Source organism: Aeromicrobium sp. Leaf291, from assembly GCF_001423365.1.
GTDB lineage: Bacteria > Actinomycetota > Actinomycetes > Propionibacteriales > Nocardioidaceae > Aeromicrobium.
This window is the reverse complement of the sequence record NZ_LMNM01000002.1, coordinates 338,480-394,428: the sequence shown is the minus strand read 5'-3', so window position 1 is coordinate 394,428 and position 55,949 is coordinate 338,480. Positions and strand designations below refer to the sequence as shown.

The 55,949-nt window shown below is 72.0% G+C and carries 55 protein-coding genes (1 of these 55 cut by a window edge); 17 read left to right on the top strand and 38 right to left on the bottom strand.

The window, feature by feature from the left end; all coding sequences use genetic code 11:
• Positions 1-102 precede the first annotated feature (102 nt).
• A complete protein-coding gene (locus tag ASF35_RS11670; protein ID WP_055967483.1) occupies positions 103-909 on the top strand; it encodes a thioesterase family protein in 807 nt (268 codons plus the stop codon).
• A 56-nt stretch (positions 910-965) separates the two neighbouring features.
• Here ASF35_RS11670 and ASF35_RS11665 read toward each other — a convergent pair whose 3' ends face one another.
• Positions 966-1,439 (bottom strand): DUF2306 domain-containing protein, encoded by a 474-nt coding sequence (locus tag ASF35_RS11665; RefSeq protein ID WP_055967480.1) that lies wholly within the window; start codon positions 1,437-1,439, stop codon positions 966-968.
• The gene (locus tag ASF35_RS11660; protein WP_055967478.1) at positions 1,436-1,870 is read right to left on the bottom strand and encodes a MarR family winged helix-turn-helix transcriptional regulator; all 435 of its coding nucleotides are present in this window, start codon (positions 1,868-1,870) and stop codon (positions 1,436-1,438) included. Before ASF35_RS11660 ends, ASF35_RS11665 begins: the two co-directional genes overlap by 4 nt.
• A 97-nt stretch (positions 1,871-1,967) precedes the next feature.
• Between ASF35_RS11660 and ASF35_RS11655 the strand changes: the two genes are divergently transcribed.
• Positions 1,968-4,934 carry an EAL domain-containing protein gene (locus ASF35_RS11655; RefSeq protein ID WP_055967475.1) on the top strand — a complete coding sequence of 989 codons (2,967 nt, stop codon included), beginning with the start codon at positions 1,968-1,970 and terminating at the stop codon, positions 4,932-4,934.
• Positions 4,935-4,959: 25 nt separating this feature from the next.
• Here ASF35_RS11655 and ASF35_RS11650 read toward each other — a convergent pair whose 3' ends face one another.
• Entirely contained in the window at positions 4,960-5,463 is a 504-nt protein-coding gene (locus tag ASF35_RS11650; protein ID WP_055967472.1) for a dihydrofolate reductase, read from the bottom strand.
• An 8-nt stretch (positions 5,464-5,471) separates the two neighbouring features.
• The gene (locus tag ASF35_RS11645; RefSeq protein WP_055967469.1) at positions 5,472-6,284 is read right to left on the bottom strand and encodes a thymidylate synthase; all 813 of its coding nucleotides are present in this window, start codon (positions 6,282-6,284) and stop codon (positions 5,472-5,474) included.
• Positions 6,285-6,335: 51 nt separating this feature from the next.
• Here ASF35_RS11645 and ASF35_RS11640 point away from each other — a divergent pair, with 51 nt between their 5' ends.
• From ASF35_RS11640 to ASF35_RS11625, 4 genes are read left to right on the top strand one after another with little or no spacing between them, the layout of a single operon-like run.
• Entirely contained in the window at positions 6,336-6,836 is a 501-nt protein-coding gene (locus tag ASF35_RS11640) for a hypothetical protein (RefSeq protein WP_055967467.1), read from the top strand.
• The gene (locus ASF35_RS11635) at positions 6,830-7,348 is read left to right on the top strand and encodes a GNAT family N-acetyltransferase (protein WP_055967464.1); all 519 of its coding nucleotides are present in this window, start codon (positions 6,830-6,832) and stop codon (positions 7,346-7,348) included. Before ASF35_RS11640 ends, ASF35_RS11635 begins: the two co-directional genes overlap by 7 nt.
• On the top strand, positions 7,345-8,052 hold the full coding sequence (locus ASF35_RS11630) for an AzlC family ABC transporter permease (RefSeq protein WP_055967461.1): 708 nt from the start codon (positions 7,345-7,347) through the stop codon (positions 8,050-8,052). The genes ASF35_RS11635 and ASF35_RS11630 overlap by 4 nt, the downstream gene beginning before the upstream one ends.
• Positions 8,049-8,351 (top strand): AzlD domain-containing protein, encoded by a 303-nt coding sequence (locus ASF35_RS11625; protein WP_055967458.1) that lies wholly within the window; start codon positions 8,049-8,051, stop codon positions 8,349-8,351. The genes ASF35_RS11630 and ASF35_RS11625 overlap by 4 nt, the downstream gene beginning before the upstream one ends.
• 7 nt (positions 8,352-8,358) lie before the next feature.
• Here the strand turns inward: ASF35_RS11625 and ASF35_RS11620 are convergent, their stop codons facing one another.
• From ASF35_RS11620 to ASF35_RS11595, 6 genes are all read right to left on the bottom strand, one after another.
• Positions 8,359-8,961 (bottom strand): alpha/beta hydrolase, encoded by a 603-nt coding sequence (locus tag ASF35_RS11620; RefSeq protein WP_055967455.1) that lies wholly within the window; start codon positions 8,959-8,961, stop codon positions 8,359-8,361.
• Complete coding sequence (gene dapB / locus ASF35_RS11615; RefSeq protein WP_055967452.1) at positions 8,961-9,710, bottom strand: 4-hydroxy-tetrahydrodipicolinate reductase; 750 nt, start codon at positions 9,708-9,710, stop codon at positions 8,961-8,963. Before dapB ends, ASF35_RS11620 begins: the two co-directional genes overlap by 1 nt.
• Before the next feature lie 9 nt (positions 9,711-9,719).
• Positions 9,720-10,931, bottom strand: coding sequence for a kynureninase (kynU, locus tag ASF35_RS11610; RefSeq protein WP_055967449.1), 1,212 nt, complete (start codon positions 10,929-10,931; stop codon positions 9,720-9,722).
• Positions 10,932-11,045: 114 nt separating this feature from the next.
• Positions 11,046-13,298 (bottom strand): polyribonucleotide nucleotidyltransferase, encoded by a 2,253-nt coding sequence (locus ASF35_RS11605; protein ID WP_055967446.1) that lies wholly within the window; start codon positions 13,296-13,298, stop codon positions 11,046-11,048.
• 266 nt (positions 13,299-13,564) lie between these two features.
• Complete coding sequence (rpsO, locus tag ASF35_RS11600; RefSeq protein ID WP_055967444.1) at positions 13,565-13,855, bottom strand: 30S ribosomal protein S15; 291 nt, start codon at positions 13,853-13,855, stop codon at positions 13,565-13,567.
• 126 nt (positions 13,856-13,981) lie between these two features.
• Positions 13,982-14,956 carry a bifunctional riboflavin kinase/FAD synthetase gene (locus ASF35_RS11595; RefSeq protein WP_235499150.1) on the bottom strand — a complete coding sequence of 325 codons (975 nt, stop codon included), beginning with the start codon at positions 14,954-14,956 and terminating at the stop codon, positions 13,982-13,984.
• A 113-nt stretch (positions 14,957-15,069) separates the two neighbouring features.
• Between ASF35_RS11595 and ASF35_RS11590 the strand changes: the two genes are divergently transcribed.
• The 3 genes from ASF35_RS11590 to ASF35_RS11580 are packed head-to-tail and all read left to right on the top strand — an operon-like array spanning position 15,070 to position 17,522.
• Positions 15,070-15,369, top strand: coding sequence for a hypothetical protein (locus tag ASF35_RS11590; protein ID WP_055967441.1), 300 nt, complete (start codon positions 15,070-15,072; stop codon positions 15,367-15,369).
• Positions 15,370-15,408: 39 nt separating this feature from the next.
• Complete coding sequence (locus tag ASF35_RS11585) at positions 15,409-16,866, top strand: cell wall metabolism sensor histidine kinase WalK (protein ID WP_055967437.1); 1,458 nt, start codon at positions 15,409-15,411, stop codon at positions 16,864-16,866.
• Positions 16,863-17,522: a response regulator transcription factor gene (locus tag ASF35_RS11580; RefSeq protein WP_055968550.1), complete on the top strand. Its 660-nt coding sequence runs from the start codon at positions 16,863-16,865 to the stop codon at positions 17,520-17,522. The genes ASF35_RS11585 and ASF35_RS11580 overlap by 4 nt, the downstream gene beginning before the upstream one ends.
• A 734-nt stretch (positions 17,523-18,256) precedes the next feature.
• Here ASF35_RS11580 and ASF35_RS11575 read toward each other — a convergent pair.
• From ASF35_RS11575 to rimP, 9 genes are all read right to left on the bottom strand, one after another.
• Positions 18,257-19,111, bottom strand: a complete 855-nt coding sequence (locus ASF35_RS11575) for a serine/threonine-protein kinase (RefSeq protein ID WP_055967435.1) — start codon at positions 19,109-19,111, stop codon at positions 18,257-18,259.
• Positions 19,111-19,560: a hypothetical protein gene (locus ASF35_RS11570; protein ID WP_055967432.1), complete on the bottom strand. Its 450-nt coding sequence runs from the start codon at positions 19,558-19,560 to the stop codon at positions 19,111-19,113. Before ASF35_RS11570 ends, ASF35_RS11575 begins: the two co-directional genes overlap by 1 nt.
• Before the next feature lie 110 nt (positions 19,561-19,670).
• Positions 19,671-20,903, bottom strand: a complete 1,233-nt coding sequence (locus ASF35_RS11565) for a phosphatidylserine/phosphatidylglycerophosphate/cardiolipin synthase family protein (protein ID WP_055967429.1) — start codon at positions 20,901-20,903, stop codon at positions 19,671-19,673.
• Between the two features lie 50 nt (positions 20,904-20,953).
• Positions 20,954-21,838 (bottom strand): tRNA pseudouridine(55) synthase TruB, encoded by an 885-nt coding sequence (gene truB, locus ASF35_RS11560; protein WP_055967426.1) that lies wholly within the window; start codon positions 21,836-21,838, stop codon positions 20,954-20,956.
• The gene (rbfA, locus tag ASF35_RS11555) at positions 21,835-22,296 is read right to left on the bottom strand and encodes a 30S ribosome-binding factor RbfA (protein ID WP_055967423.1); all 462 of its coding nucleotides are present in this window, start codon (positions 22,294-22,296) and stop codon (positions 21,835-21,837) included. Before rbfA ends, truB begins: the two co-directional genes overlap by 4 nt.
• Positions 22,297-22,382: 86 nt before the next feature.
• The gene (gene infB / locus ASF35_RS11550; RefSeq protein WP_055967420.1) at positions 22,383-25,145 is read right to left on the bottom strand and encodes a translation initiation factor IF-2; all 2,763 of its coding nucleotides are present in this window, start codon (positions 25,143-25,145) and stop codon (positions 22,383-22,385) included.
• Positions 25,146-25,290: 145 nt separating this feature from the next.
• On the bottom strand, positions 25,291-25,584 hold the full coding sequence (locus ASF35_RS11545; protein WP_082481895.1) for a YlxR family protein: 294 nt from the start codon (positions 25,582-25,584) through the stop codon (positions 25,291-25,293).
• Positions 25,581-26,768, bottom strand: coding sequence for a transcription termination factor NusA (gene nusA / locus ASF35_RS11540; protein WP_055967417.1), 1,188 nt, complete (start codon positions 26,766-26,768; stop codon positions 25,581-25,583). The genes ASF35_RS11545 and nusA overlap by 4 nt, the downstream gene beginning before the upstream one ends.
• Positions 26,768-27,325, bottom strand: a complete 558-nt coding sequence (gene rimP, locus ASF35_RS11535; RefSeq protein WP_082480782.1) for a ribosome maturation factor RimP — start codon at positions 27,323-27,325, stop codon at positions 26,768-26,770. Before rimP ends, nusA begins: the two co-directional genes overlap by 1 nt.
• Before the next feature lie 106 nt (positions 27,326-27,431).
• Here rimP and ASF35_RS11530 point away from each other — a divergent pair, with 106 nt between their 5' ends.
• Positions 27,432-27,887 (top strand): hypothetical protein, encoded by a 456-nt coding sequence (locus ASF35_RS11530; protein WP_156366934.1) that lies wholly within the window; start codon positions 27,432-27,434, stop codon positions 27,885-27,887.
• 10 nt (positions 27,888-27,897) lie between these two features.
• Positions 27,898-28,305, top strand: coding sequence for a DUF4439 domain-containing protein (locus tag ASF35_RS11525; RefSeq protein ID WP_055967409.1), 408 nt, complete (start codon positions 27,898-27,900; stop codon positions 28,303-28,305).
• A gap of 33 nt (positions 28,306-28,338) precedes the next feature.
• Here ASF35_RS11525 and ASF35_RS11520 read toward each other — a convergent pair whose 3' ends face one another.
• Both ASF35_RS11520 and ASF35_RS11515 read right to left on the bottom strand, forming a co-directional pair.
• Entirely contained in the window at positions 28,339-30,084 is a 1,746-nt protein-coding gene (locus ASF35_RS11520) for a proline--tRNA ligase (RefSeq protein ID WP_200931171.1), read from the bottom strand.
• Between the two features lie 77 nt (positions 30,085-30,161).
• On the bottom strand, positions 30,162-30,524 hold the full coding sequence (locus ASF35_RS11515; RefSeq protein ID WP_055967404.1) for a MauE/DoxX family redox-associated membrane protein: 363 nt from the start codon (positions 30,522-30,524) through the stop codon (positions 30,162-30,164).
• 76 nt (positions 30,525-30,600) lie between these two features.
• Here ASF35_RS11515 and ASF35_RS11510 point away from each other — a divergent pair, with 76 nt between their 5' ends.
• A complete protein-coding gene (locus tag ASF35_RS11510) occupies positions 30,601-30,891 on the top strand; it encodes a putative quinol monooxygenase (protein WP_055967401.1) in 291 nt (96 codons plus the stop codon).
• 11 nt (positions 30,892-30,902) lie between these two features.
• Here the strand turns inward: ASF35_RS11510 and ASF35_RS11505 are convergent, their stop codons facing one another.
• Complete coding sequence (locus tag ASF35_RS11505) at positions 30,903-31,790, bottom strand: DUF4081 domain-containing GNAT family N-acetyltransferase (RefSeq protein WP_055967397.1); 888 nt, start codon at positions 31,788-31,790, stop codon at positions 30,903-30,905.
• 88 nt (positions 31,791-31,878) lie between these two features.
• Here ASF35_RS11505 and ASF35_RS11500 point away from each other — a divergent pair, with 88 nt between their 5' ends.
• Positions 31,879-32,367, top strand: a complete 489-nt coding sequence (locus ASF35_RS11500; RefSeq protein ID WP_055967394.1) for a universal stress protein — start codon at positions 31,879-31,881, stop codon at positions 32,365-32,367.
• Positions 32,368-32,384: 17 nt separating this feature from the next.
• On the opposite strand, the gene ispG is transcribed toward ASF35_RS11500, so the two are convergent.
• The 5 genes from ispG to ASF35_RS11475 form a co-directional block, all read right to left on the bottom strand.
• Positions 32,385-33,536 (bottom strand): flavodoxin-dependent (E)-4-hydroxy-3-methylbut-2-enyl-diphosphate synthase, encoded by a 1,152-nt coding sequence (ispG, locus tag ASF35_RS11495; protein WP_055968544.1) that lies wholly within the window; start codon positions 33,534-33,536, stop codon positions 32,385-32,387.
• 2 nt (positions 33,537-33,538) lie between these two features.
• Positions 33,539-34,867, bottom strand: coding sequence for an RIP metalloprotease (locus ASF35_RS11490; RefSeq protein WP_055967392.1), 1,329 nt, complete (start codon positions 34,865-34,867; stop codon positions 33,539-33,541).
• The gene (gene dxr, locus ASF35_RS11485; RefSeq protein WP_055967390.1) at positions 34,864-36,111 is read right to left on the bottom strand and encodes a 1-deoxy-D-xylulose-5-phosphate reductoisomerase; all 1,248 of its coding nucleotides are present in this window, start codon (positions 36,109-36,111) and stop codon (positions 34,864-34,866) included. Before dxr ends, ASF35_RS11490 begins: the two co-directional genes overlap by 4 nt.
• Positions 36,112-36,177: 66 nt before the next feature.
• Positions 36,178-36,978, bottom strand: coding sequence for an ABC transporter permease subunit (locus tag ASF35_RS11480; protein WP_055967388.1), 801 nt, complete (start codon positions 36,976-36,978; stop codon positions 36,178-36,180).
• Complete coding sequence (locus ASF35_RS11475) at positions 36,975-37,901, bottom strand: ATP-binding cassette domain-containing protein (RefSeq protein WP_055967386.1); 927 nt, start codon at positions 37,899-37,901, stop codon at positions 36,975-36,977. The genes ASF35_RS11480 and ASF35_RS11475 overlap by 4 nt, the downstream gene beginning before the upstream one ends.
• Positions 37,902-38,032: 131 nt before the next feature.
• Between ASF35_RS11475 and ASF35_RS11470 the strand changes: the two genes are divergently transcribed.
• From ASF35_RS11470 to ASF35_RS11460, 3 genes are read left to right on the top strand one after another with little or no spacing between them, the layout of a single operon-like run.
• Positions 38,033-39,193: a sensor histidine kinase gene (locus ASF35_RS11470; RefSeq protein WP_235497746.1), complete on the top strand. Its 1,161-nt coding sequence runs from the start codon at positions 38,033-38,035 to the stop codon at positions 39,191-39,193.
• The gene (locus tag ASF35_RS11465; RefSeq protein ID WP_200914536.1) at positions 39,190-39,840 is read left to right on the top strand and encodes a response regulator transcription factor; all 651 of its coding nucleotides are present in this window, start codon (positions 39,190-39,192) and stop codon (positions 39,838-39,840) included. Before ASF35_RS11470 ends, ASF35_RS11465 begins: the two co-directional genes overlap by 4 nt.
• A 56-nt stretch (positions 39,841-39,896) precedes the next feature.
• Positions 39,897-40,877: an SDR family NAD(P)-dependent oxidoreductase gene (locus ASF35_RS11460; RefSeq protein ID WP_055967380.1), complete on the top strand. Its 981-nt coding sequence runs from the start codon at positions 39,897-39,899 to the stop codon at positions 40,875-40,877.
• A gap of 625 nt (positions 40,878-41,502) precedes the next feature.
• Here the strand turns inward: ASF35_RS11460 and ASF35_RS11455 are convergent.
• Positions 41,503-41,943, bottom strand: coding sequence for an AMP-binding protein (locus tag ASF35_RS11455; RefSeq protein ID WP_055967377.1), 441 nt, complete (start codon positions 41,941-41,943; stop codon positions 41,503-41,505).
• Positions 41,943-42,677 carry an enoyl-CoA hydratase gene (locus tag ASF35_RS11450; protein ID WP_055967374.1) on the bottom strand — a complete coding sequence of 245 codons (735 nt, stop codon included), beginning with the start codon at positions 42,675-42,677 and terminating at the stop codon, positions 41,943-41,945. The genes ASF35_RS11455 and ASF35_RS11450 overlap by 1 nt, the downstream gene beginning before the upstream one ends.
• Positions 42,678-42,781: 104 nt before the next feature.
• Here ASF35_RS11450 and ASF35_RS11445 point away from each other — a divergent pair, with 104 nt between their 5' ends.
• Complete coding sequence (locus tag ASF35_RS11445) at positions 42,782-44,482, top strand: TIGR03767 family metallophosphoesterase (RefSeq protein WP_055967371.1); 1,701 nt, start codon at positions 42,782-42,784, stop codon at positions 44,480-44,482.
• Positions 44,483-44,492: 10 nt separating this feature from the next.
• Here the strand turns inward: ASF35_RS11445 and rlmN are convergent, their stop codons facing one another.
• The 9 genes from rlmN to tsf form a co-directional block, all read right to left on the bottom strand.
• On the bottom strand, positions 44,493-45,608 hold the full coding sequence (gene rlmN, locus ASF35_RS11440; protein ID WP_200931770.1) for a 23S rRNA (adenine(2503)-C(2))-methyltransferase RlmN: 1,116 nt from the start codon (positions 45,606-45,608) through the stop codon (positions 44,493-44,495).
• 76 nt (positions 45,609-45,684) lie between these two features.
• Positions 45,685-46,683: a putative zinc-binding metallopeptidase gene (locus ASF35_RS11435; RefSeq protein ID WP_055967365.1), complete on the bottom strand. Its 999-nt coding sequence runs from the start codon at positions 46,681-46,683 to the stop codon at positions 45,685-45,687.
• A 53-nt stretch (positions 46,684-46,736) separates the two neighbouring features.
• Positions 46,737-47,609, bottom strand: a complete 873-nt coding sequence (locus tag ASF35_RS11430; RefSeq protein WP_055967362.1) for a transglutaminase family protein — start codon at positions 47,607-47,609, stop codon at positions 46,737-46,739.
• Complete coding sequence (locus tag ASF35_RS11425; RefSeq protein WP_055967359.1) at positions 47,606-50,074, bottom strand: circularly permuted type 2 ATP-grasp protein; 2,469 nt, start codon at positions 50,072-50,074, stop codon at positions 47,606-47,608. Before ASF35_RS11425 ends, ASF35_RS11430 begins: the two co-directional genes overlap by 4 nt.
• Positions 50,071-53,448: a DUF2126 domain-containing protein gene (locus ASF35_RS11420; RefSeq protein WP_055967355.1), complete on the bottom strand. Its 3,378-nt coding sequence runs from the start codon at positions 53,446-53,448 to the stop codon at positions 50,071-50,073. Before ASF35_RS11420 ends, ASF35_RS11425 begins: the two co-directional genes overlap by 4 nt.
• A 70-nt stretch (positions 53,449-53,518) precedes the next feature.
• Positions 53,519-54,400 carry a phosphatidate cytidylyltransferase gene (locus tag ASF35_RS11415; RefSeq protein ID WP_055967352.1) on the bottom strand — a complete coding sequence of 294 codons (882 nt, stop codon included), beginning with the start codon at positions 54,398-54,400 and terminating at the stop codon, positions 53,519-53,521.
• Complete coding sequence (gene frr / locus ASF35_RS11410; protein ID WP_200914550.1) at positions 54,390-54,944, bottom strand: ribosome recycling factor; 555 nt, start codon at positions 54,942-54,944, stop codon at positions 54,390-54,392. The genes ASF35_RS11415 and frr overlap by 11 nt, the downstream gene beginning before the upstream one ends.
• Positions 54,944-55,723, bottom strand: a complete 780-nt coding sequence (pyrH, locus tag ASF35_RS11405; RefSeq protein ID WP_200931768.1) for a UMP kinase — start codon at positions 55,721-55,723, stop codon at positions 54,944-54,946. The genes frr and pyrH overlap by 1 nt, the downstream gene beginning before the upstream one ends.
• A 109-nt stretch (positions 55,724-55,832) precedes the next feature.
• On the bottom strand, positions 55,833-55,949 hold the final stretch of the coding sequence (gene tsf / locus ASF35_RS11400; RefSeq protein WP_055967346.1) for a translation elongation factor Ts. The gene runs 699 nt beyond the window's last position; 117 of the gene's 816 nt are visible here — the last part of the coding sequence; the start codon falls outside the window, past its right edge — the gene reads right to left on this strand; its stop codon occupies positions 55,833-55,835.

Sequence of the window (55,949 nt, the reverse complement as noted above, 5' to 3'; positions counted from 1 at the left end):
ACGCGACCGGGTCGATCAGGTCGTCCAGGTGCCTCGTCGCGCGACGTCCACGTGCGGCACCGCGCGTGCGGGCCAGGCAAGGCGCGTCGCTACCGTCAGCCCATGACGACGTACGAGCTCGACCGTGCCATCGCCTCGACACCCGGCGACGACGGCCTGCGCCACCTCGTCCTCACCGCGGACTGGAACACCCCCAACGGGACGGCCAACGGCGGCTACGTGCTCGCCGTGCTCGCCCGCGCCACGCTCGACGAGGCCGCCACCACCGCCCATGCGCACCCTGACCTGCTCACCGTCTCGGTGAGCTACTTCAAGCCGCCGACACCGGGCGATGCCGCGGTGGAGGTGACCACGTTGCGCGTCGGTCGACGCGTGTCGGTCCACCAGGCAGTGCTCCTGCAGAACGGCGCCACCGTCGCGCACGCGGTCATCGCCCTGCACGACTGGGACGCCGCCGGCTCGGCCGAGCACACCCCGCACGGCGCACCCCCCGTCGGCGGGCCCGACGACGGCGTCGACGTCTCCGGGTACGTGCCGTCCGGGGCGGTCCCGATCGTCGACCGCTACGAGGTCCGTCTGCCCGAGGTCCCCGGCTGGCTGCGTGGCGAGCCGAGCGGCGATCCCGAGGCGAGCGTGTGGGTCCGCCCCAAGGACGGCCGACCGATCGACGCCGTCGCGGCCGCTGCCATCGTCGACGGCTACCCGCCCGTCACGGCCGAGCTCGGACTCCTGGCCTCCGCCACCGTCCAGCTGACCGTGCACCTGCGCCGCCGCCCCGAGACGGCGTGGGCGCTGATGCACGTGACGACCCGCCACGTGGTGCACGGCTACCACGACGAGGACGTCGAGCTCTGGGACGACCAGGGCCGCCTCGTGGCACAGAGCCGGCAGCTCGCCGTCCTGTCCTGACCTTCGGGGCCCACGCCTCCGGCGCGGCTCTCAGGACTGGTGGCCAGGGCAGGTCGTCAGGGCTGGGGCACGACGGCGGCGTCGACGACGCGGCCGACGCCGATGACCGCGGCCGCGGTCGCCAGGACGGCCAGACCCGCGACACCTGCGGTGACGGCGTCGTGCACCACGAGCTGCGGGATCGCGCGGTCCGGCACCGCCGCCGCGGCGATGCCGGCACCCACCAGCCCGATCCAGTTGCCCGTCATGGCAGACCGGTGGTCGCGGATACGACCTTGCCGTGCGCCGAGGATGCCGAGCGGAACCGTGACCAGCGTGACCACCGAGAGCGCGTGCAGGGCACTGAAGTGCCCGGGCCGGATCTCCTGGATCCAGAACGACGAGGCGGCCACGAACATCAGCGCGACGACCCACACCCGCCCGGCCACGCGATGCCCCTGGGTGCCGCGCGGGCCCCGGAAGAGCTGCCACGCCCCGACCAGGAGCGCGACGACGGCGGCGAAGGCATGGGTGGCGATCAGGGGTGTCATGACAGCTCCGGCTTCAGGAGGGCGAGCAGGGGGTCGGTGACCGAGCGCACCTGGTCGGCGGTGACGGTGGTCGCGGCCAGGAGCTGCTCGAACGAGGACTCCAGCAGCCGTCCCCCGTCGGCGACGAGCGTGGATCCCGCGTTGGTGAGCTGCACGACTCGACGATTGCCCGCCCCGTCCGTCCGGGTCGCGGTGACGAGCCCGGCCTCGACCAGCGACTGCACCATCCGACTGGCCGCGGGTGCGGAGACGCCACGGGCGCCGGCGAGCTCGACCTGAGTGGGCGCGCCGAGCACCTGGATCGTGACCAGGGTCAGGAACCGGCCGTAGCTGATGTCGAACGACTCGCCGAGCATGCGGTCGGCCGCGGCGTCGAGCGCCGAGACGAGAGTGTGCAGCCGGTAGGCCGGTTGCGTCGGGTCGTAGGTCACCCGATCATGGTGCACAGATTAAGTTACCTACGTCAATATGCAGTCGTCAGTGGTCTCAGGTCCGCCACGTGACCCCGGCTCGCTCCTACCCTGAGCCATGACGAGGGACACCCGCGCCACGCCGGTCGGGGACCGACCGACCCTGCGCACCGCCGCCCCGTTCGTCGCGGTCGGCACGCTCGGCCTCCTCGGCCTCCTCGTACCGCCCCACCCGGAGTCGACGACACCCGTGCAGCCGTGGCACGTGGTGGCACTCTTCGCCGTCACCCTCGCGATCCTCGCTCGCAGCCTCACGTCGCCGGTACGCACCTGGGCCGATCCCGGTGCCCCGCTGTTCTTCTTCGTGGTGATCGCCGCCGCGCGCGAGGTCAGCGGCGGCGCCATGGGCGGCGGGGGCGGGCTCGTCGCGCTCCCCGTCCTGTGGTTGGCCCTGTTCGGTCGCCGCAAGGACCTCTGGCTCTCCGCCCTGGCCACCCTGGTGCTCTTCCTGGTGCCCGCACTGCTCATCGGCGATCCGCGCTACCCCACCAGCGGGTGGCGGATGGCCCTCATCTGGACGGGCGTCTCCCTCTTCATCGGCCCAGCCATCCAGGACGTCGTGCGCCGTCTCGCCGTCGAACGGCGCGAGCACCAGCGGGCGGCGGCCGAGGCGCGCGGCCTGCTGGGAGGCGCGCGACTGAGCAGCATGATCGCGACCGACCGCGCCGGGTTGATCACGTCCTTCGGCGTGGGGGCCGAGCACCTCCTGGGGTACCGAGCCGTCGAGGTCGTGGGACGCGTGAACGTCTCGTCGTTGCACGACCCGCAGGAGCTCGCGGCCACCGCGACGGCCCGCGACAGCGACCCGGGGCACGTCCTCGCCGAGCTCGCCGCCGAGGACGCGCCGAGCCAGGTCTGGACCTACCTGCGCGCCGACGGGACGAGGATCTTCGTGCGCCTCGCGGTCACCGAGCTCCGCCACGACGACGGCACCGTGGTCGGCTACCTCCACGTCGCCATCGACGCGACTGCCGCGGTCTCGGACCAGCGCCGGCTCGCGGCCGCAGAAGCCCGATGGCGCACGGTGATGGACCAGCTGCCGGACGCGACGGTCGTCGTCGTCGACCCGTCGATGACCATCGAGCTCGTCGCCGGGGCCGGGGCCATGCGTCAGGGGATCGAGGGCAAGGTGGGACAGCCGCTCGATGCCTTCTCGGGACCGGTCAACATGGCGATCTGGAACCGGCTCGTCCCGCTCGCCATCGACGGCACCACGTCGGAGGAGGACCTCGCGGCGACCCGCACCGGGGACGAGCACCACGTCGTCGTCACGCCCCTGGACACGGCGGACGGTCCACGCGCACTGATCGTGGCGCGCGACGTCAGCGCGGAGCGTCGGCGTGAGCGCGAGGTGGCTCGGGCCCGGGACCGCGCCGAGCACCTCTTCCTGGACGCGCCGCACGGCATCGCCGTCCTCGACGCCGACGGTGTCGTCCTCGAGGTGAACGGCGCACTCGAGCGGATGCTGCCGCTCCCCGCGGGAGCGCTCGTGGGCCGGAACCTCGTCGACCTCTCCCCCGACCCGGAGTCCAGCCGACGCCTCCTGGCCGAGCTCGACGAGAGCCCGGCGCGCCTCGCGACCACGTCGTGGACGTGGGAGTCCAACGACGACCACGTGGTCCACCTCTCCCTGTCGCTGGCACGACTGCGAGCCGACGAGGACACGTCGTCGGACGACATCATCGTCAACGTCGTCGACGTGTCGGACCGCCAGCGCTACGAGCTCCAGCTCACCCACATGGCCGACCACGACGCACTCACCGGTCTGGTGAACCGGCGCCGCTTCGACCGCGACCTCGAACGCCACCTCGTGGAGTGCCGCCGCACGGGGGCACGCGGCGCGCTCCTCCTGCTGGACCTGGACCACTTCAAGGAGGTGAACGACACGCTCGGGCACCGGGCCGGCGACGAGCTGATCTCCTCGGTCGCCGCGGTCCTGCGCCGCGAGCTGGGGGACGCGGACATCGTGGCGCGACTCGGCGGCGACGAGTTCGGAGTGCTCCTGCCGTCCGCGGGACCGGAGGAGGCGTCAGCGCTCGCGAACCGACTCGTCGAACGCATCCGCGACCACACGGCGACCCTCGACGGGACGCGGCGGCGGGTCACGGCCAGCGTGGGAGTCCTGCCGATCACCTACGCCGACAGCCTGTCCGGTGACGACGCCCTCGCGACGGTCGACATGCTCATGTACGACGCGAAGGACGCAGGCCGCGACCGGGCCGCCGTGCTCGGTGTCGCCCTGAACGAGGTCCCCCGTCTCGGGGCGCGACTGCGCTGGCGCGAGCGCCTCGAGCACGCGCTCGAGCACGACGACTTCGAGCTCCACCTCCAGCCGATCCAGCACGTCGCGTCGGGACGGATCACCGGCGCAGAGGCGCTGCTGCGCATGCGGGACCCCGACGGGGCTCTCGTGATGCCCGGCCGATTCCTCTACATCGCAGAACGTGCGGGTCTCATCGCGGCCCTCGACCGCTGGGTCCTTGCCCATGCGCTGCCGATCCTGACCGACCTGCAGCGGGTCCGGCCGGGCTTCGTGCTCGAGGTGAACGTGTCCGGGCTGACGATCGGCGATCCCGAGCTGGAACGGATGATCGTCTCGGCAGCCACCTCGGGTGCCTTCCCACCGCAGTCACTCGTGCTGGAGATCACGGAGACGGCGGCGGTCTCCGACCTCGAGAACGCGCGTGGTTTCGCCCGACGGGTCGCGTCGACCGGATGCCGGCTGGCCCTCGACGACTTCGGCGCGGGGTTCGGGTCCCTCTCCTACCTCAAGCACCTCGACTTCGACCTGCTCAAGATCGACGGCGAGTTCGTGGCCGACTCGCACCGCAACGGTGTCGACCGGACGATCCTGCGATCGGTGGTGGCCATGGCGAAGGCGCTCGGCAAGGAGACGGTCGCGGAGTTCGTGGCCGAGGGAGCCGTCCTCGACGTGGCCCGCGCCGAGGGCGTCGACTTCGCCCAGGGGTACGTGATCGGGCGTCCGGTCCACCACGACGACTTCGCGGCGACCTACCTCGACTGAGGCCCGGGGCCGACGGCGCGCCGGGTCAGGCGCGCACGTAGGTGACGATGTCGAACGGCACCCGCTCGGGCTCCGGTCCGACGTGCGGGACCCGGCCCGCCTCGTGCCAGCGCTCCCAGTCGATCCGCGGGAAGTACGTGTCGCCGTCCGGCGCCGCGGCCACGCGGGTGACCACCAGGACGTCGACCAGGTCGCGTTCGAGCGCCGCAGCGTAGACCTGGGCGCCACCGACCAGGAACACCTCGTCGTCGAGCGACCGGGCACGGTCGAGCGCCTCGTCGAGGGAGTGCGCCACCTCGACACCCTCGGCGCTCCACCGCGCGTCGCGGGTGACGACGATGGTGGTGCGGCCCGGCAGCGGCCGGCCGATGGACTCGTACGTGGCCCGCCCCATGACCATCGGGTGGCCGAGCGTGAGCCGCTTGAAGTGGGCCAGGTCCTCGGGGAGCCGCCAGGGCAGGGCGCCGTCGACCCCGATCACCCGGTTGGCGCCCATCGCGACGACGAGCGTGGTGGTGGCGGTAGTCATGCGTGTGCTCAGACGGCGATCGGTGCCTTGATGCCCGGGTGGGGGTCGTACCCGGTGACCTTGACCGAGTCCAGGGTGAACCCGTCGATGCTCGTGACCGACGGGTCCAGCCACAGCTCGGGCAGGGGGCGCGGCTCGCGCTCGAGCTGCAGGCGGGCCTGGTCGAGGTGGTTGAGGTACAGGTGCGCGTCGCCGAAGGTGTGGACGAAGTCGCCCACCCGCAGCCCGGCGACCTGCGCGACCATGTGCGTGAGCAGCGCGTAGGACGCGATGTTGAACGGCACGCCGAGGAAGACGTCGGCCGACCGCTGGTAGAGCTGGCACGACAGGCGGCCCGGGCCCCCGTCGTCGGCCGGTGCGACGTAGAACTGGAAGAAGGCGTGGCAGGGCGCGAGCGCCATGGCGGGCAGGTCGGCCACGTTCCAGGCGCTGACGATGTGGCGCCGGGAGTCCGGGTCGGCCTTCAGCGACTCGATGACACCCACCAGCTGGTCGATCGTCTCGCCGTCCGGCGTCGGCCACGAGCGCCACTGGTGGCCGTAGACCGGCCCGAGGTCGCCGTTCTCGTCGGCCCACTCGTCCCAGATGGTGATGCCGTTCTCGCGGAGCCACCGGGTGTTGGTGTCGCCCGAGACGAACCAGAGGAGCTCGCCGACGACCGACTTGAGGTGCACCTTCTTGGTGGTGACCAGCGGGAACCCGGCCGTGAGGTCGAAGCGCATCTGGTGCCCGAACACGCTGCGGGTGCCGGTTCCGGTGCGGTCGCCCTTCTCGACGCCCTCGTCGAGGATCCGGCGGACGAGGTCGAGGTAGGCCTGCATGCTCCGGAGGATACCCGCCGACGCCGACAGGTCCTGTGCGAAACTCTGGTCGTGCCCCTCGCCGAGTACGAGGCCTCCCCGCAGGAGGTCCGCCGCTTCGCCCTCCTGCAGATCGGTCTGACCGCAGGCTTCATGACGCTGATCTTCCTGGCCCTCGGCGGTACCGACGCCGATCTTCCGCCGTGGTGGCTGCTGGCGGCGCTGCTGCTGGTGGTCGTGGTCGCCGCCGTGCTCTCCGAACGAGTCTGGCTGCAGGCCTCCCCGCTCGATCCCGACGACGACCCCGACGACCTCGAGCGCCGCGCGATCGGCATCTACGCCGCGCAGACGGTGCGCAAGCTGATGTTCTGCGAGGCGTCCGTGCTGCTGGCGATCCTCGTCTCGTTCGTGGGCACCTGGGGCGGCTGGCCGATCCTGCTCGCCGGGGTCCCGGGCCTGTTCCTGCTGGGCTTCGAGACGTGGCCCGGCCTGCGCAACCTGACCATGACCGCCGCGATGCTCGAGGCCGAGGGCGCCGAGACACGACTCGTCGAGAGCTTCCGGTCGTGGTGACCGCCGACGTGAGCGTCCGGCTCGCCTGGCCCGACGACGTGGCGGCGATCGCGACCGTCCAGCAGGCCGCCTGGCGTGACGCCTTCGGGGACATGACCACCGTCGACGTCGCCCCGGCGTGGCACGCACTCCTCACGACTCCCCCGGACGCTCGCGCCCGGGTGCTCGTCGCGCTCGAGCAGGCCACGCTCCGCGGGGTGGCCTTCGTGCACCCCTGCCACGACCCCGACGCCGACCAGGTCGCCGACGGCGAGGTCGGCGAGCTGCTGGTCGACCCCGGCCACCGCGGCGAGGGTCACGGCTCGCGGCTGCTCCAGGCCGCCATCGACACGTTGCGCGCCGACGGCTTCGAGCGAGCCCGGTGGTGGCTGCCCACGACCGACGACGCCCTGCGAGCCTTCGTGGTCGGCACCGGGTGGGCCGCCGACGGGGCCCACCGTGAGCTCGCCGACGAGACCGGCGCCCACACCGTGAAGCAGGTGCGACTCGTCACCTCGTTGGTCGAGGAGTGAGCGACCGCTCCCCCGACCCACCCAGTGCCGCCCGTCGCCGAGTCGTGGCCGACTCCCTGGGGGTCGGCGTGGCCACCGGTCTCTACGGCGTCTCGTTCGGCGCCCTGGGCACCGCGTCAGGACTCAGCGTCCTGCAGACGTGCGTGCTGTCCCTGGTGGCCTTCACCGGTGCCTCCCAGTTCGCCTTCATCGGCGTGGTCGCGGCCGGCGGAGCTCCGCTGACCGGTGCCCTCACGTCCGTGCTGCTGGGCACGCGCAACCTGTTCTACGGTCTCAGCCTCGCCTCGATCCTGCGTCTCACCGGGGTGCGGAGGACCCTGGGCGCGCACCTCGTGATCGACGAGTCGACGGCCGTCGCCGTCGCCCAGCGCGACCACGTCCTCGGCAGGCTCGGGTTCTGGTGGACCGGCGCCTCGATCTACCTGTTGTGGAACCTGTCGACCCTCGCCGGCGCGCTCGCGGGCACCGCGATCGGCGACCCCCGCACCTACGGGCTCGACGCCGCGGTCGGCGCGGCGTTCCTGGCCCTGCTCTGGCCACGCCTGTCCGGAGCACTCGCCCGGGTCGTCGCGCTGGTCGGCGCCGGGGTGGCCCTGGGCCTGGTGCCGCTCTCCCCCGCCGGCGTGCCGATCATCGCCGGCGGCGCGGTGGCCGTCGCGGCAGGCCTGCTGCTGCGTGACCGGCTCGGACGGCCCGCGTCGTGAGCGCCACCTGGCTGGGCATCGTGCTCACGTGCGTCGGCTGCTACGCCCTGAAGCTCGCCGGGCTCTCGGTGCCGGAGCGGGTCCTCGAGCACCCCGCCACCCGACGTGCCGTCGACCTGATCCCGGTGGCTCTTCTCGGTGCCCTGGTGGCCGTGCAGGTGCTGGCCGACGGACAGCGCGTCGCCGTCGACGCGCGCCTTGCCGCCCTCGCCGTGGCGGCGGTGCTGCTGGTGCTGCGTGTGCCGTTCCTCGCCGTGGTGGGGGCAGCAGCCCTCAGCGCCGCCCTCCTGCGTCTGTAGCCCCGGGTCAGCCGACCACGACGGCGGCGACGTCCTCGGCGTGGTCCTCGACGACGGAGAAGTGGTCGGCGTCGAGCTCGTGCAACGTCGTGGGCCAGCCCGCGTGGTTCCACTGCCGGTGGACGGCGCGCACCTCGTCGATCGGTGTCCGCTCGTCACGCAGCCCGGTCACGAACGCGACCGTCGTCCCGCGCGCCACCGGTGGCGACGCCGGTCCGAGCATCGCGCCGCTGATCGGGTCGGCGCGAGGGAACGGAGCGGCGGCGACGCAGACCGTACGTGCGAGGCCGACCCCGAGCCGTCGCTGGTTCAGGGTGAGGCTCGCTGCTGCGACGCCCCCGCGGGACCAGCCGACGAGCACCAGACCGTCGGGATCGTGGTCAGCGGTCTCCCGGGCGAAGCGTAGGGAGGTCAGCAGGTCGGCGCGTCCGCCGTCCGAGGAGGTCACATCCCAGTCCGGCGTGACGGTCCGGTGCCCGGACGTCGCCACGGCGGTGGCGAGTCGGGCGAGGGCGTGGCGCTCGTTCGGGCCGGAGCCGTGCCAGAGCAGGACGGTGGGACCGTCGCCGACGACGTCCGCCACCCGACCGGGCGCGTACGCGACCTCCATCAGTCGCCGAGGCCGAGGACCACGTCGAGACCGACGGTGACACCCGGCCGGTCGGCCACGTGACGCACGGCCGCCACCACGCCGGGCATGAACGACTCCCGCGTGGACGAGTCGTGCCGCAGGCTCAGGATCTCCCCCTCGCCGCCCAGGAGCACCTCCTGGGACGCGACGAAGCCACGCGAGCGCACGGCGTGCACCGTGATCCCGTCGACCTGGGCACCCCGAGCACCGTCGGGGTCGGTGGTGGTGGCGTCGGGGACCGGCGGCGAACCGGCCTCGGCGCGGGCGGCCGCGATCAGCTCGGCCGTGCGGACGGCCGTCCCCGAGGGGGCGTCGACCTTCGCAGGGTGGTGCATCTCGATCACCTCGACGGACTCGAAGAAGGGCGCGGCCGTGGCGGCGAAGCGCATGAGGAGCACCGCGCCGATGGAGAAGTTGGGCACCACGAGCACCGAGACCCCGGTGCGCTCGTGGACGGCCGTACGCACCGACCGCAGCCGCTCGCCGTCGAATCCCGAGGTGCCCACGACCACGTGCACCCCGCGCTCGATGCACCACAGGACCTGGTCGAGCGCCACGTCGGGCGTGGTGAAGACGAGGGCCACCTCGGCTCCGGACTCCCCCACCAGGTCGATGGAGTCGCCGACGTCGACCTGGGCGACGACCTCGATCCCGTCGGCGGCGTCGAGCGCCTCGACGGAGGTCGAACCCATGCGCCCACGGGCGCCCAGCACGGCTACACGAGTCATGACCTCAGGCTATCGAGCGAGCACGTCGCGCAGCACCACGAGCCCGGCGTGCAGCTCCGCGAACGACGTGGTGAGGGGCGCGAGCCCGAGCCTCACCAGGTCGGGCTCGCGGAAGTCGGGCACCACGCCACGGTCCACCAGCGCAGCCGTGACGGCGCGCGCGTCGGGGACCCGCACGGTCACGTGACCACCGCGACGTGCCGCGTCACGCGGTGTGACGACCTCGACCGGACTGCCGTCGGCGGCCAGCACGTCGAGCGCGTCGATCGCGAAGGACGTGAGCAGCACCGACTTGACCCGCACTGCGTCCACGCCCGCCTCGGCGGCCATGGCTGCACCCTCGCGCACCGCCAGCAGGCCGGCGACGTTCGGCGTCCCCGACAGCAACCGACGTGCGTCCACGGCGGGGCGGTAGTCGTCGGCCATGGCGAAGAGGTCGTCGGCGCTCCACCAGCCCGGCAGCGGCTGCTCGAGCACGGGGAGGTGGCGAGCCGCCGCGTACAGGAACGCCGGTGAGCCCGGTCCACCGTTGAGGTACTTGTAGGTGCAGCCGACCGCGAGGTCCACGCCCGCGGCGTCGAGCGCGGTGGGCACCACCCCGACCGAGTGGCACAGGTCCCACACGACCAGGGCACCGGCCGCGTGCACCCGGTCGGTGAGCGCGGCCAGGTCCAGCAGGGCGCCGGACCGGTAGTCGACGTGGCTCAGCAGCACGACGGCAGTGCGCTCGTCGAGCACGGCGTCCAACGAGTCGGTCAGGTCGCCCTCGGCGTCACGCTCGATCGTGACCAGCTCCATGCCACGGGCTGCCGCCACGTGCGACGCCAGGTAGCGGTCGGTCGGGAAGTCGCCGGCGTCGACGACGATCCGGCTGCGTCCGGGCACGATCGACGCCGCGGCGTGCAGGGCCTTCGCGATGCAGATCGACGTCGAGTCGGCCACCACCGTCTGACCGGGTGCGGCACCGACGAGGGCGCCCACCTCGTCGCCCACCTCGACCGGCAGCTCGGTCCAGCCCTCCGACCAGCCACGGATCAGACGGCTGCCCCACTCGTCACGCACGAACGAGGCGAGGCGCTCTCGCGTGCGCAGAGGCAGCCGACCCAACGAGTTGCCGTCGAGGTAGGCCACCATGTCGGCGTCGAGCACGAACTGCTGGCGGTACACGGCCAGCGGGTCGGCAGCATCGAGCGCGGCGGCGCGCTCACGGAAGTCGGTCATCTCGCGGATCGTCTCACGCCGAGGGCCGTGACCCCACCTCCCGGTCGACCGCCCGGACCGAACGCGACGAGGCCCCCACCCCCGAAGGGGTGAGGGCCTCGTGACGTGGACCGATCAGGCGTCCGTGGACTCCTCGGCGTCGGCCGGGGCCTCGTCGGTGGCGTCCTCGGGAGCTGCGTCCTCGGGGACGGGGATCAGCGAGATCTTGCCGCGGTCGCCGAGCTCGGCGATCTGGACCTGGATCTTCTGGCCCACCGAGACGACGTCCTCGACGTTGTTCACGCGCTGGCCGCCGTTGAGGTCGCGCAGCTTGCTGATGTGCAGCAGCCCGTCCTTGCCCGGCGAGAGCGCGATGAACGCACCGAAGTCGACCGTCTTGACGACGGTGCCGAGGTAGCGCTCGCCGACCTCGGGCATCGTCGGGTTGGCGATCGCGTTGATGGCGTCGCGCGCACGGTCGGCCGCACCGCCGGCCTCGCCGGCGATGTAGACGGTGCCGTCGTCCTCGATCGAGATCTTGGCGCCGGTGTCGTCCTGGATCTGGTTGATCATCTTGCCCTTCGGGCCGATGACCTCGCCGATCTTGTCGACCGGCACCTTCACCGTGATGATCTTCGGGGCGAACTCGCTCATCTCGTCGGGCGCGTCGATGGCCTCGGACATGACGTCGAGGATCGTCAGGCGCGCACCCTTGGCCTGCGTGAGGGCACCGGCGAGCACGTCGGCGGGGATGCCGTCGAGCTTGGTGTCCAGCTGCAGGGCCGTGATGAACTCGGGCGTGCCCGCGACCTTGAAGTCCATGTCGCCGTACGCGTCCTCGGCACCGAGGATGTCGGTGAGGGTGACGTACTCGGTGGCGCCGTCGACCTCACCGGAGATGAGGCCCATCGCGATGCCCGCGACCGGGGCGCGCAGCGGCACACCGGCGTTGAGCAGACCGAGCGTCGAGGCGCAGACCGAGCCCATCGACGTGGAGCCGTTCGAGCTCAGCGCCTCGGAGACCTGACGGATCGCGTAGGGGAACTCCTCCTTGGTGGGCAGGACCGGCAGGAGCGCGCGGCCGGCGAGCGCACCGTGGCCGATCTCGCGGCGCTTCGGCGAACCGACGCGGCCCGTCTCACCCGTGGAGAACGGGGGGAAGTTGTAGTTGTGCATGTACCGACGCGTGCTCTCGGGGCTCAGCGTGTCGAGCTTCTGCACCAGGTCGAGCATGTTCAGCGTGGTCACGCCCAGGATCTGGGTCTCGCCACGCTGGAACAGGGCCGAGCCGTGCACGCGCGGGATGACGCCGACCTCGGCCGACAGCTCACGGATGTCGGCGAGTCCACGACCGTCGATGCGCACCTTGTCGCGGAGCACACGCTGGCGGACGAGGCTCTTGGTGACGGCACGCAGCGCGGCACCGACCTCCTTCTCGCGACCCTCGAACTGCTCGCCGAGCTGGTCGAGCACGTCGGCCTTGATCTGGCTCTCGCGGTCCTCGCGATCGGCCTTGGAGGAGATCGTGAGGGCCTCGGCCAGCGGGCCGGAGGCGGCTGCGGCGACGGCGTCGTAGACGTCGTCCTGGAAGTCGAGGAAGACCGGGAAGTCCTGGACGGGCTTGGCCGCGGCCTCGGCGAGCTGCTGCTGCGCCTCGCACAGCTGGCGGATGAAGCCCTTGGCGGCGTCGAGGCCACCGGCCACGACCTCCTCGGTGGGCGCCTGGACACCGGACTGCACGAGGTCCCAGGTGTTCTCGGTGGACTCGGCCTCGACCATCATGATCGCGACGTCGCTGGAGCCGTCGGCCTGCGTGGCGATGCGGCCCGCGACGACCATGTCGAACACGGCGTCCTCGAGCTGGCTGTGCGTCGGGAAGGCGACCCACTGGCCGTCGATCAGGGCGACGCGGGTGGCGCCGATCGGACCGGAGAACGGCAGGCCCGAGATCTGCGTGGACGCGGAGGCGGCGTTGATGGCCAGCACGTCGTACGGGGTGTCGGGGTTCAGGGCCAGGACCGTGATGACGACCTGGACCTCGTTGCGCAGACCCTTCTTGAAGGTCGGCCGCAGCGGGCGGTCGATCAGGCGGCAGGTGAGGATCGCGTCCTCGCCCGGGCGGCCCTCACGACGGAAGAACGAGCCGGGGATGCGTCCCGCGGCGTACATGCGCTCCTCGACGTCGACCGTGAGGGGGAAGAAGTCGAAGTGGTCCTTGGGGTGCTTGCCGGCCGTGGTGGCCGAGAGCAGCATCGTGTCGTCGTCCAGGAACGCGGACACGGAGCCGGCGGCCTGGCGAGCGAGCTGACCCGTCTCGAAACGGATCGTGCGGGTACCGAAACGACCATTGTCGATGACGGTCTCGGTGGTGTGGATGGAGTCGGACATAGAAGTCCCTTCTCGCGACGGTCGTCGCGCGGTGGGACGAGCTCCGGACCTGCCGTGATGATGGCCTTCGGTCTTCGATCGAGGCCCGCGGCGCGGCGATCGCCGTCCCGAGGGCCACTACCGAGGACCGGACCCGACGTGGCGGCTCTCGTCCGTGGATGTGTCGATGTTCAGTTGTGGTGGGCGGTCGTCCAGGTCCTACGACCTGGGCGGGCCCGGATGCGGATCAGGCGGCCACCCCGACTGGGGAGACCGCCTGATCGAAGTCAGCGACGCAGACCGAGGCGCTCGATGAGCGAGCGGTAGCGCTCGATGTCCTTGGCCTGGAGGTAGTTGAGCAGCCGACGGCGCTGGCCGACGAGCAGCAGCAGGCCACGACGGCTGTGGTGGTCGTGCTTGTGCTCCTTCAGGTGCTCCGTCAGGTGCGAGATGCGCTCGGTGAGCAGCGCGACCTGGACCTCCGGGGAGCCGGTGTCGCCCTCGCTGCGGGCGTACTGCTTGATGATCTCGTCACGCGGCGTGCCGGCGACGGTGGGGGCAGCGGTCTTCTTAGACATTCTTCTCCTGGGAGGTCGTTGCACGGCGCTCCCGGGCATGTCCACCGGGGCTCTGATGATCCGTGGGCGTTGGTACGCCGCCTGCCAGGCTATCAGCGGGCGGCACCTCCAGGCGAATCGCCCGGGTCAGGACGGTCGAGCGAGCACGGCGCGGGCGGCGTCGACGTCGGCGTGCATCTGCTCGACGAGGGCCTCGACACCCTCGTAGGCCACCATCGAGCGCAGCCGCTCGACCAGCTCCACCCGGACGGTGCGTCCGTAGAGGTCGAGGTCGTGCCCGTGGTCCATCACGTAGGACTCGACCCGCCGCTCGGTGCCGGCGAAGGTCGGGTTGGTGCCGATGGACACGGCCGCCGGGTAGGCGGCGTCCCCGGTGACGAGGCGACCGGCGTAGACCCCGTCGGGCGGGACGCAGTACCCGGCGTCGACCGGGACGTTGGCGGTAGGGAAGCCGAGGTCACGGCCACGGCGGTCACCGGGGACGACCACGCCGTCCACCTCGTACGGACGGCCGAGCACCGCTGCGGCCTCGGCGAGACGGGCCTCGGCGACGAGACCCCGCACCCGCGTGGACGACCAGGTGCCGGACCCGTCGTCCCCCCGCGCCTCGGCGTCCCCCACGAGCGTGAGCGCGTCGGCCGAGCAGCCGTGCTCGGCGCACAGCTCGCGCAGCACCTCCGTGGTGCCGGCGGCCTTGGCGCCGAACGTGAAGTTCTCCCCGACCACCACGTGACGGGCCCGCAGCTGCTCGACCACCACGCGCTCCACGAACTCGCGAGGTGACCAGGAGGCCATCTCGCGGTCGAAGTCGAGGACGCGGACGTGGTCGGCCCCGCGCACTCCGGGCGCCGGCTCGAGCAGCAGCTGCACGCGGCGCTCGAGCGACGTGAGACGGGCGGGGACCCGCTCGGGGGCGAAGACCGCGACCGGGTGCGGCTCGAAGGTCACGGCCACGACCGGCAGACCGCCGGCGACCTCGCGCGTCCGCTGCAGCAGTGCCTGGTGTCCTCGGTGGACGCCGTCGAACGTCCCGATGGTGACGGCGGAGTCCTCGGCGATCGGCGCGGTCGACGCCCCGCCCAGCTCTGTCCACGTGGCCACGCCAGAACTGTGCCACAGCGGCGCTCGCCGCACGCGTGCGCGGTGACGTTCGATGAGAGTTCTCTCATCGCCACCTCATCGTGGCGAGGTGCTCCGTGCGGCACAGTGTGCGCATGACGCGTTCCCGCCTCCTCGTCCCCCTCGTCGTGGGGGTCGCCTTCGTGCTGCTCGGCATCGTGGCGGCGCGCGTCGTGGCGCAGGACGACGCACCGGCCGGCGACTTCGCCCCCGTGACGGTGCCGACGACGAGCTCCACCCCGACCCCGACCCCCACGCCGTCGCCGACCCCGTCGGCGGACGACGACGACGATGACGACGACGACTACGAGCGCGTCCCCCAGACACCGCGCCCCATCGACGATGATGACGACGACGATGACGACAGGGACGACCGGGACGACGATGACGACTGACCTCCTTGCCCGGCTCCGCCGTGGACGCAGGAGCGACGCGTGGACGTGAGCCGCAGCCCCCGCTACTCCGTCCGCCAACGTCTCACCGCCGCCGTCGCGCTCCTGACGGCGGCGGCCCTCGTCGCCGTCGGTGCCACGCTCTTCGTGCTCGAGTCGCGCCGCATCGACCGCGTGATCGACACCAGCCTGGCCCAGGAGGTCGGCGAGCTGCGTCGGCTCCAGGCCGAGGGAGTCGACCCGGAGACGGGCGAACGGTTCGCCGACCCCGACCGCCTGATCGCGTTCTTCCTGTCCCGCAACGTGCCCGACGCCGAGGAGAACCTCTGGCAGTTCCCCGTCACGGGCAAGCCCACGTTCGTCGGCGAGGGCCAACGGGCGCTGCGCACCTCACCGCGGTTCCCGGCCCTGGTCGAGCGGCTCGAGACCGCAGGCGGCGTGGCCGACCTGACCGTCGCCGACCGCGACTACCGCGTGGCGGTCCAGCCGGTGGAGCAGGGATCCGAGCGCGCCTCCTTCGTCGTCTCGCACGACGTGAGCGAGTCACGCAACCAGCTGGACGAGCTGATGGTCACCTACGCCCTGCTCAGTGCGCTGTCGGTGGTGCTGATCTCCGCGATCGCTTCGTGGCTCGCCGGCCGACTCCTCTCCCCCGTGCGCCGCCTCCGTGAGACCGCGCAGGGGATCACCGAGGGTGACCTGAGCGGACGGCTCGAGGTGAGCGGCAACGACGACCTGAGCGAGCTGCAGCGCACGTTCAACGACATGCTCGACCGCCTGGAGGAGGCCTTCGCCAGCCAGCGTCGACTCCTCGACGACGCCGCGCACGAGCTGCGCACCCCTCTCACCGTCCTGCAGGGGCACCTGGAGGTCCTCGACCTCACCGACCCCGACGACGTGCGCACGACCCGCGTGCTGCTGCTCGACGAGATCGACCGGATGACCCGGCTCGTGAACGACCTCCTGCTGCTCGCCAAGGCCGAGCGTCCCGACTTCGTGCGGCTCGAGCGCACCGACGTCGAGGCCCTGACGGTCGGTGTGCTGGAGCGAGCCCGCGGGCTCGCGGAGCGTTCCTGGGTGCTCGACGGCGTCGCGCGCACGACGGTGGAGGTCGATCCACAACGCATCACCCAGGCGCTGCTCCAGCTGGCGGACAACGCCGTCCGCCACACGGCCGCCGGTGACGAGATCGGCATCGGATCGCGCCTGCACGAGGGGAACGTCGAGCTGTGGGTCCGCGACACGGGCTCCGGCGTCTCGCCCGCGCTGCGTGAGACGATCTTCGAGCGCTTCTCGCAGGGCGAGGACGAGCACGCCGGCTTCGGCCTCGGGCTCTCCATCGTCGCGGTGATCGCCCGGGCCCACGAGGGCCAGGTGGTGCTCGACGAACCCAGCACTGATGGGCCGAGAGCCGACGAGCACGGCACGAGCGACCATGGACCGACCAGTGGCACCGGCGCGACGTTCCGGCTGGTCGTCCCGGCAGGAGGACAGTGGTGAACCGGATCCTGGTGGTCGAGGACGAGGACCGCATCGCCTCGTTCGTGTCCAAGGGCCTCAAGGCCGAGGGGTTCACCCCCACGGTGGTCGCGGACGGCGTGAGCGGGCTCGACTACGCCCTCACCGGCCCGTTCGACCTGATGATCCTCGACATCGGCCTGCCCGGCCTGGACGGGTTCACCATCCTCGAGCGTGTGCAGGCCGAGCGCCCCGAGCTGCCGGTCATCGTGCTGACCGCCCGCGACTCGGTGACCGACACGGTCCAGGCGCTGGAGGGCGGCGCCGCCGACTACATGAGCAAGCCGTTCCGCTTCGCCGAGCTGCTGGCCCGTGTGCGGCTGCGGCTCCGCTCCCCCGCCCAGGCCGCCCCGGACGACGAGCTCGTGGCCGGTGACGTCCGGCTGGACCTGCGTCGGCGGCGGGCCTACGTCGGCGAGCGGGAGGTGGAGCTCTCGGCCCGCGAGCTCTCGCTGGCCGAGGTCCTCATGAGCCACCGTGGTCAGGTCCTGTCGCGTGAGCAGCTGCTCTCGCACGTGTGGGGCTACGACTTCGACCCCGGCTCCAACGTCGTGGACGTCTACGTCGGGTACCTGCGACGGAAGCTGGGTGCCGAGCTCGTCACCACCGTGCGGGGGCTGGGGTACCGGGTGGACTGAGGTCCTCCCGGCATGCTGCGTCGCCGTGGCTGGGTCTTTCCGTGCTGCTGCGTCGCTGCCGCAGGGGCTTCGCTTGCTGCTGCGTCGCTGCCGTAGGGGCTTCGCTTGCTGCTGCGTCGCTGCCGTGGGGCCTTCACGTGCTGCTGCGTCGCTGTGGCTACGAGTGGGCCCGGTCTCCGAAAGGGCCTCGACCGGACCGGGGGTCTGGGCTCGGCTGGGCCTGCGGGGCGCGGCCACGATTCTTCTTCTGTGCGGGATACGCGCACGATTCTTCCTTCGCGTGGACCGTGCCTCGCGAAGGAAGCATCGTGGCGAGGAAAAGGGCCCCGTACGGGCAGGGATTCTCCCTTTTGGTGGACCGTCCCACGCAGAAGGAGAATCCCTGCCCATCCGTCGTGCACCATCGCCCGCGGACGCAGGGTTCTGCCTTCGAGTGCAGAACCCCGAACGATGCTGCGTTCACGACGGAATCCGGACAGGAACGCAGCATCCTTCAAGCTCTCACGCTCCAACGCAGAATCTTGCGTCCCCCGACCCGCGCTCCGAGAACTCACCCGTGCCCAGACCCGACCGCCGGTCGAGGCCCTTTCGGAGCGCAGGTCGACTCGCAGCCACAGCGACGCAGCAGCAGGACGAAGCCCCACCCCAGCGACGCAGCAGCGAGCGAAGCCTTAGCCGAGCGACACAGCCGCAGGTCGAGACCCGGACGGACGGCTACGCAACGACGAAGAGGCTCAGCGCTTCAGCGTGAACCCCGACAACCGGGCGCTGGGCAGGCCGGCGATCATCGGCTCGAGGTCGTGCGCGATCTGCGTCGGCGTGGGACGCGCCGCCGGGTCGGGGTCGAGGCAGCGGCCGATGAGGTCGGCGGCGCCCGGGTGCACGTGGGCGGGAAGCGGCTTCGGCTCGTCCTGCAGCTGGGCCCAGCGCGGGTCGCGGTCGAAGGCGCGGAAGCCGGCCGCGGCGCGGAACAACGTGGCGCCCAGGCCCCAGACGTCGGCCGCGGGACCGACGGTGCCGCGCTCCCCCGGCAGGCACTGCTCGGGGGCCATGTACTCGTCGCTGCCGACCGCGTGGTCGAGGGCGGCGGCCTCGGAGGCGTCCAGGGCGACGGACAGGTCGATCAGCTGGGCCGGCGAGCCCATGATGACGTTGCTCGGCTTGATGTCGAGGTGGAGGACGTCCTCACCGTGCAGGTAGTGCAGCACCGACGCGAGCTCGAGCGCCAGCGGCAGCAGCTGGTGCTCGGGGACCGCACCGTGCTTGCCGATCAGGCGCGAGAGGTTGGGACCGTCCACGTGCTCCAGCACGAAGTACGGCCGCTCGGCCTCGTCGTCGTAGGAGAAGACCCGCGTGATGCCCGGGTGCGCCAGCCGCGACAGCAGCCCGATCTCGCGGTCGAAGCCGGCGCGCGAGGCGGGGTCCTCCACGTGGCCGGGCCGCAACACCTTGACGACCACGGGGGCGTGCAGGCGCTCGTCGAAGGCGAGCCACGCCTCGTAGACGGTGCCTCCCCCGAGGTCCTTCACGGCCGTGAGGCCGGGGGCGATCTCGTCGCCCCCGGCCAGGCCCCAGCGGTCGTCGGACATCAGCTGTTCGTGTCGTTCGTCGGGGCGGTGTTCTTGGTCGGGGCGCTCGGCGCGGTGTTCTTCGTGGGCGCCGACTGGACCGTCTTGGCGGTGTTCTTGGTGGGAGCCGACTGCACCGTCTTGGCCGTGTTCTTCGTCGGCGCGGTGTTCTTGGTCTGCGCCGTGTTCTTGGTGTTGGCCGTGGGGGCCGTGTTCCGGGTCTGCGCGGTCTGAGCCGTGTTGGCCGTCTGCGCGGTCACCTGCGTGTTGAGGTCGTCGTCGCGGCCGTCGCGGTCGTCGTCATCGTCGTCGGCGGCCGGCACCGTCCACGAGGTGCTGGTGTCCTCGCGCTTGAGGGCGGGGTCGCGGTCGGTGTCGTCGGCGTTGGCCGCCGACAGGGCGAACCCGGCGGTGCCGAGGGCGAGGGTGCCGGCGACGGCGGCGATTCCGGTGCGGACTGAGAGCTTCATGGTTCCTCCTGGTGTCGATGTGATGCCCTCACTCTCGCCAGCGCCCGTGAGCCCTCCGTGAGACCCCGATGAGAGGACTCTCATGCGCGGGTCCGCACCGGTCACGCACCTCAGAGCAGGGGTCGCAGCGGGGTGAGCAGCAGCTCGCACGCCCGGGCCACGAACGGCCGCGACTGCCACTGCTCGAGGGTGAGCTCGCGGCAGTTCTCCAGGTCCGTCTCGAAGACCCGCTCGAGATGCTCGGCGAGGTTCGGGTCGATCACCTCGAGGTTGATCTCGTAGTTGCCCGTGAGGCTCAGTCGGTCGATGTTGGCGGTGCCGACCGTCGACCAGTGGCCGTCGATCGTCATGGTCTTCGCGTGCACCATCGCGTCCTGGTACAGCTGGATCCGCACGCCGTGCCTCAACAGCTCGCCGTAGAACCCGCGCGACAGCCAGTCCGCCACGACGTGGTTGCTGATCTCGGGCACGATGATCGTCACCTCGACGCCCCGTGACCGCGCGTCGAGGAGCGCCCGCAGGATGTCGTGGTCGGGGATGAAGTAGGCCGCCGTGATGTGCACGTGGTGCCGCGCACGGTCGATCGCCTCCAGGTACATCCCGCGGATCGGGAACACCAGCTGCTGCGGGACGTTGCGGTGGGCCCGCACCGTCGGCTCCCAGCTGGCCTCGCCCAGGGGCTCGATCCGCACCGGGTGGCGGTCGTTCCAGAAGTCGATGAACGCGTTGTCGAGGTCCCACACCGCGGCGCCCTCGACCTTCAGGTGCGTGTCGCGCCACTGCGTCGCGTAGAGCGACCCGACGTTGTAGCCGCCCACGAAGCCGACCTGGTCGTCGACGACCAGGATCTTGCGGTGGTCACGCCCCCACCGGCGCGGGTTGAAGGGTTGCAGCCCGGAGTTCAGGACGGGGAACCGCAGCACGTGCACGCTCGGCGGGAAGCGCAGGAAGGACCGCGGCACGACGAGGTTGGCGAACCCGTCGTAGATCACGTGCACGTGGACGCCTCGTTCGGCAGCGGCCACGAGCTCCCGCTTGAACTCGGCACCGACCTCGTCGGCCTTGAGGATGAAGGTCTCGAAGAGCACACGGGTCCGGGCGCCACGGATGGCCGCCAGCATGTCGGCGTAGAGGTCCTCGCCGTAGGTGTACGTGGTGGCGTGGTTCTCCTGCCCGACGGGCAGCGTCAGCGGCGCGACGGTCGGGAAGGGCTTCTGCCCGCCGGCGCGCAGGATCTTGCGCACCTTGGTCGTGAGCATCAGGCCCGAGACGATCCCGACGACGGAGAGGAACCAGGTCTGCAGGGGGCGCCAGAGGAGACCTCGGGTCGAGATGCGAGCCACGGCGTCACCCTAGGACATCGTGCGACCGACACGTCCTCGTTCGGTGCCGCTCACACGAAGACGGCGACCGCCCGGGCGTCGGGGCCGCGCTGCTCGTAGAGCGCGAGGAAGGCTCCGTCGGGCGCGAACAGCGCCACCGGGCCGTCGTGACCGAGAGCGGTGCCGGTGAGCGCGCGCCCGAACCGCACCTCCTGAGCGGCGGACTCGTCGAGGTCGATCGACACGAACGCCGCCCGCGCCGCAGCGTCGAGATCCACGTGGATCCACGAACGCTCGAGCTCCTCGAGCGTGCTGGCGACGTCGAGGCCGAAGCCGCCCACCCGGGTGCGCCGCAGCATGGTCAGGTGGCCGCCCACCCCGAGCGAGGCGCCGAGGTCGCGTGCGAGCGCGCGGACGTAGGTGCCGCTGGAGCACACGACCCGGGCGTCGACTTCGACCACGGGGGTGCCGTCGACGTCGACGTGGCGCACGTCGGTGACCTCGAAGGTCGAGACCGTGACCGGCCGCGCCGCCAGCTGGACGTCCTCGCCGGCCCGGACCCGCGCGTAGGACCGCTTGCCGTCGACCTTGATGGCCGAGACCGCGGTCGGCACCTGCTCGATGTCGCCGGTCAGCGGCAGCACCGCGGCCCGGACGTCGGCCTCGCCGATGCCGGAGGCGTCGACCTGCTCGAGCAGGTCCCCCTCGGCGTCGTCGGTCACGGTGGTCTGCCCCAGCCGCATCGTGGCGAGGTACTCCTTGTCGGCCAGCTGCAGGTGGCCGAGCAGCCGCGTCGCACGTCCGACCCCGAGCACGAGCACACCCGTGGCCATCGGGTCGAGCGTCCCGGCGTGACCGACCTTGCGCGTCCCGGCCAGGCGTCGGGTGCGCGCGACGACGTCGTGCGACGTCCAGCCTGCGGGCTTGTCGACGACGACCAGCCCCACGGGGCTCATGCGCGTCCGTCGTCCTCGTCGTCCTCGTCGGACGACTCGTCCGTGCGGGGCTGCTTGTACGGGTCGGGGTCGCCGGCGTACTGCGCGCCGGCCGACTCCGCGGCCACGCGCTCGTCGATCTCGCGCGCCCTGGCCAGCAGGTCCTCGATCTGGCGTGCCGTCTCGGGCACCGCGTCGAGGAAGAACTCGAGCGTGGGCGTGTGCCGCGTCCCGAGCTGCTTGCCGACCTCGGCCCGCAGGAGCCCGGTGGCGCTGCGGAGCGCAGCGCCGGTGTCGGCGATGGCCCGCTCGTCACCCATGACGGTGTAGAACACCGAGGCGTTCTGGTTGTCACCGGTGAGCCGGACGTCGGTGATGGTCACGAAGCCGAGACGCGGATCCTTGACCCGACGCTCGAGCATCTGGGCGATGATCACCTTGATGCGGTCAGCGAGCTGCTGGGTGCGCTGTCCGGCCATGATTCCTCCTCGTCCGGCACCCTCGTGCCGGGTCAGTACAGGTGCTGGGTCGGGCCCGACGGGTGTCGGGCCCGACCCGGGTCACCTCAGGCGCGCGGCTTCTCGCGCAGCTCGAACATCTCCACGACGTCGTCGATCTTGATGTCGCCGTAGCCACGGAGCACCAGACCGCACTCGAAGCCCTCGCGGACCTCGGACACGTCGTCCTTCTCGCGCCGCAGGCTCGAGAGGTCGAGGTTGTCGGCCACCACGGCACCGTCGCGCAGCAGGCGAGCCTTGGCGTTGCGCCGCAGCGTGCCGCTCGTGACCATGCAGCCGGCGATGTTGCCGATCTTGGACGAGCGGAAGATCTCGCGGATCTGCGCCGTGCCCAGCTGGACCTCTTCGAACTCGGGCTTGAGCATGCCCTTGAGGGCCGCCTCGATCTCGTCGATCGCCTGGTAGATCACCGAGTAGTACTTGATCTCGACGCCCTCGCGGTCGGCGAGCTCGGTGGCCTTGCCCTGCGGCCGGACGTTGAAGCCGATGATGACGGCGTTCGACGCGGCAGCCAGGTTGACGTCGGTCTCGGTGATCGCACCGACGCCGCGGTCGATGACCCGCAGGTCGACCTCCTCGCCGACGTCGATGTTGGCGAGCGCGTCCTCGAGCGCCTCGACCGAGCCGGAGCCGTCACCCTTCAGGATGAGCAGCAGCTCGTCGGTCTCGCCCTTCTCCATCGAGGACATGAAGTCCTCGAGGGTCCGGCGACCACTGCGCTTGGCGAGCAGTGCGTTGCGCTCGCGCGCCTCACGCTTCTCGGCCACCTGGCGAGCCAGGCGGTCGTCGGCGACGACCATGAAGTTGTCGCCGGCGCCGGGAACGGCGGTGAGGCCGAGCACGAGCGCGGGACGCGACGGCGTGGCCTCCTCGATGTTCTCGCCGTGCTCGTCGAGCATCGCGCGGACACGACCGAAGGCCGGTCCGGCGACGAGCGAGTCGCCGACGCGCAGGGTGCCGCGGTGCACCAGCACCGTGGCGACCGGGCCGCGACCGCGGTCCAGGTGCGCCTCGATGACCAGGCCCTCGGCGTTCTGCGTCGGGTTGGCGCGCAGGTCGAGCTCGGCGTCCGCCGTCAGCACGACGGCGGCGAGCAGGTCCTCCAGGCCCGTCCCGGCCTTGGCCGAGACGTCGACGAACATCGTGTCGCCGCCGTACTCCTCGGGCACGAGTCCGTACTCGGTGAGCTGGCCGCGAGCCTTGGTCGGATCGGCGTCGGGCTTGTCGATCTTGTTGACCGCGACGACGATCGGCACGCCGGCCGCCTTCGCGTGGTTGAGCGCCTCGACCGTCTGCGGCATGACGCCGTCGTCGGCCGCGACCACGAGGATCGCGATGTCGGTCGCCTGCGCACCACGGGCACGCATGGCCGTGAAGGCCTCGTGACCGGGGGTGTCGATCAGGGTGATGCGACGCTCGTCGCCGTCGACCTCGGTGGCGACCTGGTAGGCGCCGATGGTCTGCGTGATGCCACCGGCCTCCTTGTCGACGACGTTGCTGGAGCGCAGCGCGTCGAGGAGCTTGGTCTTGCCGTGGTCGACGTGACCCATGACCGTGACGACCGGCGGCCGCGCGATGAGGTCGTCGTCGTCGCCCTCGTTCTCGCCGAACTCCAGCGAGAACGACTCGAGCAGCTCGCGGTCCTCGTCCTCGGGCGAGATGACCTCGACCGTGTAGTTGAGCTCCTCGCCGAGCAGCTGCAGCGTCTCGTCGTTGGCCGACTGGGTGGCCGTGACGACCTCGCCCAGGTGGAACAGCACCTCGACGAGCGATGCCGCGTCGACGCCGATCTTGTCGGCGAAGTCGCTCAGCGACGAACCGCGGGTGAGACGGATCGTCTCGCCGTTGCCCTTGCGCACACGCACGCCGCCGATGGCGGGCGCCTGCATCTGGTCGAATTCCTGACGCTTCGCGCGCTTGCTCTTGCGTCCGCGTCGGACCGGGCCACCGGCGCGACCGAACGCGCCCTGCGTGCCACCGCGGCCACCGGGACGGTTGCCGCCGGGACGACCGCCGGGGCCACCGAAGCCGCCACCGCCGCCGGGACGACCGGCGAAGCCGCCGCCACCGCCACCGCCGGGACGACCGCCGGGAGCGCCGCCGCCACCGGGTCGGCCACCGGGACCGCCGGGACGGCCGCCGGGGCCGCCACGGCCACCGGGGCCGGGACGGGAGCCGGCCAGACCGGACTGCTTGGGCATCATGGCCGGGTTGGGACGCGGCATGCCCGGGCGACCGCCCGGCGCAGGAGCCGCTCCACCCTCACGGGCGGCCGGCGGGCGCGGGGGACGGTCCTGCTGCATGCCCTGGCGCGACGAGAACGGATTGTTGCCCGGGCGGGCACCGCCACCGCGCGGTCCCGGACGGGGTCCGGGAGCGGCCGGCTTCGGGCCGGGCTGCGCCGCAGGTGCCTCCGGAGCGGCCTCGGCCGCCGGGGCCTCCGGCTCGGCCGGACGACGCGGACCGGGACGCGGGCCGGGTGCCGGCGCGGCCTTGGGCGCCGCAGGGGCAGGAGCCTCCGCGGCGGGCTCGGCCGCAGCGGGCTGCTCGACGGGCGCGGGGGCCTCGGGGGCCTTGGCCTCGGCCTGGGCCGGTGCCTCCGGCTTGGCCGCAGGCGCCTTCTTGGCAGCCTTCTTCGCACCCTTGTCGCGCAGGGTGTCGCCGTGCTCCTCCTTGAGGCGGCGGACGACCGGCGCCTCGACGGTGGACGACGCGGACTTCACGTACTCACCCATGTCCTTCAACGTGGACAGGATGTCCTTGCTCTGGACTCCGAGCTCTCGTGCGAGCTCGTGGACTCTGACAGCCACTGTTCTCCTTCAGGGGGGTCCGCCCGCCCTGAAGGAGGTGCGGACCCTAGTTGACGTGCAGGCTCATCGGTTGGTTCTCATCGAGAGCTCATGAGCGGTTGCTCCGTTTTCGGGTCGTGGGGCCGGGTGGCCCCCTGGATCGGTGTCACTGGTGCGTGGTGCGGTCGGCGACGGCGTCGAGCGGCGTCAGGTCGAGTGGTCCCTCCAGGCGGAGGGCCCGGCCGAACGCCTTGCGGCGACGTGCCAGCTCCAGGCACCGAGGGTCGGGGTGCAGGTGCGCCCCTCGCCCCGGCATGGACCGCCGTGGATCGGGCGTGACGACCGTGGTCGTCTCCCCCGGGACCGCGACGAGTCGCACCAGAGCGGTCACTGCGTCGCGCGACCGGCAGCCGATGCACGTGCGAGTGACCAGGGTCGAGTCTACCCCGTCCGCGCTCATGCTCCGTTCTCGGGCCTCGACGCACCGGACGGGCGCGCTGGCCCCCCGGCCACGGAGGGGTCCTCGGTGTCGGACCGGATGTCGATGCGCCAGCCCGTGAGCTTCGCGGCGAGGCGGGCGTTCTGGCCCTCCTTGCCGATCGCGAGGGAGAGCTGGAAGTCGGGAACGACCACCCTCGCCGCACGAGCCTGCTCGTCGACCACCGTCACCTGCTTGACGCGCGACGGCGAGAGCGCGTGACCGATGTACGCAGCCGGCTCGTCGCTGTAGTCGACGATGTCGATCTTCTCGCCGTGCAGCTCGTGCATGACGTTGCGGACGCGCTGGCCCATCGGTCCGATGCAGGCGCCCTTGGCGTTGACCCCGGCCGCCTTGGCGCGCACGGCGATCTTCGTGCGATGTCCGGCCTCACGGGCCACGCCCATGATCTCGACCGCACCGTCGGCGATCTCGGGCACCTCCAGCGCGAACAGCAGGCGCACCAGGTTCGGATGCGTGCGCGAGACCTTGACCCGCGGCCCACGCATGCCCTTCTCGACCTCGTACACGTAGGCCTTGATGCGCTCGCCGTGGGCGTACTTCTCCTCCGCCACGCGCTCGGACGCCGGCAGCAGCGCCTCGACACGGCCCAGGTCGATCATGACGTCGCCGGGCCGGCTGCCCTGCTGGATGACGCCGGAGACGATGTCGCCGACCTTGCCGGAGAACTCGCCGAACTTCTGCTCGTCCTCCGCGTCACGCAGACGCTGCATGATCAGCTGGCGCGCCACTGCGGCGGCGAACCGGCCGAAGTCCTCGGGGGTGTCGTCGAACTCCTCGGAGAACCGTGGCGGGGCCGGGGCGGTGGTGGGAGCGGGGGCCGGCTGGGCAGCGACGGTCCCGTCCGTGTCGGCCGCTGCGTCCTCGGCCGCGCCCTCCTGCCCGGTCTCCGTCGAGGTCCCAGTGTCGGGCGCGGTCTCGGGCGCGGTCTCGGGCTGCGCCTGCGGCTCGGGCTCGAGTCGCTCCTTCGCCCACACGGTGACGTGGCCGCTCGCGCGGTCGAGCACGACCCGCGCGTGGGAGTGGGCGTAGGGCGTCTTGTGGTAGGCCGACAGCAGCGCTGTCTCGATGGCCTCGACGACCACCTCGAAGGAGATGTCCTTCTCGCGTTCCAGCGCACGCAGTGCGCTCATGTCGATGTCCATCAGGAGTCCTTCTCGCGGTTCCGGTCGGTGGGGCGTGACGTGCCGGGCCGGCCCTGCACCGGCCGTCGGGGCTGCTTGGAGCGACCCGTCGTGGGGGCCTTGGGGGCACCCAGCTCCGGCGTCACGAGGGCACGGGCGACCTCGGAGTACTCCAGACGGCGCTGCTGGCCCTTGACGGTGAGCTCGACGCCCGTGTCGTCGCTGCCCACGACACGCCCCGTGACGGAGGGACCGTCGTGAAGCGTCACCGCCACCAGCCGGCCGACGTTGCGCCGCCAGTGCCGGGGCTCGGTCAGAGGGCGGTCGAGGCCACGGGAGGTGACCTCCAGCGTGTAGGGCTCCTCGCCCATGGCGCTGCCCTCGTCGAGAGCGGCGGACACGACGCGCGTGGCGTCGGTGATGAGGTCGATCGGGACGCCACCGTCGGCGTCGACCGCGATCCTCAGGAGGCGCTTGGACCCCGAGCGGGACAGCTCCACCGCCTCCAGGTCCAGTCCGAGCGGCGTCAGCGCGCCTCGGACCTCGTCCTCCACGCGGTCGGCCTGCGGGTCCGCCATCTCGAGCAGCCTCCTGTGTTCTGTTGTCGACACGTCACGTGCGGCGAGCCGAAGGGACGGCCTGCCGCAGGCGACCACTCTAGCGGTCACGGACTAGGCTGCCGTGGTGGTCAGCCGTCGCGTCGTCGTGGGGTCCGGGCTCGCCGTCGTCGCGGCCGGGGCGGGCCTGCACGTGGCCGGACGCGACGACGACCTGCTGCGTGCACTCGGCGCCCGCCCGCACCCGATCCCGGACGCGTCGGACACCGCGCTGCTGCGGACGGCGGCCTCCGAGCAGGTCTCGCTGGTGAGCGCCGTCGAGCAGCTCGGCGGCGCCGACGAGACCCTGGTGGACGTGCTGCGCGAGCAGCTGGAGGCGCTGGGTGGCCCTCCGGGCGGCTCCACTCCCCCGGCCTCGGAGATCACCGGCGGCGGCGCCGCCGTGGCGCGTGCCGTCGCGGCCGCCGCGCGACGCCGCGAGTCCGACGCGTTGACGGCGGTCTCCCCCGACCTCGCGCGGGTGCTGGCGTCCTTGGCCGCCGGCCAGGCCCAGGTCGCCCGGACGCTCGGACGTCGGGGCTGAGAGCGCGACCATGAGCACTCCGTCCCCGGTCGGCGCCCTTCAACGGCGCCTCGCCCTTGAGCACGAGGCGGTCTGGCTCGCCTCGCTGGTGGCCGGTCGCTTCTCGGCCCTGCGCGACGCCGCGAGCGACGCCCTCGTCCGCCACCGTCGGTCGCGGGACAGCCTGATCGCCCGGGTCGCGGCGGCGGGCGCCACGCCGGTGGGCCCGCAGGCGTCCTACGGCACCGCACCGGCGACGGCCGACGACGCTCGGCAGCGTCTGGCCGACGTCAGTGACCGGCTGTGCACGGCCACTCTGCCGCTCGTGACGCTCGGCGGAGCCGGCGACCGCCGCGAGGCCCTGGCCTCGCTGCGTGCCTCCGCGCTGGAGGCCATCGACTGGGGCGCCTCCCCGACCGCGTTCCCCGGACTCGGCTGACCCGGCCCGGCGGGCTGTGGTCCGTCGGGTCGATCAGCGGCACACGGCGCGCAGCTCGTCGACGAGACCCGCGACCGGCACGTCGCGTCGTGATCCCGTCGCGCGGTCCTTCACCTCGACGACACCGTCGGCCAGACCCTTGCCGACCACCACGATCGTGGGCATCCCGAGCAGCTCGGCGTCCTTGAACTTGACGCCGGGCGAGACCTTGGGCCGGTCGTCGTGGAGCACGGTGACACCGGCGGCCTCGAGGTCGGCGACCAGCCGGTCGGCGGCCTCGAACTGCTCGGGCTGCTTGCCCGCCACGACGAGGTGCACGTCGTAGGGGGCGAGCTCGCGGGGCCAGACGATGCCGATCTCGTCGTGCGAGCTCTCCACCACGGCCGCCACGGCACGGGAGATCCCGACGCCGTAGGAGCCCATCGTGACCGTCACGAGCTTGCCGTTCTCGTCGAGCACCTGGAGCCCGAGGGCCTGCGCGTACTTGCGTCCCAGCTGGAAGATGTGGCCCATCTCGATGCCGCGGGCCAGCTCGAGCGGCCCGGAGCCGTCGGGAGCCGGGTCGCCGGCGCGCACCTCAGCGGCCTCGATCGTGCCGTCGGGCGTGAAGTCGCGGCCCGCCACGAGATCGACGACGTGGGACCCGCGGACGTTCGCACCCGTGACCCACCGGCTGCCCTCGACGACGCGGGGGTCGACGAGGTAGCGGATGCCGCTCTCGGACTCCGCGCCCAGGGCGGCCGGACCGATGTAGCCCTTGACCAGGAGCGGGTGCGCGGCGAAGTCGTCCTCGGTGAACGGCTCGACCTCGGCGGGCGAGACCTGGGTCTCCAGGCGCTTGGGGTCGACCTCGCGGTCGCCGGGCACGCCGATGGCGAGCGGCTCGCGGCTGCCGTCGGGGTGCCGCAGCACCACCAGCACGTTCTTGAGCGTGTCGCCCGCGTGCCAGGGTCGGTCCTCGCGCGGGAAGTGCTCCTGCAGGTGCGCGACGAGCGTCTCGATGGTGGGGGTGTCGGGGGTCTGCTCGGCGTGCGCAGCGGGCGCGTCGTCGAGGGGCAGGGGGTCGGGCACCACGGTGGTGACGGCCTCGACGTTCGCCGCGTAGCCGCCGGGGGAACGCACGAACGTGTCCTCGCCGACCTCGGCGACGGCGAGGAACTCCTCGCTGGCCGAGCCACCCATGGCTCCGGAGTCGGCGTGGACGATGACGTAGTCCAGCCCCAGCCGGTCGAAGATCCGGACGTAGGCCTCGCGGTGGGCCCGGTAGCTGGCCTCCAGGCCGGCGTCGTCGACGTCGAAGGAGTAGGAGTCCTTCATGACGAACTCGCGTCCGCGCAGGATGCCGGCACGGGGACGCGCCTCGTCGCGGTACTTCGTCTGGATCTGGTAGAGGCTCAGGGGCAGGTCCTTGTACGAGGAGTAGAGGTCCTTGACCAGGAGGGCGAACATCTCCTCGTGCGTGGGGCCGAGCAGCATGTCGGTCCCGCGACGGTCCTTCAGCCGGAACAGGTTCGGGCCGTACTCGACCCAGCGGTTGGTGGCCTCGTAGGGCTCACGCGGGAGCAGCGCGGGGAACCGCACCTCCTGCGAGCCGATGGCGTCCATCTCCTCGCGGACGATCTGCTCGACCTTGGCGAGCACCTTGAGCCCCAGCGGCAGCCACGAGTAGATACCGGGCGCCACGCGACGCACGTAGCCCGCCCGGACGAGCAGCTTGTGGCTCGGGACCTCCGCGTCGGCGGGGTCGTCTCGCAGGGTTCGCAGGAACAGCTGGGACATGCGCATGGACCGACCCTATCGAGGGTGTCGGCGGTACCTCGCGCGCGAGGTGGCCCAGGGTGGGGCCAGGGCGTGTCCTAGCCGCGGGACGCCTTGAGCGCGGTGCGCACGAGCGGGGCCTGCAGCGGCAGACGCGCGAGGGTGCCGACCTTCCACCCCGTCGACGCGCGCCGGCTGCGCACCGCGTCGGCCGCCATCTGCAGGTTCGCCGGGAACACCCCGACGAGCAGCGCGGCCGATGCCGTCCCGCCCGCACGACGGGTGCGGGGGTGGACGAGCAGGGCCGCGCACGCGATCTCCACCGCGCCGGAGCCCAGGACGAGCTCGCGCTTGTACGGCAGGGGCCTCGGGACCATCGACTCGAAGAGTGCCGGCTTCACGAAGTGGGCGACCCCCGCGGCGGCGAGGAGTCCGGCGAGCGCCTTCACGTCACGATCCATGCCCGCACCCTAGCGAGGTGACGCGTGGAAGGATCGGTCCCGGCCCTGCCGACCCGACCAGCCCCAGGAGTACTCCATGACCGTCATCGCCACCCTCGAGCTCCGGCTGCGGCCCGACCGGCTGGACGACGCGCCGGCCGTCCTCGAGGAGGTCCTCGCCGAGACCCGGGCCTTCCCCGGCAACCACGGGGTCGAGGTGCTGACGGACGTCGAGGACCCCACGCACGTCACCGCCCTCGAGCGCTGGGAGAGCCTGGAGCACGACGACGCCTACCGCACCTGGCGGGCGGGCGACGGGCAGCGTCCCGCGCTGGCCGCCCTGCTGGCTGCGGCACCCGTGCTCACCCGGTGGAGCACGTCGAGCTGACTCCGGACGCCTTACAGCAGGATCGAGGCGAAGGTGTCGACCTGGCGCATCCCGACGCGGTCGTAGGTGGCGCGAGCCGGGGCGTTGAAGTCGTTGACGTAGAGCGTGACGTCGGGTGCGACGTCGCGCCGGACGAGACGCACCACGCCCGCGAGTGCCGGGGCTGCGATCCCACGGCCGCGGTGATCAGGGTGCACCCACACGCCCTGGAGCTGGCACACCCCGTCGACCGCGGCCCCGACCTCGGTCTTGAACAGCACCTGGCCGCGCTCGATGATCGCGAACGCCCAGCCCCGCGCGACGAGCTGCCCGACCCGAGCCCGGTAGCCGACGCTCCCGCCGGCCTCCGGGTCGATCCCGACCTCCTCGCGGAACATCGCGACGGAGGCGGGGTACAGCGCGTCGACCTCGTCGATCATGACGTGGCGGACCCGCGGGTCCGCCGGCAGAGCGGGGTCGTGGTCGATGGCGAGGAACGGCTGGTCGGCCCGGACCGAGCGCGCCGGGCCCCACAGCCCCTCCAGACGTGACCACAGCCGCAGCACCGCCTCCTGGGGACCCACCAGCGAGGCACTGCGGCGTCCGCCGGGGCCCGTGTCGGCGGCCAGGAGGTGCTCGGCGAAGCCGTCGATCGCCACCGCGTCGGCCTGAACCGGGACGAGGTTGGCGCCACTGTGGCAGGCGGCGACGAGGACGCCGTCCCGGAAGCAGCCGAGGATCGACCCGCCGAGCAGCACGTCGCGCAGCCCGGTCTCCGCGACGCGGTGCCGGACGAAGAGGTTGGCTCGCGCGTCGCGGGCGGTGAGGCGGACGAGGTCGGGGACGTCACCGGGGGTCAGCGCTCGGACCACCTGGTCTCCAGGCCCGGCGCCGGCACGCGCGTCGACCAGCTGGGTCATCGCGCACCTCCGTCCGTCCGCAGCACGGCGTGCCGAGACCTCGTCAGCGTAGCGCCGGAGGTGATCCCACGCCGTCCTACGATGAGTCATGACGTCACCCGGTCCCCTCGTCGTCGGTCACGACGGCTCCCGCTTCTCCGACTCCGCCCTCGCCTGGGCGCTCGACCACGCCGAGGCCGCTGGTCTGCCCGTGCACGTCGTGCGCGCCTGGTCGATCTCCACCGCCGCGCGCCCGGCCGACGCCCGCCCCGGCTTCGTCCCGGGCGTCGACGAGCTGGGCCGCGCCACGCAGGCCGCGCTCGAGGCCGACACCGCCGACGCCCGTGCGGCGCACCCCGACGTGCCGGTCACCCTCGAGGCCGTGCACGGGCCCGCGGACGACACCCTGCTCGAGGCGTCGCGCGGCGCCACCATGGTCGTGATCGGCCCCCGCGGCCTGGGCGGCTTCGCCGGGCTGCTGCTCGGCTCGGTCAGCGACCGGCTGGTCCGACACGCGTCGTGCCCCGTGCTGGTGCTGCGCGGTCAGGACGACGCCTCCGCGCCGCGGTCACGGCCGATCGACAGCGTGGTCGACTAGCGGCGGTCGTCCGGGCCTCAGCCCGACACGTCGACCGAGGCGGTGGCGCCCTCCACGGGCTCCATCGTCTCGGCGATGCGCATGGCCTCCTCGATGAGGGTCTCGACGATCTTGCTCTCGGGCACGGTCTTGATGACCTCGCCCTTGACGAAGATCTGACCCTTGCCGTTGCCCGAGGCGACACCGAGGTCGGCCTCGCGAGCCTCGCCCGGTCCGTTGACGACGCAGCCCATGACGGCCACGCGCAGCGGGACCTCGAGGCCGTCGAGCCCGGCCGTGACCTGCTCGGCCAGCGTGTACACGTCGACCTGCGCGCGACCGCACGACGGGCACGAGACGATCTCGAGCTTGCGCGGGCGCAGGTTGAGCGACTGCAGGATCTGGATGCCGACCTTGACCTCCTCGACCGGCGGTGCCGACAGGGAGACCCGGATCGTGTCGCCGATGCCGTTGCCCAGCAGGTGCCCGAAGGCCACGGCGCTCTTGATGGTGCCCTGGAACGCCGGACCGGCCTCCGTGACGCCGAGGTGCAGCGGCCAGTCGCCTCGCTCGGAGAGCAGCTCGTAGGCCTTCACCATGATCACGGGGTCGTTGTGCTTGACCGAGATCTTGAAGTCGTGGAAGTCGTGCTCCTCGAACAGCGAGGCCTCCCACACGGCAGACTCCACGAGCGCCTCGGGCGTGGCCTTGCCGTACTTCTCGAGCAGGCGCTTGTCGAGGCTGCCGGCGTTGACGCCGATGCGCAGCGAGACCCCGGCATCCTTGGCGGCCTTCGCGATCGCGCCGACCTGGTCGTCGAACTTGCGGATGTTGCCCGGGTTCACGCGCACGGCGGCACAGCCGGCGTCGATGGCCGCGAACACGTACTTCGGCTGGAAGTGGATGTCGGCGATCACGGGGATCTGCGACTTGCGCGCGATGTCGGGAAGTGCGTCGGCGTCGTCCTGGCTCGGGCACGCCACGCGCACGATGTCGCAGCCGGCGGCCGTCAGCTCGGCGATCTGCTGCAGGGTGCTGTTGACGTCGGAGGTGAGCGTCGTGGTCATGGACTGCACCGACACCGGGGCGTCGCCGCCGACGTCGATCGAGCCGACCTTGATCTTGCGGGTCTTGCGCCGCGGCGTGAGGACGGGCGGCGGCGCCTCGGGCATGCCGAGCGATACGGGGATGCTCACGAGATGCTCACCGGGTTCACGATGTCGGCGTAGATCAGGATGACGCTCATGACCATCAGGATGCCACCCACCACGTAGGCGACCGGCAGCATCCTCGCCACGTCGACGTATCCGGGGTCGGGACGCCTCCGCAGCCGCGCCCAGCCCCGCCGGATCGCCTCCCACAGGGCGCCCGCGATGTGACCACCGTCGAGCGGCAGCAGCGGGATGAAGTTGAACAGCGCGAGGAAGAGGTTCAGCGAGGCGAGCAGACCGAGGATCCGCTGCGCCCGCTCGGACCACGTGGGTTCGTCGACGGTGACCAGCTCGCCGGCCACGCGGCTCGCGCCGACCACGCTGATCGGTCCGTCGGCCGGGCGCTCGGCACCGAAGGCAGCCTTGGTGACCTCGACCATCCGCACCGGGAGGTGGGCGATGGCGTCGGCCGTGGCCACCACCTGCTCACCCATCACCTCGGCCACGGTGCCGGGTCCCTGGCGTTGCATCGCCTGGGTGGGCTCCACGCCGAGGAACCCGACCCGCTCGGTGCGCTCGGGGTCGTCGACCGACGCCCGGGCGAGGACCGTGGTGGGCACCTCCGCGGCGATCTCGCGACCGTCCCGCTCCACGACGATCCGCGCCTCGTCGCCACCGTTGCCGCGAATGAGCCCCGAGAGCTGCTCCCACGAGGTGATCCGCTCGCCGTTGAACGAGACGAACCGGTCCCCCGGCTGGAGACCGGCCTGCTTGGCCGGCGTGACGGGGTCGGCGTCGGTGCACGTGCGACCGGCCTCGGCGTCGCTGATGGCACAGTCCGAGACCGCCGCCACGGTGGTGGTGGGGGTGAGCGCGCCGAAGCCCATGAGGACGACGGCGAACAGCACGACCGCGATGGCCACGTTCACCATGGGGCCGCCGGCCATCACGATGAGCTTCTGCCACCACGGCTTCTTGTAGAACAGCCGGTCGGCGTCGTCGTCGTCGACGAGCTCGTACTCGGCGTGGCGGGCGTCGCTCACCAGCTGGGTGAACAGGCCGGTGTTCGTGTCGCGGACCCGTTCGGGTGCCGTCGCTCCCCCGACGGGCACGTCTTCCTGCGAACGCCGCTCCGGCGGGAGCATGCCGACGAGCTTCACGTAGCCGCCGAGCGGGATCGACTTGATGCCGTACTCGGTCTCGCCGCGTCGGAACGACCAGACCGTGTTGCCGAACCCGACGAAGTACTGGGTGACCTTGATGCCGAACTTCTTCGCCGGGTACAGGTGGCCGAGCTCGTGCAGGGCGATCGAGGCGATGACGCCGAGGACGAAGACGACGACGCCGAGGGCGTAGACGAGCCCGGTCACGCGCGGGTCCCGCCCGGTGCTGTCACGGTGTTCGATCGCATGGGAGCTTCCTCCACGAGGGCCCTCGCCCGGTCCCGGGCTCGGGTGTCGGCCTCGAGCACGAGGTCGAGGGTCAGGTCGGCGTGGGCGACGTCGGGGTCGTCGAGGTGCTCGGCCAGGACCGCTCCCACGGTGTCAACGATGCCAAGGAAGTCCAACTCGCCGGCCACGAAGGCGTCGACGCACACCTCGTTGGCCGCGTTGAGCACCGCCGGCGCCGTCCGACCGTGCTCCCCCGCCCGGCGCGCCAGGCGGACGGCGGGGAACGCGATCTCGTCCAGGGGGAAGAACTCCCAGGCGGTCGGGGCGCTCCAGTCGCAGGCCCGGGCCGAGCCGGGCACGCGCTCGGGCCAGGCCAGCCCGAGGGCGATGGGCAGGCGCATGTCGGGCGGCGAGGCCTGGACCATCGTGGACCCGTCGACGTACTCGACCATGGAGTGCACGACCGACGACGGGTGCACGACCACGTCGATGCGGTCGAAGCCGATGCCGAACAGCAGGTGCGCCTCGATCACCTCGAGACCCTTGTTGACGAGCGTGGCCGAGTTGATCGTGATGACCGGACCCATGTCCCACGTCGGGTGCGCCATGGCCTGCTCGGGCGTGACGTCGGCCAGCTCGTCGCGGGTCCGCCCACGGAACGGTCCACCACTGGCCGTCACCAGGAGACGCTGGACGTCCTCGATCCGTTCGCCACGCAGGGCCTGCGCGATGGCCGAGTGCTCGGAGTCGACCGGAACGATCTGACCCGGTGCGGCGAGGGAGGTGACCAGGTCGCCACCGACGATCAGGGACTCCTTGTTGGCGAGGGCGAGCGTGGTCCCGGTCTCGAGCGCGGCCAGCGTCGGCCTGAGCCCGACGGCCCCGGTCATGCCGTTGAGCACGACGTCGACGTCGGCCCGGGCCACCTCGGTGGCGGCGTCCGGTCCGGCGAGCAGCTTCGGGAGGCGGTGGTCGCCCTCGGACCACCCGCGTCGCTTGGCCTCGGCGTAGAGCGCCAGCTGCACGTCCTGGGCGGCGGTGGCCCTGGCCACCGAGACCAGCTCCACCTCGTGCCGGATCGCCTGGGCGGCCAGCAGGCCCGGGTCCGAGCCGCCGGCTGCGAGCGCCACCACGTCGAACCGCTCCGGGGCGGCCTCGACCACCTCCAGGGCCTGGGTACCGATGGAGCCGGTGGAACCGAGAATGGCGACACGCTTTCGCATGTCGCCATTCTCTCTCACCGGCACCGGGTGTCCCGCCCGGGCGCCGGAGGTCTCATCGCCGCCGGGTCACTTGACCTCGGACCGACGGATCAGCCAGATGCCGAGCGCCAGCGGGATCACGAACCAGATGACCCCGGACGTGCCCAGCTGTGCCCACTCCTCGCCGGTGAGGTTGCCCTCGAACAGCTTGCTCTGCGAGAAGTTGAAGTCGATCCACGGCTGCAGGTCCTTGAACCAGTCCTGGAACGCGGCCAGGATCCCGAACACGGTCGGCAGGACGAAGCCGTACACGAAGTAGCCGACGATCGCGGCGGGCGTGTTGCGGAACAGTGCGCCGAGGGTGAAGCCCAGCAGCAGGCCCAGGATGTTGGCCAGCAGGATCGTGAGGAACTGGGTGAGCGTGACGTCCCAGTCGGCGTCGATCCCGTTGATCGCGGCACCGGCGAGGTTGCCGACCGCGCCGATCGCGAAGGCCACCAGCACGGAGATGATGCCGACGAGCACCGAGGCGACGATCTTGGCGTTGATGATCGAGCCGCGGTGCGGCACGAGCGTGAACGTCGTCAGGCCGCTGCGCTGGCTCCACTCACCCGTGACGGACAGGATCGCCACCACCGGCAGGAGGATGCCGAGCGGCACGCCGAAGGCGGTCGCGAAGACGGCGTAGGAGATGACACTGTCGGGAGCGAACGCGATCACCGAGACGGCCGCGATCAGCGACAGCACGACGATGCTGATCATCAGCCAGCGACCGGCGCGGGTGTCGAACATCTTGCGCAGCTCGACCCGGACGAGCCGGGCGAACGGGATGCCGGGACGGTCGGTGGAGACCGACGCGGGCAGCGGGCTTGCGGTGGTGGCGCTCATGCCACGCCTCCTTCGGTGGTGGTCTTCTCGCGCTGGGTCGAGGACGTGAGCTCGAGGAACATGTCCTCGAGCCCCGCGCCTCCGGCGGGCCGGAGCTCGACGAGGGCGACGCCGGCCGCGAGGGCGGCCTGGCCGACCTGCTCGGCGCCGACGGCGACCTGCAGGCCGCCCTGGACGGCGGTGGGCTGCTGCCCGGCGCCCACGAGCGCCTTCTGCAGCTGCTCGTCGTCGACCGAGTGGACGAAGGTGGAGTCCGCTCCGCCGCGTGCGCGGTGCATGAGCTCGTCCTTCGTGCCCTGGGCGACGATCTTGCCGTGGCCGATGACGATGATCTCGTCGGCGATGATCTCGATCTCGTGCAGCAGGTGCGAGCTCAGCAGCACCGTGCCGCCGCGGTCGGCGTAGTGGCGCAGCAGGCTGCGCATCCAGTGGATGCCGGCCGGGTCGAGACCGTTGGCCGGCTCGTCGAGGATGAGCACCTTGGGATCGCCGAGCAGCGCGTTGGCGATGCCGAGTCGCTGGCGCATGCCGAGCGAGTAGTTCTTCACCCGGCGCTTGGACTCGGTGTCGCTCAGGCTGACGAGCTCGAGCATCTCGTCGACGCGGCTGCTGGGCAGACCCATGGTCAGGGCCGACAGGGTGAGGATCTCGCGGCCGGTACGGCCGGCGTGCTGCGCCGAGGCGTCGAGGAGCACGCCGACCTGCGTGCCCGGGTTGGGGATGTCGCGGTAGTCGACGCCGTCGATGAGGGCCTGGCCGACGGAGGCCGGGGTGAGGCCGGTCATGATGCGCATCGTCGTCGACTTGCCGGCACCGTTCGGCCCGAGGAAGCCGGTGACGGCCCCTGGGCGACAGGTGAAGCTGACGTCGTCGACGGCGGTGAAGCCGGCGTACGTCTTGGTGAGGTTCTGGACCTGGATCATGACCCCAGCCTGCCCGACGTGGTGCGTCGTGGGCATCCGCCACGCAGCCACGATCCGGTCGCCGAAAGTATGAGCCTCGCCGGCCGGGTGGACGTGGCACGGCCCGCACCCACGTCGGTAGCGTGACGCCGGTGAGCCCCCCGCCCCCGACCGTGACGCGATGGGGGCAGGTCTGGCGACTCCTGCTCGTGCTCGCGGTCACGGGCCTGTCGTGGGTCGAGCTCGCCCCGTGGCAGCTCGCCAACGCGCCCGGGTGGTTCGCTGCCGACATCGCGATCGGGGTGGTGAGCACGGTGGCCACCTTCCGGTGGCGGCACCGCTTCCCGGTGGCGACCGCGCTGGTCACCAACGTCGTGAGCATCGTGTCGTTCAGCTCCGGGGGCGCGGCGAGCCTCGCGCTCGTGTCGCTGGCCACGCGCCGACGCTGGCGCGAGATCGTCCCCGTCACGATCGTGGTGGCGCTGACGATCCCGGTCGTGGTGGCCATCAACCCGGTCCCGGGGCCCGACCCACGACTCGACGCCGCCGTGGTGGTCGTCGTCATCGGCCTCATGGTGGCGGTGGGGCTCTACGTCGGGTCGCGGCGTGAGCTGCTGGCCACGCTCCGCTCCAGGGCCGAGATCGCCGAGGCGGAGCAGGCGGCGAAGGTGGCGCAGGCCCGCGGCGCCGAGCGCACGCGCATCGCCCGGGAGATGCACGACGTGCTCGCGCACCGGATCTCGCTGGTCACCATGCACGCGGGGGCGCTGGCCTACCGGGACGACCTCCCGCCGGAGCAGGTGCGTGAGGCCGCCCGCACGATCCAGGAGACGGCCCACCAGGCCATGACCGAGCTGAGGGGTGTGCTCGGCGTGCTCCGCGACGGTCCCGGCGACGCGGCCCCCGAGCTGCCGCAGCCGTCCGCGGGCGACCTGCGGATCCTCGTGGAGGAGTGGGCGCGTGCCGGGATGCGCGTCGACCTGTCGGTGGACGGCGACCTCGACGACGTTCCCGACGCGGAGGGCCGCACGATCTTCCGCGTCGTGCAGGAGGGTCTCACCAACGCGCACAAGCACGCGACCGACACCGCCGTCACGGTGCGCGTGGAGGCCGAGGGCGGAGCGGGTGTGCGGGCCGTGGTGACGAACCCGCTGCGCGTCGGCACCACCCGCACCACGGCGCCACCACCGGGGGCCGGCCTGGGCCTGGTGGGCCTGCGGGAGCGGGTGGAGCTCGCCGGCGGTCGGCTGACGCAGAAGGTGACGCCCGACCAGCGCTACGTGCTCGAGGCGTGGGTACCGTGGCCGGCGTGACCCGGCTGCTCCTCGTCGACGACGACGCACTGGTGCGAGCCGGCCTGGCGCTCATGCTCGGCGGGTCCGACGAGCTCGAGGTCGTCGCCGAGGCGTCCAACGGCCGCGAGGCGGTCGCCCGGGTCCGCGAGGGCGACGTCGACGTGGTGCTGATGGACCTGCGGATGCCGGTGATGGACGGGATCGACGCGACCGCCGCGATCGTCGCCCTGCCCTCGGCGCCCCGCGTCCTGGTGCTGACCACCTTCGACGCCGACGACTACGTCGTGCGGGCACTGGCCGCAGGGGCGCACGGGTTCCTCCTGAAGGACACCCCGCCGGCGCAGATCGTCGAGGCCATCGCCACGGTGACCTCCGGCGAGCCCGCGCTGTCGCCGGCGATCACCCGTCGACTCATCGAGCAGGTGACGGACGGGTCGGGCGACGGCCGCGAGACGCGGGCCGCGGTCCTGGTGGCGTCGCTGACCGACCGCGAGCGCGACGTGGCCCGGGCGATCGGGAGAGGCGCGTCCAACGCCGAGATCGCCTCGGAGCTGCACCTCAGCCTCGCGACCGTGAAGGCGCACATCTCCCACCTCTTCACCAAGCTGGACGCCGTGAACCGGGTGCAGGTGGCGATCACGATGCACGACGCGGGCCTCCTGTAGCGCACGGCACGTCGTCTGGAGGTGCCTGCAGCGATCCACCTCTCTAGCGTGGAGGCATGTCCTCGACGCTGACCGACCTGGCCGACACGATCCTCGACAAGACGGTGCTGCCCGGGTACTCCAGCATCGGACCGCGGCTGCGTCGTCGCTGGTGGCCGGCCGACCCCGAGCCCGACTCGCTCCGAGGTCGCCACGTGGTCGTGACGGGAGCGAGCGGTGGCCTGGGCGCCGCGGCGGCGACGGGACTCGCCGAGCTCGGCGCCACCGTGCACCTGGTGGGACGCAAGGCCGACCGCCTGGCCGACGCCGCCGGCGAGATCCGCCGCTCGCTGCCGTCGGCCGAGCTCCGCGAGGAGGTGTGCGACGTCAGCGACCTCGACGACGTGCGCCGCTACGCGGATCGTCTTCGGGCCGACCTCGGCGCGCTGCACGCGATCGTGCACGACGCCGGCGTCATGCCGACCGAGCGCACGGAGTCGCCGCAGGGTCACGAGCTGACGCTCGCCACGCACGTGCTCGGCCCACTCCTGCTCACCGAGCTCGTCCGCCCGCTGCTCGAGGCGGCCGACGACGGGCGCGTCGTGTGGGTCTCGTCGGGCGGCATGTACACCGCCCCGCTCACGGAGGCACTCGTGGACGACCTGCAGTACCGCGAGGGCACCTACGACGGCGTGCGTGCCTACGCCCGCACGAAGCGGCTGCAGGTCGTGGTGGCCGAGCTGCTCGCCCAGCGGCACCCGCAGCTGCCGAGCCACTCGATGCACCCCGGTTGGGCGCAGACCCCCGGCATCACCGACTCCCTGCCCGGCTTCGCCAAGGTCCTGGGTCCGGTGCTCCGCACGGCCGCCGAGGGCGCCGACACCATGGTCTGGCTGGCCGCGGTGCCCACGTCACGGACCGGGCAGGACGGGTTCTGGTGCGACCGCCGACGCCGCTCGCCGCACTACGCCCCGTGGCCGAAGGAGGAGCCGGCTCTTCGGCGCCGCGTCTGGGACCGCGTGGCCACCTGGGCCGGACTCGACGTCGAGGGCTCCTGAGCCTTCCCCTTCCGGTCGTCTCGAAGGGATGGGGATGATCCCCTCGCCTCCGCTGGGCTTGCACGCGCTGCTGCGTCGCTGTGGCCGGGTCATGCCTTGCTGCTGCGTCGCTGTGGCCCGGTCCTGCCTTGCTGCTGCGTTGCTGTGGCTGCGAGTGGACCTGCGCTCCGAAAGGGCCTCGACCGGCGGCGGGGTCCGGGCTCGGCCGGGCTCTCGGGGCGCGGCTCCCGGTGACGCAAGGTTCTGCGTTCGTGCGTGAGGAGTCGAAGGATGCTGCGTTCGTGGTCGGATCCCGTCGTGAACGCAGCATCGTTCGGGGTTCTGCACGTGAAGGCAGAATCCTGCGTCCGCCGGGGGCCTCTCGTGCGTCGAGTGGGCAGGGGTTCTTCCTTTGCGCGGGACGGTCCACGGGAAGGGAGAATCGTGGCCGGGCCCCGCAGACCCAGCCGGGACGAGACCCCCTGCTGCGGTCGAGGCCCTTTCGGAGACCGACCCGCCTCGCAGTCACAGTGACGCGGCCGCAGGAGAACGCGAAGCCACAGCGACGCAGGATCGAGCGAACGCCCACCAGGAGCGACGCGGCAGTGAGCGAACGCCCACCAGGAGCGACGCAGCAGCGGCTCGGTCAGAGCACGGGGCGGCGCTCCAGCAGCGGCTCGACCACGTCGGCCGCGTGCCGCAGGACCGCGTCGCGATAGCCCGCGGTGTCGTCGGCCAGGGCCATCGCGGCATCACCCGACCCGGCCTGCCGGACCAGGTCCAGCGGGTGCACGTCGTCGCCGACCCGCACCACGGGTCCGTCGTCGGAGGGGACCACGACCACCACGCCGTCGGGAGCGGGCAGGGCACCGATGCGGATGCAGGCACACACCACGAGGACCCGGTCGACGTCGTCGACCTGGACGCCCACCTCGTCACCCGGACGGACGCCGAGCATGCCGAGTCCGGACGCGAGCGAGGCGGACCGCTCCAGGAGCCGGGCGAAGGTGAGACGCCCGGCTGCCGGGTCGTCCGCACCGCCGCTGACGACGTGACGGTCCAGCAGGTCGAAGCCGAGGCTGGCCATCAGCGTCCCCGGAACACGGGCGTGCGCTTCTCGGCACGCGCCTGGGCGGCTTCACGCACGTCGTCGCTGGCCCACACGTCGCGGAAGCTCTGCTCGATCGCCGCATCGTCGTGATGGGTGCCGTTGAGCACGAGCTTGTTGTGGGCGAGCGTGAGCGGCGCCAGCGTGGCGATCTCGTGCGCCCAGGCCAACGCGTCGTCGAGGGTCCCGGCCCGGTCGACCAGCCCGTGGGACAGGGCCTCGTCGCGGTCGATCAGCTCGCCGGCGAGCATCATCCGACGCGCCGGACCTGTGCCGGAGAGCGCCGCGAGCGTGCGGATGGTCCAGGCGTCCACCGCCATGCCGTTACGCGCGGTCGGCACGCCGAACCGCGCGGTGTCGTCACCCACGCGCAGGTCGCACGCGATGGCCAGCTGCGTCCCCGCGCCGATGGCGGGCCCGTTGACGGCGGCGACGATGGGGACCGGCAGCAGCGCCAGGCCGTGCAGCATGCCGTACAGCGCCTCCAGGAACTCGTCCCCGTACACGCCACCGAGGTCGGCGCCGGAGCAGAACGCGGTGCCCTGACCGGTGATGACGATCGCCCGGGCTCCCCCGGCCGCCGGTCCGTCACCGACGGCGTCGCGCGCCGCCTCGTCGATCGCGCGGCACAGGTCGAGGTTCAGGGCGTTGCGACGCTCTTCGCGCTGCAGCTCCAGGACGACGACGTCGCCGTCGCGGTGGACTCCCAGCATGGTGCTCCTTCGGTCGGCTCGCGGCCACGCTACCGACCGCGCCGGCGTCGCTCCGCACGACCTGTCCGACGTGACCTGGAGCACATCGCGTCGTTGATGGGGACATGACGGTCACTCGTCGCGCCCTGCTGCGCTCCGGAACCCTGCTCGGCACGGCGGCCGTGGTCGGCCTGCCGTCGATCTCGGGGGCGGCGGTGTCGCCGGCCTCGTCGGCGGGCACCACGCTGGCGGGACGCCTCGTGCGCGGCACCCCCGGCCCCGGTGGGTACGCGCGTCTGGTGACGGCTGATGGGGAGCCGCACGTCGTCCGGGCCGATCTCGGGGCGACCCCGGGCGACGCGCGGGCCACCGGCCGCCAGGCCGTGGTCTCGTTCGTCCACCTCACCGACGTGCACGTGATCGACGCGCAGTCCCCGATGCGCGTGGAGTACCTCGACCGTCTCGACGACGCCTACTCCCCCGGAGACCCCACGCTCGGCGGGCTCCTCACGTCGAGCTACCGGCCCCAGGAGATGCTCACGGCCCAGACGAGCGACGCGATGGTCCGCGCCGTCAACGACGTGACCGCGGGACCGGTCACCGGCAGCCCGCTGGCGTTCGCGATCCAGACCGGCGACAACTCCGACAACTGCCAGTACAACGAGGTCCGCTGGAACATCGACGTCCTCGACGGCGGCCGGCCGGTCCGGCCCGACTCGGGCAACCCGAACCGGTGGGAGGGCGTGCACGACAGCGGCACGTCCGACACGCACTACTGGCACCCCGAGGGCGGGAAGAACGACCAGTACCGCTCGCGCTACGGGTTCCCGGCGAAGAACGGCCTGCTCGACGCCGCGCGCCGGCCCTTCACCCCCGAGGGTCTCTCGATGCCCTGGTACTCGGTGTTCGGCAACCACGACGGCCTCGTGCAGGGCAACTTCCCGCAGACCCTGCCCCTCGGCCTGGTCGGCACCGGCCCGCTCAAGGCGACCAGCCTGCCGCCCGGGCTGTCCCAGGCCGACGTCCTCGACGCGCTCCGTACCGCGAACGCCACGCCACTGCTTGGAGCCCTGTCGTTGCTGTCGGCACGCCTGGTGTCAGCCGACCCGGCGCGCCGCTCGTTGACCCGCAAGCAGGTCGTGGACGAGCACTTCCGGACCAGCGGCGCCCCGGTGGGCCACGGCTTCACGGCGGAGAACCGGTCGAAGGGCACGGCGTACTACACGTTCGACCAGGGCTCCCTCCGTTGCGTCGTGCTCGACACCGTGAACCCCAACGGGTACGCCGACGGCTCCATCGACGCGGCGCAGGCGGCGTGGCTGGAGCAGGTGCTCACGGCATCGACCGACCGGTACGTCATGGTCTTCAGCCACCACACGTCGGCCACGATGACCAACCCGCTCGTGCTCACGGGCGGCGACGCCCAGGTCCGCGTGCTCGGTCCGGCCGTCGTCTCGACCTTGCTGGCGCACCCGAACGTGGTGGCGTGGGTGAACGGGCACACGCACAAGAACGCGATCACGGCGCACGCCCGCCCCGACGGCTCGGGCGGGTTCTACGAGATGAGCTGCGCCTCGCACGTCGACTTCCCGCAGCAGTCGCGACTCGTGGAGCTCGTCGACAACCGCGACGGCACGCTCTCGATCTTCACGACGATGGTCGACCACGCCGGAGCCGAGCAGCACTCCGGGCTCGCGAGCACCGTCGAGCTGGCGTCCCTCTCGCGCGAGCTCGCTGCCAACGACCCCCAGCAGCGCACCGCCGGCTACGAGGGCAAGGCCGCCGACCGCAACACCGAGCTGGTGCTGCCGAACCCGCTGGCCTGAGCCGCAGGAGTCAGTCGCCGGTGGCGGCGAGCTGGCCGCAGGCGGCGTCGATCTCGTCGCCGCGGGTGTCACGGATGGTGGTGCTGATGCCCCGGGCGTCGAGACGACGGACGAACTCGTCCATGTCCTCGTCGCGGGAGCGGGTGAACTGCGAGCCGGGGACCTCGTTGAGCGGGATGAGGTTCACGTGCACCCAGGCGCGGCCGCCGTGGGCGATGAGGACGTCGGCCAGCTTGTCCGCGCGCCACGCCTGGTCGTTGATGTCGCGCATCATGGCGTACTCGATGGACACCCGGCGTCCGGTCACGTCGAAGAAGTAGCGCGCCGCCGAGACCGCGTCGTCGACGCTGTGTCGCGTGTTGATCGGCACCAGCTCGTCGCGCAGCTCGTCGTCGGGTGCGTGCAGCGAGAGCGCGAGCGTGACCGGCACGCCCTCGTCGGCCAGCTGGCGCATGCGCGGGGCGAGGCCGACGGTGCTCACGGTGATGTTGCGGGCCGACATGCCGAGGCCGTCGGGGGCGGACGACGTCATGCGTCGCACCGCACCGACCAAGGCCTTGTAGTTGGCGAGCGGCTCCCCCATGCCCATGAACACGACGTTGGAGAGACGGCCGGGGCCGCCCGCCACGAGCCCGTTCGCCATCGCGGCCGCGGCGTCGACGACCTGGTCGACGATCTCGGCGGTGCTCATGTTGCGCTGGAGCCCGCCCTGGCCGGTGGCGCAGAACGGGCAGGCCATGCCGCAGCCGGCCTGGCTGGAGACGCAGACGGTCGCCCGCTCGCTGTACCGCATGAGCACGGACTCGACGAGGGCACCGTCGAACAGGCGCCACAGCGTCTTGCGGGTCGCGCCCTTGTCTGCCTCCTGCGTGCGCACCGGGGTGAGCAGCGGCGGCAGCAGGGCCTCGGCGATCGCGTCACGCTGCGCGGCGGGGAGGTCGGTCATGGCCTCGGGGTCGCGCTGCAGCCGGGCGAAGTAGTGGTGCGCGACCTGCTTGACGCGGTACGCGGGCAGGCCGAGCTCCTCGGCCGCGGCCTTGCGCTCCTCGGCCGAGAAGTCGGCGAGGTGCCGCGGCGGCTTGCCGCGGCCACGGGGAGGCTCGAGGACGAGCGGCAGGGTCTTGATGGGCTCGCTCACCGGCCCATCCTCCCAGGCCGACCCCAGCCGTGTCGAAACGTCGGACGGGGCGCGGCGACGCGGGTCAGGCGGCGGGCACGGGGTCCTTGGCGAGATCGGCCACGAAGTCGAGCTTCGTGAGCACCGGCTCCGGGATCACGAAGGGATAGAGGTCGTCGGCACCCATCGCCCGGTTGATCTGGTTCAGCGCCGTCGACAGGGGCACCCAGACGCCCCGGACCAGGTCGCTGAACAGGCTGAACGCCGTCGGGTCGACCGTCGTCAGCCCGTAGGCGCGGGCGGTCTCGACGGTGTCGCTGATGTGCATCCAGTGCGCGAAGGTCTCGGCGAAGTCCTCGAACGGGTGCATCGTCGCGTAGGTGCTGATGTAGGACTCCTGCCAGTCCTCGGGCGGGCCCTCGGCGTAGTGGCGGTCGATCTCGGCCTGGTAGTCCTTCGACTCGTCACCGAACAGCTCTCGGCACGCGGTGATGCGTTCGTCGCCACGGACCAGCACGGACTCGAAGTAGTGCCCCACCTCGTGCCGCAGGTGCCCCAGCATCGTGCGGTACGGCTCGGCCAGCTCGGCCTGCACCTTCTTGCGGTGCGCGTCGTCCCCCTCGGCTAGGTCGATCGTGATGACGCCGTCGGCGTGGCCGATGACCACGTTCTCCTCGACGCTGGACAGCATGTCGAAGCACAGGCCCTGCTCGGGGTCCTCGTCGCGCGTGGTGATGGGCAGGCCGCGCGCGTCGAGCTCCACCACGAGGCGACGCTTCGCGGCCTCGGCCACCGGGTACTGCGAGAGCCCCTCGAGGTCGTCGTCGGACGGTCGCGTGCGCGTGAGGTCGCAGCTGAAGCACTGGCCGCCCTCGAGCCGCGCCAGCCACGTGCAGCCGGAGAGGTTGAGGTTCACGCACACGTGCCACACGAGGCCCTCGGCGTCGACGTAGCGGCCGTCCTCGTCGACGGGCACGATCTCGTGCTCGACGCGGGAGTAGCCGAGCGCGGTCCCGCACGAGACGCACACGGAGTTCTCGAAGAACAGGGGGTTGCCGCACACACGGCAGGAGAAGGCCTTCACCGGCCCCATCATCCGGGCGACGGCCCCCCGGCGCACCTCGGGCCGGTGTGATCTCAGACCGGCACGACGTCGACACCCACGCTGAGCGTCGACGTCTTCGCCTCCGTGAAGATGACGCCCTTCAGCGGCGGGACGTCGGCGTACTCGCGACCCCACGCGACGGTCACGTACCGCTCGTTGGCGGCCTGGTCGTTGGTGGGGTCGAGGGCGAGCCAGCCGCCGCCCGGCACCCACACCGCGGCCCACGCGTGCGTGGCGTCGGCGCCCAGGACCCGCTCCTTGCCCGGCGGCGGCTCGGTCGCCAGGTAGCCGCTCACGTACCGGGCGGCGAGCCCGTGCGACCGCAGGCACGCGAGGGTCAGCTGCGCGAAGTCCTGGCACACCCCTGCGCGGGCCTCCAGGACGTCCGAGATCGTCGTCGTCACGGTCGTCGCACCCTGCTCGTACGCGAAGTCCGCGTAGATCCGGTGCATCAGCTCCAGCGCCGCCTCTCCCAGCGGCCGCCCGGGACGCAGCGACTCGGCCGCGTAGGCGTGGGCCGCAGCAGGATGGTCGATCGAGGGCGACGCGAGCGCGAGGTCGATCGCCTGCCAGGCGTCCGGCACGTCACGGCGCTCGGTCGGCCGCGCCTGCTCCCACGGCACGGCCAGCGCGACGGGGTCCATCACGGGGACGTCGACCTCCACCACGCTGTGCGCCACCACCACGAGGTCACGATGGGCCTCGTCGAGCTGGAAGAACGTGGCGGTGTTGCCGTAGTGGTCGACGTCCGTGGCGAGGTCCAGCGGCGTGGGGTCGACGACGACCTCGTGCTGCTCGATGCGCTGCCAGGGCAGCTCGCGGGGGGTCAGGTAGCCGATGCCGTAGCTGCCGGTCACGTCGTCGTCGTAGGTGTAGGTGGTGCGGTGGGTGACGTCGAGCCTCATGCCGGCCCCCGTCCCGCCAGGCCGAACGACCGCGGGGCCGGGGCCGCGGCCAGGTGCATGGCCTCGAACGCCTCCGCGAAGCGCGACAGGTGCACGGCGACGGTGTCCAGGTGCCGCTCCAGGTTCGGCCGCGCCTCCCCCTCGATGGGCACGAGCGCCGCCGTGTCGACGCGGTCGAGCTCCTCGGCGAGGTCGTCGAGGAGCCGCTCGGGACGGGTCGATCCCGTCGAGGCGGGCAGCGCCGCGACGTGCCGCCGCAGCGCCTCGAGGTTGAAGCGCAGGGACCGCGGGTTGCCCGGGTCGGCGAGCAGCAGCTCGACGAGGGTGGTGACCCGCACGAACCCGCGGTAGCGACGACGATGGGTCACGGCGCTCTCGGTGGCCGTCAGCACCGCCTGGTGCAGGTGACGGTCGACATCGATGCCGCGGCGCACGGTGACCGAGCGACGCAGCAGCGCGACCACCTGCAGGCACCGCTCGAGGGAACGTCCCGCCTCGAGCACCTGCCACCCGTCGTCGTGGACCATGTTCGCCGTGGCGCCGTGCAGGGCGAGCAGACCCGTGAGCATGCGCTCGGCGCTCTCCGTGACCTGCAGGCTGTGGTCGTTGACGTCCAGCATCCCGGCGGCGCGCTCGGTGGCGCCGAAGGCGCGGAACACGTCGATGGAGAGCTGGTCGCGCACGCCCTGTGCCGCCGAGCGCAAGGCGGCGAACGACTGCGCCACGGAGGCCGGTCGCCCCGCGTCGAGCAGCACCGAGCGCAGGTCGGCGTCGATGGCCGCCGGGTCCGTGAGGTCGAAGGTCCCTGGCACCAGCTGCTGCAGCGCCGACCGAAGCACCCGCAGCGCGACGCCGCCGGCGCTGTACGGCCGGCTGCGGTAGTCCTCGGCCAGCGCGTGCGCGACCAGCACCAGCCGCAGGGTGTCCTCGGCGCGCTCGGCGTACCGACCGAACCAGAACAGGTCCTCCAGCACGCGCGGCACCGGCGGGGTGACGTTGCTCGACGACGTGACGGGCAGGACCTCGGCCAGGTGCTGGTCGGGGTCGTCCGCGCTCTCCTTGAGCACCCACACGTCCTTGCTCGAGACCGTGCGGCCACCCTCCAGCACCGAGGCGAGCCCGCCGAGCAGAGGTCGGTAGGAGGCGCCGTACCGCAGCGTGAACGCTCGCAGGGCTACCGACTGGGGCCTCACCGCACCCCCGGTGAGCCGGGGCGCCTGGGACCAGGCGGGCAGCTCCTGCGCGGCGAACCGGTGCGGTGCGGCCTCGACCTGTCGGAGCAGGTCGTCGGGACCGAGGTGCTCGAGGTCGACGCTGCGGTCGATGGAGCGGACGGTCAGCTCGTCGACGTGCTTGCGGACGAACGCGAGCGACGAGGGATCCCCCAGCCAGTAGGTGGGGACCGACGCGAGACGGAGGGGCTCGTCGAGCAGCCGCTCGCACAGCTGCGACATGTACGGCAGGAGGGCGGGGTTCTCCAGCAGACCGGACCCGAGACCGTTGACGATGCGCACGTTCCCGCGTCGGACCGCCTCCAACAGCCCCGGCACGCCCAGCTGGGAGTCGCCACGCAGCTCGAGCGGGTCGCACCAGGACGCGTCGACCCGCCGCAGGATCACGTCGACCCGCTCGAGTCGACCGAACACGCGCATCCACACCGCCCCGGAGCGCACCACGAGGTCGTTGCCCTGGACCAGCGGGAAGCCCAGGCTCGACGCGAGGTGGGCCTGGTCGAAGGCCGTCTCCGACGACGACCCCGGCGTGAGCACCACGACGCGCGGGTCCGCCACGTGGTCGGGCGCGGCCTGCATGAGGGTCGAGCGCAACGCCTGGAGGAACGGGCCCATCTGGTGCAGCCCCGCCTCGCGGTACATCTCGGGCAGCACCCGCGAGATGACGTGGCGGTTCTCCATCGCGTACCCGAGGCCCGACGGGGCCTGCGCGCGGTCCGCGACGACCATCCACTCGCCCGCAGGCGTCCTGGCCACGTCGGTGGCCGTGACGAGGAGCGGACGCGCGTCGGTGGAGGAGGCGCGGGCGGTCACGCGCAGGTAGCCCTGGTGGGCGTACACGAGCTCGGGCGGGAGCACGCCGTCGGCCAGCACCGTCTGCGGACCGTGCAGGTCGGCGAGCAGCGCGTTGAGCAGCTCGGCCCGTTGCGCGAGCCCGACCTCCAGCGGGGCCCAGTCCTGGGGCGAGAGCACGATCGGGAGCGGATCGAGCCGCCAGGTCGCGCGGGGCTCCCCCGGTCGGCGGTAGGTGACCCCGTCGTCACCGAGGAACCGGTCGATGTCGCGGTGCACCCGGCGCAGCTGGGGACCGGTGATCTCGAGGGCGCTCGCGGCGATGCTCCGCCAGGCGGGCCGCAGGGCGCCGTCGGCGTCGACGACCTCGTCATAGCGACCGGGGGCGGCGTCCAGGGTCGGTTGGCCGACTGCCGAGGCGTAGTCGCGCAGGACCGTCATGGCGATGTCGTCAGCCGCCCAGGGCCCGGCGCCCCCGCCGGGGGCACCCGGCGCAGGTCGAGCGTCTGGGGGTACTCGTCGCTGTGGGCGCGACGACCCGCCTCGACGAGCGCGCCGACGTCGACCGGGCCGGTGCCGGCCGGCTGGGTGACGAACCGGCTCGACCGACGCGCCTCGGCCTCCTGGGCGTTGACCGGCGGGTGGTCGTAGGCACGGCCACCCGGGTGCACCACGTGGTAGGTGCAGCCGCCGAGCGCGAGGCCGGACGCGACGTCGACGACCTCGACGTGCAACGGGGAGTGCACCGGGATCGAGGGGTGCAGCGCCGACCACGGCTGCCACGCCCGGTAACGGACGCCCGCGTAGTACTCGCCGGGCACGCCGGTCGGGGTGAGGGGCACGGGAACACCCTGGCACGTGACGAGGTGGCTCGACCGCGAGATGCCGCGAACCGTCACCTGCAGCCGCTCCAGGGAGGAGTCGACGTACCGCGACGTCCCTCCGCCCGTGGCCTCCTCGCCCAGCACGTGCCACGGCTCGATGGCGCTGCGCAGCTCCAGCTCGACCGGGCCGGCGGGCGTGGCCACCTGAGTGAGGCCGATCCGCGGGAAGCGGAACTCCACGAAGGGGTCGAGCCAGGACCGCTCGAACGCGATCCCGTGGGCCTGCAGGTCGCCCACCACGGCGTCGACGTCGCGGATCGCTCCCTGGGGCAGCAGGAAGTCCTCGTGCAGGGCCGAGCCCCATCGCACGAGCGGATCGGTGCTGGGCGACTCCCAGAACCGCGCCACGAGGGCCCGCACGAGCAGGGCCTGCACGAGCGCCATCTGCGGGTGCGGAGGCATCTCGAAGCCGCGCAGCTCGAGCAGCCCCAGGCGGCCGCGCGACGAGTCGGGGCTGTACAGCTTGTCGATGCAGAACTCCGCGCGGTGGGTGTTGCCGGTGAGGTCGGTGAGCAGGTGCCGCAGGGCGCGGTCGACGAGCCACGGGCGCACGGGCTCGTCCTTCTCCGCCGCCTCGGCGGCCAGGCGGTGCACCTCGGAGATCGCGATCTCCATCTCGTAGACCGCCTCGGGACGACCCTCGTCGAAGCGCGGCGCCTGGCTCGTCGGACCGATGAACCGCCCCGAGAACAGGTAGGACAGCGACGGGTGTCGCTGCCAGTGGGTCAGCAGGCTCACGAGGAGGTCGGGACGACGCAGGAGGGGCGAGTGCGCCGGGGTCGTGCCGCCGAGCGTGATGTGGTTGCCGCCGCCGGTGCCGGTGTGCTGGCCGTCGAGGTCGAACTTCTCCGTCGCGAGGCGGGTGCGCCGGGCGGCGTCGTACAGCGTGTCGGTCAGCGCGCTCAGCTCGGCCCACGAGCGGGTCGGGTGCACGTTGACCTCGATGACACCCGGGTCGGGGGTGACGCTCAGCTGGGTCAGGCGAGGATCCGGCGGCGGGCCGTAGCCCTCGACCACGACCGGTGTCCCGACGGCGACGGCGGCGGCCTCGACCACGTGCAGCAGGTCGGCGTAGTCCTCCAGCCGCTCGGTGGGTGGCAGGAAGACGTGCAGGACCTCGGCCCCGTCCTCGCTGCCGGGACGGACCTCGAAGGCGAGCGCCGTGGTGGGCTGCTCGTCGGGATCGACGACCACGACGTCGGGCACGCCGGGCACGAGGGCCGGTCCGGCCTCGAGGTAGGACGGATCGCCCGACGCCTCGGGGTCGGTCCACGTGATCGAGTCCAGCGGCAGGCGCAGACCGACGGCGGAGTCGCCGGGCAGCAGCACGAGCCGACCGCGCCGGAAGCGCCAGGCAGGGCTGCGCCACGTCTCCCCCGTCGCCAGCGGCAGCACCCACCCGGTCGGACGCGCCACGGCTGCGTCGAGCTCGGCCACGAGGGCGACGTCGGGGACCTGTTCCGCCCCGTCGGGACCGACGGAGTCCGGGCGGGGGCCGTCGGGACGCGACACGTCGTGCGCGAGCACGGCGAACGGGTCCTCCCACGCCGGCAGCACCTGCTCGGCCGGGAGCCCGAGCAAGTGCGCGACCTCGCGCGCCAGCCGCTCGGCCGTGCCGTGCTCGACGGCCTCGTTCTCGGCCCACGGGTCGCACAGCAGGTCCGGCTCGCTCCACAACGGCTCACCGTCGGTTCGCCACTGCATCGAGATCTGCCAGCGCGGCAGGGGCTCGCCCGGGTACCACTTGCCCTGCCCGCGGTGCACGAGCCCACCGGCGGCGTACACCTGGCGCAGACGCTCGGCGAGCTCGGTGGCGAGGGCGCGCTTCTCGTCACCGTCGGCGTCGGTGTTCCACTGCGCCGAGGTCATGTCGTCGACGCTCACGAAGGTGGGCTCGCCGCCCATCGTGAGGCCCACCTCGCCGGCGTCGAGCCGGGCGTCGACGTCGGCCCCCACCGCGTCGACGCGCTGCCACTGGGCGTCGGTGTACGGGAGCGTGACCCGGGGGTCCTCGTGGACGCGGGTCACCTCGTTGAGGAACGAGAACTCCACCTCGGCCGGCTCCAACGCACCCGTGATGGGGGCGGCCGACGACGGGTGGGGCGTGGCCGAGAGCGGGATGTGGCCCTCCCCCGCGAACAGCGCCGACGTCGGGTCCAGGCCGACCCAGCCGGCGCCCGGCACGAAGACCTCGGCCCACGCGTGCAGGTCGGTGAAGTCCTCGGTGGCACCCGCCGGCCCGTCGAGGGCCTGCGCCGCGACCAGCGGGTCCGGGGCCAGCTGCACGAGGTAGCCCGACACGAACCGCGCAGCGAGCCCGTACTGGCGCAGCAACGACACGAGGAGCCAGGCACTGTCACGGCACGACCCGATCGCGCGCGTGAGCGTCTCGTCGGGCGTCTGCACCCCTGGCTCCATGCGCACGGTGTAGGCGACGTCGCGGTGGACGGCGTCGTTGAGCCCGGCGAGGAACTGCACGAGCGGCACGCCGTCGTCCGGGAGGTCCGGGAGGGTGTCGCGCCACTGGGAGACGACCGGTCCGGGACCGGCATCGGCCCCGCTCTCCCCGACCGGACGCAGGTAGGGAGCGAGGTCGGCCGCCAGCTGGGGCTCGTACGTGAACGGGAAGGTCTCGGCGTACTCCTCGACGAAGAAGTCGAACGGGTTGATCACCATGAGGTCGGCGACGAGCGAGACGTCGATGTCCAGCTCGGTGACCTTCTCGGGGAACACGAGCCGCGCCTGCCAGTTGCCGAAGGGGTCCTGCTGCCAGTTGACGAAGTGCTCGCCCGGCGAGACCTTCATCGCGTAGGCGTCGATGGGCGTGCGGCTGTGCGGCGCGGGACGCAGCCGCACGACGTGCGGGCCCAGGGCGACAGGGCGGTCGAAGCGGTAGGTCGTGCGGTGGCGGAGCGAGACCTTGATCGACATGGCGCAAGCCTGCCTCATGGCTGTTTCACGGCCGTGACGGCACCGACCCGGTCGCTCGGCCGGGCGTCGGTCAGGCAGGCGTGACCAGGTAGTGCAGGATCAGCCACGCGACGGGGGCGACGGCGATCAGGGAGTCCAGACGGTCCATGAGACCTCCGTGGCCGGGGAGCAGGTCGCCCATGTCCTTGATGCCGAGGTCGCGCTTGACCAGGGACTCCGACAGGTCACCGAGCGTGGCCATGACGACGCCGGCGACGCCGAGCAGGACGCCGACCCACCAGTCGCCGTCCAACCCGAGCACCACGGTGCCGATGCCCGCACCGATGCCGAAGACGAGCGAGCCGGTGAAGCCCTCCCAGGACTTCTTGGGGCTGATGGTCGGGGCCATGGGGTGCTTGCCGAACAGGACGCCGGCGATGTAGCCGCCGATGTCGGAGGCGACCGTGGCCACGATGAACGCGACGATGCGCCAGGGTCCGTCGTCCTCGACGAGCATGAGCATGACGAAGACGCCCATGAGGTGCAGGTAGGACAGGCAGAACAGGCCGGCACTCGCGTCGCGCACGAAGCCGTCGGCGCCGTCGGAGAGTCGCCACACGAGGGTGCCGATGACGGTGAGGGCCATCGCGACGGCCGCGGTCTCCATGCCGCCGTAGTAGGCGCCGAGCAGCATGAGGGTGCCGCCGGTGAGCACGGGCAGGAACGGGACGGTGATCCCGGCCTTGCCGAGGGCCCTGGCCAGCTCCCACAGACCGACGCCGAGCGCGAGCACGACGACGGCGACGAACAGGTCCTTGAAGAGGAACAGCGACGCCACGACCGTGCCGCCGAGCGCGGCACCGACGGCGATGGCCGCCGGCAGGTTGCGCCCGGCGCGGCTCTTCTTCTGCGCCACCGCGGGGTCGGTCTCGTCCAGGGGTCCGTCCGTGGGGGCGGGCTCCTCAGACCTCAAGGAGCTCGGCTTCCTTGTTCTTGAGCATCTCGTCGATCTGGTCCACGTGCTGCTTGGTCAGCCCGTCGAGCCGCTTCTCGGCGCCGGTGTTGTCGTCCTGGCTGATCTCGGAGTCCTTCTCGGCCTTGTCCATGGCCTGCTTGGCGCTGCGGCGGACACCGCGCACGGCCACCCGGCCCTCCTCGGCCTTGGAGCGCGCGAGCTTGATGTACTCCTTGCGCCGCTCCTCGGTGAGCTCGGGCAGGGTCACGCGCAGCACCTTGCCGTCGTCGGACGGGTTGACGCCGAGGTCGGACTCGCGGATGGCCTTCTCGATCGCACTCTTCGCGCCCTGGTCGTAGGGGCTGATGATGACCGTGCGAGGCTCCGGCACCTGGAAGCCCGCCAGCTGCTGCAGCGGCGTGGGGGTGCCGTAGTACTCGGCCGTGATCTGGGCGAACATCGCCGGGTGCGCACGACCGGTGCGGATCGCGGCGAACTCCTCGCGGGTGTGCTCGACGGCCTTGTCCATCTTGCTGCCGGCCTCGCGCAGGGTCTGGTCGATCACGATGCGTCTCCTGTAGTCGTCCCGTTGAGTGGTCCGGTCCCACCGTGGACCAGCGTCCCGATCCTCTCACCACGCAGGACGCGGGCGATGTTGCCCTCGCCCTCCATGCCGAACACGATCATGGGCAGGTCGTTCTCCATGCACAGCGCGAACGCGGCCGCGTCGACCACCTTGAGGCCGAGGCGCAGGGCCTCGGCGAAGGTGATCTCCTCGAAGCGTCGCGCCGATGCGTCGGTGCGCGGGTCGGCGGAGTAGACCCCGTCGACGCCGCTCTTGCTCATGAGCACCGCGTCGGCCTTGATCTCGAGCGCACGCTGGGCCGAGACGGTGTCGGTGCTGAAGTAGGGCATGCCCGCACCGGCGCCGAAGATCACGACGCGGCCCTTCTCGAGGTGCCGGATGGCGCGCCGGGGGATGTACGGCTCGGCGACCTGCCCCATGGTGATGGCCGACTGCACCCGGGTGTCGATGCCCTGCTTCTCGATGAAGTCCTGCAGGGCGAGGCTGTTCATGACGGTGCCGAGCATGCCGATGTAGTCGGCGCGGGACCGCTCCATGCCGCGCTGGCTGAGCTCGGCGCCGCGGAAGAAGTTGCCGCCGCCCACGACGATCGCCACCTGGGCGCCCTCGCGGACGGCCTCGGCGACCTGGCGGGCGATGGCGTTGACGACGTCGGGGTCGATGCCGATGCTCCCGCCGCCGAAGACCTCGCCGGACAGCTTCAGCAGCACGCGACGGACGCCGGGACCTGGGGTCCCGGCGTCCCCCGTCGACAGCTCCGTGCTGCCGTGCACGCCACGGGGGTCGGCCGGGTCACCGTTCGTCTGGTGGATGCTCACGATGCTCCGGTCCTTCCTGTGGTCGTGCGTGGGTCGACTCCTGCGCTCAGGCGCCGATCTCGATGTGCGCGAAGCGCGTGATGCTCACGCCGGCGGCGTCGAGCACGGCCTTGACCGTCTTCTTGTTGTCGGTGACGGACGGCTGGTCGAGCAGCACGACGTC

Coding starts and splice junctions, on each gene's coding strand:
- ASF35_RS11475 (WP_055967386.1), bottom strand. CDS start 37,901: ATGATCCAGGTCCAGAACCTCACCAAGACGTACGCCGGCTTCACCGCC.
- ASF35_RS11420 (WP_055967355.1), bottom strand. CDS start 53,448: ATGTCGATCAAGGTCTCGCTCCGCCACCGCACGACCTACCGCTTCGAC.
- ASF35_RS11620 (WP_055967455.1), bottom strand. CDS start 8,961: ATGGAGGTCGCGTACGCGCCCGGTCGGGTGGCGGACGTCGTCGGCGAC.
- ASF35_RS11510 (WP_055967401.1), top strand. CDS start 30,601: ATGACCGTCATCGCCACCCTCGAGCTCCGGCTGCGGCCCGACCGGCTG.
- ASF35_RS11525 (WP_055967409.1), top strand. CDS start 27,898: ATGAGCACTCCGTCCCCGGTCGGCGCCCTTCAACGGCGCCTCGCCCTT.
- ASF35_RS11670 (WP_055967483.1), top strand. CDS start 103: ATGACGACGTACGAGCTCGACCGTGCCATCGCCTCGACACCCGGCGAC.
- ASF35_RS11430 (WP_055967362.1), bottom strand. CDS start 47,609: ATGAGGCTCGACGTCACCCACCGCACCACCTACACCTACGACGACGAC.
- ASF35_RS11665 (WP_055967480.1), bottom strand. CDS start 1,439: ATGACACCCCTGATCGCCACCCATGCCTTCGCCGCCGTCGTCGCGCTC.
- rpsO (WP_055967444.1), bottom strand. CDS start 13,855: ATGTCTAAGAAGACCGCTGCCCCCACCGTCGCCGGCACGCCGCGTGAC.
- nusA (WP_055967417.1), bottom strand. CDS start 26,768: ATGGACATCGACATGAGCGCACTGCGTGCGCTGGAACGCGAGAAGGAC.
- truB (WP_055967426.1), bottom strand. CDS start 21,838: ATGAGCCCCGTGGGGCTGGTCGTCGTCGACAAGCCCGCAGGCTGGACG.
- ASF35_RS11650 (WP_055967472.1), bottom strand. CDS start 5,463: ATGACTACCGCCACCACCACGCTCGTCGTCGCGATGGGCGCCAACCGG.
- ASF35_RS11445 (WP_055967371.1), top strand. CDS start 42,782: ATGACGGTCACTCGTCGCGCCCTGCTGCGCTCCGGAACCCTGCTCGGC.
- rimP (WP_082480782.1), bottom strand. CDS start 27,325: ATGGCGGACCCGCAGGCCGACCGCGTGGAGGACGAGGTCCGAGGCGCG.
- ASF35_RS11590 (WP_055967441.1), top strand. CDS start 15,070: ATGACGCGTTCCCGCCTCCTCGTCCCCCTCGTCGTGGGGGTCGCCTTC.
- ASF35_RS11425 (WP_055967359.1), bottom strand. CDS start 50,074: ATGACGGTCCTGCGCGACTACGCCTCGGCAGTCGGCCAACCGACCCTG.
- ASF35_RS11645 (WP_055967469.1), bottom strand. CDS start 6,284: ATGCAGGCCTACCTCGACCTCGTCCGCCGGATCCTCGACGAGGGCGTC.
- ASF35_RS11520 (WP_200931171.1), bottom strand. CDS start 30,084: ATGTCCCAGCTGTTCCTGCGAACCCTGCGAGACGACCCCGCCGACGCG.
- ASF35_RS11655 (WP_055967475.1), top strand. CDS start 1,968: ATGACGAGGGACACCCGCGCCACGCCGGTCGGGGACCGACCGACCCTG.
- ASF35_RS11545 (WP_082481895.1), bottom strand. CDS start 25,584: ATGAGCGCGGACGGGGTAGACTCGACCCTGGTCACTCGCACGTGCATC.
- ASF35_RS11515 (WP_055967404.1), bottom strand. CDS start 30,524: ATGGATCGTGACGTGAAGGCGCTCGCCGGACTCCTCGCCGCCGCGGGG.
- kynU (WP_055967449.1), bottom strand. CDS start 10,931: ATGACCGACTTCCGTGAGCGCGCCGCCGCGCTCGATGCTGCCGACCCG.
- ASF35_RS11455 (WP_055967377.1), bottom strand. CDS start 41,943: ATGGCCAGCCTCGGCTTCGACCTGCTGGACCGTCACGTCGTCAGCGGC.
- rbfA (WP_055967423.1), bottom strand. CDS start 22,296: ATGGCCGGACAGCGCACCCAGCAGCTCGCTGACCGCATCAAGGTGATC.
- ASF35_RS11480 (WP_055967388.1), bottom strand. CDS start 36,978: ATGAGCGCCACCACCGCAAGCCCGCTGCCCGCGTCGGTCTCCACCGAC.
- dapB (WP_055967452.1), bottom strand. CDS start 9,710: ATGACTCGTGTAGCCGTGCTGGGCGCCCGTGGGCGCATGGGTTCGACC.
- dxr (WP_055967390.1), bottom strand. CDS start 36,111: ATGCGAAAGCGTGTCGCCATTCTCGGTTCCACCGGCTCCATCGGTACC.
- ASF35_RS11505 (WP_055967397.1), bottom strand. CDS start 31,790: ATGACCCAGCTGGTCGACGCGCGTGCCGGCGCCGGGCCTGGAGACCAG.
- ASF35_RS11460 (WP_055967380.1), top strand. CDS start 39,897: ATGTCCTCGACGCTGACCGACCTGGCCGACACGATCCTCGACAAGACG.
- ASF35_RS11500 (WP_055967394.1), top strand. CDS start 31,879: ATGACGTCACCCGGTCCCCTCGTCGTCGGTCACGACGGCTCCCGCTTC.
- ASF35_RS11570 (WP_055967432.1), bottom strand. CDS start 19,560: ATGAAGCTCTCAGTCCGCACCGGAATCGCCGCCGTCGCCGGCACCCTC.
- ASF35_RS11450 (WP_055967374.1), bottom strand. CDS start 42,677: ATGCTGGGAGTCCACCGCGACGGCGACGTCGTCGTCCTGGAGCTGCAG.
- ASF35_RS11575 (WP_055967435.1), bottom strand. CDS start 19,111: ATGTCCGACGACCGCTGGGGCCTGGCCGGGGGCGACGAGATCGCCCCC.
- ASF35_RS11605 (WP_055967446.1), bottom strand. CDS start 13,298: ATGTCCGACTCCATCCACACCACCGAGACCGTCATCGACAATGGTCGT.